At 48.4% G+C, this 57,671-nt stretch carries 50 protein-coding genes and 2 riboswitches (2 of these 52 only partly in view); of the genes, 22 read left to right on the top strand and 28 right to left on the bottom strand.

The features are described 5' to 3' along the window. A protein-coding gene (rlmH, locus tag B1728_RS16675) for a 23S rRNA (pseudouridine(1915)-N(3))-methyltransferase RlmH (RefSeq protein ID WP_079911361.1) crosses the window boundary here: on the top strand, nt 1-257 show its 3' portion. The gene continues 223 nt to the left of window position 1, outside the view; only the last 257 of its 480 coding nucleotides appear in the window; its start codon lies beyond the left edge, outside the window; it ends in the stop codon at nt 255-257. 187 nt (nt 258-444) lie between these two features. On the opposite strand, the gene B1728_RS16670 is transcribed toward rlmH, so the two are convergent. Both B1728_RS16670 and B1728_RS16665 read right to left on the bottom strand, forming a co-directional pair. Next, nucleotides 445-3,033: a winged helix-turn-helix domain-containing protein gene (locus B1728_RS16670; RefSeq protein WP_079911360.1), complete on the bottom strand. Its 2,589-nt coding sequence runs from the start codon at nt 3,031-3,033 to the stop codon at nt 445-447. Nucleotides 3,034-3,223: 190 nt separating this feature from the next. Further along, nucleotides 3,224-8,131: an InlB B-repeat-containing protein gene (locus B1728_RS16665; RefSeq protein WP_079911359.1), complete on the bottom strand. Its 4,908-nt coding sequence runs from the start codon at nt 8,129-8,131 to the stop codon at nt 3,224-3,226. Between the two features lie 149 nt (nt 8,132-8,280). Between B1728_RS16665 and B1728_RS16660 the strand changes: the two genes are divergently transcribed. Together B1728_RS16660 and B1728_RS16655 are read left to right on the top strand one after the other, a co-directional pair. Beyond that, entirely contained in the window at nt 8,281-8,496 is a 216-nt protein-coding gene (locus tag B1728_RS16660) for a hypothetical protein (protein ID WP_079911358.1), read from the top strand. 113 nt (nt 8,497-8,609) lie between these two features. Next, on the top strand, nt 8,610-9,554 hold the full coding sequence (locus B1728_RS16655; RefSeq protein WP_079911357.1) for a hypothetical protein: 945 nt from the start codon (nt 8,610-8,612) through the stop codon (nt 9,552-9,554). Between the two features lie 425 nt (nt 9,555-9,979). Here B1728_RS16655 and B1728_RS16650 read toward each other — a convergent pair whose 3' ends face one another. From B1728_RS16650 to B1728_RS16635, 4 genes are all read right to left on the bottom strand, one after another. Continuing rightward, nucleotides 9,980-11,164, bottom strand: a complete 1,185-nt coding sequence (locus B1728_RS16650) for an MFS transporter (RefSeq protein ID WP_079911356.1) — start codon at nt 11,162-11,164, stop codon at nt 9,980-9,982. 88 nt (nt 11,165-11,252) lie between these two features. Next, the gene (locus B1728_RS16645; RefSeq protein ID WP_256865389.1) at nt 11,253-12,302 is read right to left on the bottom strand and encodes an LLM class flavin-dependent oxidoreductase; all 1,050 of its coding nucleotides are present in this window, start codon (nt 12,300-12,302) and stop codon (nt 11,253-11,255) included. A 59-nt stretch (nt 12,303-12,361) separates the two neighbouring features. Continuing rightward, the gene (locus B1728_RS16640) at nt 12,362-12,643 is read right to left on the bottom strand and encodes an ArsR/SmtB family transcription factor (protein WP_079911355.1); all 282 of its coding nucleotides are present in this window, start codon (nt 12,641-12,643) and stop codon (nt 12,362-12,364) included. 31 nt (nt 12,644-12,674) lie between these two features. Beyond that, nucleotides 12,675-12,881, bottom strand: a complete 207-nt coding sequence (locus tag B1728_RS16635) for a hypothetical protein (protein ID WP_079911354.1) — start codon at nt 12,879-12,881, stop codon at nt 12,675-12,677. Nucleotides 12,882-12,967: 86 nt separating this feature from the next. On the opposite strand from B1728_RS16635, the gene B1728_RS16630 reads away from it, so the two are divergent. From B1728_RS16630 to B1728_RS16620, 3 genes are all read left to right on the top strand, one after another. Further along, nucleotides 12,968-14,509, top strand: a complete 1,542-nt coding sequence (locus B1728_RS16630; protein WP_256865380.1) for an MDR family MFS transporter — start codon at nt 12,968-12,970, stop codon at nt 14,507-14,509. A gap of 116 nt (nt 14,510-14,625) precedes the next feature. After that, nucleotides 14,626-15,855: an FAD-dependent oxidoreductase gene (locus tag B1728_RS16625; RefSeq protein WP_079911353.1), complete on the top strand. Its 1,230-nt coding sequence runs from the start codon at nt 14,626-14,628 to the stop codon at nt 15,853-15,855. Beyond that, entirely contained in the window at nt 15,852-16,544 is a 693-nt protein-coding gene (locus tag B1728_RS16620) for a TetR/AcrR family transcriptional regulator (protein ID WP_079911352.1), read from the top strand. The genes B1728_RS16625 and B1728_RS16620 overlap by 4 nt, the downstream gene beginning before the upstream one ends. A 471-nt stretch (nt 16,545-17,015) precedes the next feature. On the opposite strand, the gene B1728_RS36835 is transcribed toward B1728_RS16620, so the two are convergent. After that, nucleotides 17,016-17,162, bottom strand: a complete 147-nt coding sequence (locus B1728_RS36835; RefSeq protein WP_256865379.1) for a hypothetical protein — start codon at nt 17,160-17,162, stop codon at nt 17,016-17,018. On the opposite strand from B1728_RS36835, the gene B1728_RS36830 reads away from it, so the two are divergent. Both B1728_RS36830 and B1728_RS16610 read left to right on the top strand, forming a co-directional pair. Next, a complete protein-coding gene (locus B1728_RS36830; protein ID WP_256865388.1) occupies nt 17,104-17,283 on the top strand; it encodes a phytanoyl-CoA dioxygenase family protein in 180 nt (59 codons plus the stop codon). The genes B1728_RS36835 and B1728_RS36830 overlap by 59 nt on opposite strands. Then, a complete protein-coding gene (locus tag B1728_RS16610) occupies nt 17,267-17,455 on the top strand; it encodes an S-layer homology domain-containing protein (protein ID WP_179136051.1) in 189 nt (62 codons plus the stop codon). Before B1728_RS36830 ends, B1728_RS16610 begins: the two co-directional genes overlap by 17 nt. A 197-nt stretch (nt 17,456-17,652) precedes the next feature. Here B1728_RS16610 and B1728_RS16605 read toward each other — a convergent pair whose 3' ends face one another. The 7 genes from B1728_RS16605 to B1728_RS16575 all read right to left on the bottom strand — a co-directional run bounded on the left by B1728_RS16605 (nt 17,653) and on the right by B1728_RS16575 (nt 22,494). Continuing rightward, a complete protein-coding gene (locus B1728_RS16605; protein WP_179136050.1) occupies nt 17,653-18,615 on the bottom strand; it encodes a CPBP family intramembrane glutamic endopeptidase in 963 nt (320 codons plus the stop codon). 56 nt (nt 18,616-18,671) lie between these two features. Then, on the bottom strand, nt 18,672-19,343 hold the full coding sequence (locus tag B1728_RS16600) for a response regulator transcription factor (protein WP_256865378.1): 672 nt from the start codon (nt 19,341-19,343) through the stop codon (nt 18,672-18,674). Beyond that, nucleotides 19,307-20,533, bottom strand: coding sequence for a sensor histidine kinase (locus B1728_RS16595; RefSeq protein WP_079911348.1), 1,227 nt, complete (start codon nt 20,531-20,533; stop codon nt 19,307-19,309). Before B1728_RS16595 ends, B1728_RS16600 begins: the two co-directional genes overlap by 37 nt. A 21-nt stretch (nt 20,534-20,554) precedes the next feature. Then, nucleotides 20,555-20,923 carry a restriction endonuclease gene (locus tag B1728_RS16590; RefSeq protein ID WP_079911347.1) on the bottom strand — a complete coding sequence of 123 codons (369 nt, stop codon included), beginning with the start codon at nt 20,921-20,923 and terminating at the stop codon, nt 20,555-20,557. A 211-nt stretch (nt 20,924-21,134) separates the two neighbouring features. Next, entirely contained in the window at nt 21,135-21,467 is a 333-nt protein-coding gene (locus B1728_RS37340) for a CcdC protein domain-containing protein (RefSeq protein WP_179136049.1), read from the bottom strand. Between the two features lie 48 nt (nt 21,468-21,515). Next, on the bottom strand, nt 21,516-21,992 hold the full coding sequence (locus B1728_RS16580) for a GyrI-like domain-containing protein (RefSeq protein ID WP_079911345.1): 477 nt from the start codon (nt 21,990-21,992) through the stop codon (nt 21,516-21,518). Nucleotides 21,993-22,014: 22 nt separating this feature from the next. Further along, nucleotides 22,015-22,494, bottom strand: a complete 480-nt coding sequence (locus B1728_RS16575) for a hypothetical protein (protein WP_079911344.1) — start codon at nt 22,492-22,494, stop codon at nt 22,015-22,017. 151 nt (nt 22,495-22,645) lie between these two features. On the opposite strand from B1728_RS16575, the gene B1728_RS16570 reads away from it, so the two are divergent. Continuing rightward, complete coding sequence (locus B1728_RS16570) at nt 22,646-23,629, top strand: helix-turn-helix transcriptional regulator (RefSeq protein WP_256865377.1); 984 nt, start codon at nt 22,646-22,648, stop codon at nt 23,627-23,629. Nucleotides 23,630-23,743: 114 nt separating this feature from the next. On the opposite strand, the gene B1728_RS16565 is transcribed toward B1728_RS16570, so the two are convergent. Together B1728_RS16565 and B1728_RS16560 are read right to left on the bottom strand one after the other, a co-directional pair. Further along, nucleotides 23,744-24,241 (bottom strand): DinB family protein, encoded by a 498-nt coding sequence (locus B1728_RS16565; RefSeq protein WP_079911342.1) that lies wholly within the window; start codon nt 24,239-24,241, stop codon nt 23,744-23,746. A gap of 343 nt (nt 24,242-24,584) precedes the next feature. Beyond that, on the bottom strand, nt 24,585-25,478 hold the full coding sequence (locus B1728_RS16560; protein ID WP_079911341.1) for a LysR family transcriptional regulator: 894 nt from the start codon (nt 25,476-25,478) through the stop codon (nt 24,585-24,587). Between the two features lie 144 nt (nt 25,479-25,622). On the opposite strand from B1728_RS16560, the gene B1728_RS16555 reads away from it, so the two are divergent. The 8 genes from B1728_RS16555 (at nt 25,623) to B1728_RS16520 (ending at nt 39,450) form a co-directional block, all read left to right on the top strand. Beyond that, entirely contained in the window at nt 25,623-26,633 is a 1,011-nt protein-coding gene (locus B1728_RS16555) for an alpha/beta fold hydrolase (protein ID WP_079911340.1), read from the top strand. Between the two features lie 231 nt (nt 26,634-26,864). Further along, entirely contained in the window at nt 26,865-27,812 is a 948-nt protein-coding gene (locus tag B1728_RS16550; protein WP_079911480.1) for a helix-turn-helix transcriptional regulator, read from the top strand. A gap of 128 nt (nt 27,813-27,940) precedes the next feature. After that, nucleotides 27,941-28,345, top strand: coding sequence for a VOC family protein (locus tag B1728_RS16545; RefSeq protein ID WP_079911339.1), 405 nt, complete (start codon nt 27,941-27,943; stop codon nt 28,343-28,345). 226 nt (nt 28,346-28,571) lie between these two features. Continuing rightward, nucleotides 28,572-28,662, top strand: a riboswitch (cyclic di-GMP riboswitch). A 296-nt stretch (nt 28,663-28,958) separates the two neighbouring features. Next, nucleotides 28,959-34,895, top strand: coding sequence for a DUF8202 domain-containing protein (locus tag B1728_RS16540; RefSeq protein WP_079911338.1), 5,937 nt, complete (start codon nt 28,959-28,961; stop codon nt 34,893-34,895). Between the two features lie 381 nt (nt 34,896-35,276). Continuing rightward, complete coding sequence (locus B1728_RS16535) at nt 35,277-35,861, top strand: TetR/AcrR family transcriptional regulator (protein ID WP_179136048.1); 585 nt, start codon at nt 35,277-35,279, stop codon at nt 35,859-35,861. Between the two features lie 57 nt (nt 35,862-35,918). After that, on the top strand, nt 35,919-37,091 hold the full coding sequence (locus tag B1728_RS16530; protein WP_079911336.1) for an MFS transporter: 1,173 nt from the start codon (nt 35,919-35,921) through the stop codon (nt 37,089-37,091). 216 nt (nt 37,092-37,307) lie between these two features. Beyond that, nucleotides 37,308-38,609, top strand: coding sequence for a protoporphyrinogen/coproporphyrinogen oxidase (locus B1728_RS16525; protein ID WP_079911335.1), 1,302 nt, complete (start codon nt 37,308-37,310; stop codon nt 38,607-38,609). Further along, the gene (locus tag B1728_RS16520) at nt 38,587-39,450 is read left to right on the top strand and encodes an RNA polymerase sigma-70 factor (RefSeq protein ID WP_079911334.1); all 864 of its coding nucleotides are present in this window, start codon (nt 38,587-38,589) and stop codon (nt 39,448-39,450) included. Before B1728_RS16525 ends, B1728_RS16520 begins: the two co-directional genes overlap by 23 nt. A 182-nt stretch (nt 39,451-39,632) precedes the next feature. Here the strand turns inward: B1728_RS16520 and B1728_RS16515 are convergent, their stop codons facing one another. The 3 genes from B1728_RS16515 to B1728_RS16505 all read right to left on the bottom strand — a co-directional run bounded on the left by B1728_RS16515 (nt 39,633) and on the right by B1728_RS16505 (nt 40,984). After that, complete coding sequence (locus B1728_RS16515) at nt 39,633-39,839, bottom strand: helix-turn-helix transcriptional regulator (protein WP_079911333.1); 207 nt, start codon at nt 39,837-39,839, stop codon at nt 39,633-39,635. Further along, nucleotides 39,839-40,063: a hypothetical protein gene (locus tag B1728_RS16510; protein WP_079911332.1), complete on the bottom strand. Its 225-nt coding sequence runs from the start codon at nt 40,061-40,063 to the stop codon at nt 39,839-39,841. The genes B1728_RS16515 and B1728_RS16510 overlap by 1 nt, the downstream gene beginning before the upstream one ends. Nucleotides 40,064-40,384: 321 nt before the next feature. Then, nucleotides 40,385-40,984 carry a TetR/AcrR family transcriptional regulator gene (locus tag B1728_RS16505; RefSeq protein WP_079911331.1) on the bottom strand — a complete coding sequence of 200 codons (600 nt, stop codon included), beginning with the start codon at nt 40,982-40,984 and terminating at the stop codon, nt 40,385-40,387. A 187-nt stretch (nt 40,985-41,171) separates the two neighbouring features. Here B1728_RS16505 and B1728_RS16500 point away from each other — a divergent pair, with 187 nt between their 5' ends. Beyond that, complete coding sequence (locus tag B1728_RS16500) at nt 41,172-42,029, top strand: SDR family oxidoreductase (protein ID WP_079911330.1); 858 nt, start codon at nt 41,172-41,174, stop codon at nt 42,027-42,029. Nucleotides 42,030-42,236: 207 nt separating this feature from the next. On the opposite strand, the gene B1728_RS16495 is transcribed toward B1728_RS16500, so the two are convergent. Then, complete coding sequence (locus B1728_RS16495) at nt 42,237-43,280, bottom strand: zinc-binding alcohol dehydrogenase family protein (protein WP_079911329.1); 1,044 nt, start codon at nt 43,278-43,280, stop codon at nt 42,237-42,239. Nucleotides 43,281-43,411: 131 nt separating this feature from the next. On the opposite strand from B1728_RS16495, the gene B1728_RS16490 reads away from it, so the two are divergent. Further along, nucleotides 43,412-43,789 carry a winged helix-turn-helix transcriptional regulator gene (locus tag B1728_RS16490; protein WP_079911328.1) on the top strand — a complete coding sequence of 126 codons (378 nt, stop codon included), beginning with the start codon at nt 43,412-43,414 and terminating at the stop codon, nt 43,787-43,789. A 234-nt stretch (nt 43,790-44,023) separates the two neighbouring features. On the opposite strand, the gene B1728_RS16485 is transcribed toward B1728_RS16490, so the two are convergent. Further along, nucleotides 44,024-44,326 carry a Dabb family protein gene (locus tag B1728_RS16485; protein WP_079911327.1) on the bottom strand — a complete coding sequence of 101 codons (303 nt, stop codon included), beginning with the start codon at nt 44,324-44,326 and terminating at the stop codon, nt 44,024-44,026. A 207-nt stretch (nt 44,327-44,533) separates the two neighbouring features. Between B1728_RS16485 and B1728_RS16480 the strand changes: the two genes are divergently transcribed. Further along, nucleotides 44,534-44,833 carry a helix-turn-helix domain-containing protein gene (locus tag B1728_RS16480; RefSeq protein ID WP_079911326.1) on the top strand — a complete coding sequence of 100 codons (300 nt, stop codon included), beginning with the start codon at nt 44,534-44,536 and terminating at the stop codon, nt 44,831-44,833. Continuing rightward, nucleotides 44,830-45,417, top strand: a complete 588-nt coding sequence (locus B1728_RS16475; RefSeq protein ID WP_079911325.1) for an MmyB family transcriptional regulator — start codon at nt 44,830-44,832, stop codon at nt 45,415-45,417. Before B1728_RS16480 ends, B1728_RS16475 begins: the two co-directional genes overlap by 4 nt. Nucleotides 45,418-45,608: 191 nt before the next feature. Here the strand turns inward: B1728_RS16475 and B1728_RS16470 are convergent, their stop codons facing one another. The 6 genes from B1728_RS16470 to B1728_RS16445 all read right to left on the bottom strand — a co-directional run bounded on the left by B1728_RS16470 (nt 45,609) and on the right by B1728_RS16445 (nt 52,226). After that, nucleotides 45,609-46,487, bottom strand: a complete 879-nt coding sequence (locus tag B1728_RS16470; RefSeq protein WP_079911324.1) for an aminoglycoside phosphotransferase family protein — start codon at nt 46,485-46,487, stop codon at nt 45,609-45,611. A gap of 247 nt (nt 46,488-46,734) precedes the next feature. Then, a complete protein-coding gene (gene nspC / locus B1728_RS16465) occupies nt 46,735-47,862 on the bottom strand; it encodes a carboxynorspermidine decarboxylase (RefSeq protein ID WP_079911323.1) in 1,128 nt (375 codons plus the stop codon). A 1-nt stretch (nt 47,863) separates the two neighbouring features. Continuing rightward, complete coding sequence (locus tag B1728_RS16460) at nt 47,864-49,102, bottom strand: saccharopine dehydrogenase family protein (protein WP_079911322.1); 1,239 nt, start codon at nt 49,100-49,102, stop codon at nt 47,864-47,866. A 666-nt stretch (nt 49,103-49,768) separates the two neighbouring features. Further along, the gene (locus tag B1728_RS16455) at nt 49,769-50,197 is read right to left on the bottom strand and encodes a hypothetical protein (RefSeq protein ID WP_079911321.1); all 429 of its coding nucleotides are present in this window, start codon (nt 50,195-50,197) and stop codon (nt 49,769-49,771) included. Between the two features lie 144 nt (nt 50,198-50,341). Then, entirely contained in the window at nt 50,342-51,214 is an 873-nt protein-coding gene (locus B1728_RS16450) for an SDR family oxidoreductase (protein ID WP_079911320.1), read from the bottom strand. Nucleotides 51,215-51,371: 157 nt separating this feature from the next. Then, nucleotides 51,372-52,226, bottom strand: a complete 855-nt coding sequence (locus tag B1728_RS16445; RefSeq protein ID WP_079911319.1) for a helix-turn-helix transcriptional regulator — start codon at nt 52,224-52,226, stop codon at nt 51,372-51,374. Nucleotides 52,227-52,612: 386 nt separating this feature from the next. Continuing rightward, a riboswitch (cyclic di-GMP riboswitch) is annotated at nt 52,613-52,710 on the top strand. Between the two features lie 208 nt (nt 52,711-52,918). Here B1728_RS16445 and B1728_RS16440 point away from each other — a divergent pair. Continuing rightward, entirely contained in the window at nt 52,919-56,857 is a 3,939-nt protein-coding gene (locus B1728_RS16440; protein ID WP_079911318.1) for a cadherin-like beta sandwich domain-containing protein, read from the top strand. Between the two features lie 256 nt (nt 56,858-57,113). Here B1728_RS16440 and B1728_RS16435 read toward each other — a convergent pair whose 3' ends face one another. Next, nucleotides 57,114-57,671 carry the 3' portion of a sulfatase family protein gene (locus B1728_RS16435; RefSeq protein WP_306293531.1) on the bottom strand. Its footprint extends 1,308 nt past the window's final position, so 558 of the gene's 1,866 nt are visible here — the last part of the coding sequence; its start codon lies beyond the right edge, outside the window; it ends in the stop codon at nt 57,114-57,116.

The raw sequence follows: 57,671 nt of genomic DNA, 5'->3' as shown, positions 1-57,671 counted from the left end.
CGCTCGCTCTGGACGGCAAGCCGCTCTCGAGCGAGGAGCTCGCGCGGCATGTGGAGGGCTTGGCCACGTACGGGCGCAGCCACGTGGCCTTCGTCATCGGGGGCTCGCTAGGGCTAGCCCCCGCGGTGCTGCAGCGCGCCGAACTGAAGCTGTCGTTCGGGCGCATGACTCTGCCGCACCAGCTGATGCGGCTGGTGCTGGTGGAGCAGATTTACCGCGCGTTTAAGATTATGCGCGGTGAACCGTACCACAAATGACGGCTAAATTTTTTTGGCGAAAGGGCGTAGAGGCGTGAAACGAGGCAGGGGCAGGAGGGGGCAGTATAAATAAGATGAAGGCCCGATTAGCTTGTTTTAGGACTAATACGGGCCTTCTGTGCAATGTTATTACAACAGCCGTGGTTGCGAGGTTTATTAAGCTCAAACTTTTACATGCCTTTGTGATTTATTCCAGCATTTCTTTTCCCCTTGAAATTGCCTCAACGCGGTTTTTGACATTCAGCTTACCGTAAATATGGTTGATGTGCGTCTTTAGCGTCCCTATGCCAATGCCCAGTGCATCTGCCATAGCCTGGTTGTCCATTCCTTCCAGCATATATCGGAAAATCGCCAGCTCCCGTTTCGTCAGCAAGTGGTCTAACTGCCCGGACTTGTCCGCAAACTCGCTGGTTTCCGCCGCTTGGTCGAAGCAGGAAAGCACTCGCCGGACGAAGGAAAGCGAAGGTGCCTCGCTTTCCCGCATATGGCCTTTGCGGCGCATCTGGATGTAGGTGGATACCAGCTGCAAGATGGGGCTTCCCCGGTCAACAAACACCCGGATATACCCGTCCGGTTCGGCATATTTCAAGGCTTGCTCCAGCGTTAAGATGGCTTGTTCCGTCTTTCCGGTTTTTTGCCACACCAGAGCCTGCAGCACTTGTATTTCCAGCGCATCCATCGGACGGTGGCCTTTGACAGCAAGGGCGAACAGCCTGTCCGCAAGCAGCGACGCTTCCTCATAACGTTCCTCCGTGATGAACACCCTAACAAGAAACGTATACGTGTACAATTGAGATATAGATATGGGGTCGCTTCCGGTTACGGCGTACTTTTTCCTCCAGGCTGCCGCCGCGGAAGCGTCACCCCAATCCATTCGAAGCCCGGCCAGCTCCGCATTGATGAAAAACAGAGCGGTCGTTGCTTGGCTGCGGACTGCCTTCTTCTTCGCTTCCTCCAGCCAATATTCCGCGCCATTCAGGTCGCCCCTTGCTCTGGCAATGCGCGATAAATACAGATAGGCGGGCACGTACACCTTTTCGGGTTGATACGGATTATGCGTGTTTTCCTGCAGTCCCAGCTTGAATTGTTCCTCGGCTTCCTCCAAATCGTTGCGCTCGTAGAGCAGTTCTCCGTAGCATACAATTGTGGAGTCGTGCACCTGCATCGGAGTAAGAAACTCGATCATTCTGCGGAAAAATGTATCCACCATCTCCCGGGGCAGATGCTTGCCCCGCTTGCCGTTATACGATCGAAAAATCGAAGGAGACAGCGGCATATGCGGTGGGGCAAAAATCAAATCCGTACCGGTGGGACTGTGTTTAAGAGACAATTGGATATAATCGAGCGCTTTGACAACGTCCATATCGTATTGGGATGCCTTGGCATTTCTCAAGTAGTAGAGGTTGCCCAGAAAGCGATTTCGCTCCTCTTCGGTCCAAGCGACGGCATCTTCAGGGAACCGCTGCTCCGCGGATTGCAAATAAAACTCTGCGAGCTCCGGCTCATTATTCCAAAGCAGCGAAAAAATATAGGAAAAATACAAGTACCGGTGCTCCCAAAGGATCGCTTCCGGGATGACGGACAACCAATTGCGCAGGGTCGAATATTCCCGTCGGACCGAGACGGATTTCATGGGTTCCAGCAAGCGGATCGCCTCGGTGAAAAACTGCCCGTCCAGATAATACTCCACGGCCTCCTCGCTAAATCCATGCGCCGCGCACCAATCTGCGGCCGCTTTTTGCAGTTTCCGCACATCGCCGGGGTAGTGCCGGACCAACTGTTTGTTCAAGAAATCCGCAAACAAATGATGAAACCGGAACCACTCGTTCCGCGGGTCAAGCGGGATCAGGAACAGGCCCCATTTGATTAGCTGCTCCAGCTTAGCCCCGCTACCGGGATCCCCGGAAACGGTTTGACAAAGCGGTCCGCTTAATCGCTGCAGGATAGAACACCTCATCAAGAACTCCTGCAGCGAAGGCTCCAAGGACAAGAACACTTCCTCCAGCAAATATTGCTCGACCTCTCCGCTATATCCTGAGAAGTCTTGTATAAAGGCCGAGGCTTGCTCCATATTGTGCAAGGAAAGCGCGGCCAACTTCAGACCCGTCACCCAGCCCTCCGTTCGCTGAACCAACAGTCCGATTTGTTCCTCCGTATAATTGCCATCCTCCCATAAATCAAACAACGCAGTCGCTTCCTGCGCATCAAACCGCAAATCCTCCGTATGTAACGGCGCGGCCCACCCGCGGCTGAAGTACCGCGACTTCAAGAAGTCCGATTTCTCGCGGCTTGTGAAATACAGGTGAACATGAGCAGGCAAATATTCAATGAAAAACGTCATGGATGCGAGCAGATTCGAATCATGAAGGACATGAAAATCGTCAAAAATGCACACCAGGGGATGCTGCAGCCCATGTAATTCGTTCAAGAGCTGTACAAGAAAGGTTTCATAATCTCCCGGCGTCAAGGATTCCAATGTGGGCCTTGCCTTTTGTGCGAACCCCTCGCAGACGAGATCAATAGACGAAATGACATAGCGCCAGAATCGGAAAATATCATTATCCCCCGCATCCAGCGATAACCACCCGGCAGGCCTCTCCAGCTGACTGGCCCACGAACTGACAAGTGTGGACTTTCCATAGCCCGCTGGGGCCTGAATGAAGGTTACTCTTCGCTCCAATCCCGCTTGCAGCCGTTTCATTAAGCGAGTACGCAGTACAGTCGCCTGCGAGAGGGGAGGCATGTGAAGTTTTGTATGCAATAAGATCGGTTCCAACGTCAATCACCTATTTCATCTTTGGTATGAGTTGGTTTCATTATAAACAAGGATACCCTCTACCAACAATGTAATTTGATGGATTGCGGGCTGATTTCATGTAGGAAAAAGCCGCCGGGTGCTGCCTTATAGCAAAAAGCCGTCCCTATGGCAGCTGTACCTTGGGACGGCCAAGATTGGCGAGACTGTATTACCCTGAAATGGTGTTGCCGATTAGTCCTGCTTTCACCAGCATCCGCTGAATGATGGCAGCCGTTTCTGCTCTAGTAATGTCGCTTGCCGGTAGAAGTCCTGCATCGGAACCGTTTACTAGCTGGCTCCGGACGGCTACGGCAACGGAAGCTTTGGCCCAGTTATGGACCGAAGCGCCATCCGTAAACCTTACAAGCGCGGCATCGGCGTCTGGATCGCTGATGCTCGTATCCAGTCCAGCAAGATTCATTGCTCGGGAGATCATAACCATTGCTTCCTCGCGCGTAATGGTTTTGGCCCCGCGGAAAGTGCCATCCCCGTACCCACTCACGATGCCGAATTCCTGCGCCTTTGCCACCGCCCCGATGTACCAGGAACCGGAGGGTACATCGCTAAATGATGTGGTTTTACCGTTGTCGGCAAGGCCCAGGGCCCGAACTACAATCGCCGCAAACTCGGCGCGGGTAATCGGGGCATTCGGGTTGAAATTGTTGCTGCTAACGCCGTTTACGATCATGCGGGATGCCAGGTCGCCCACAATGTCTTTGGACCAGTGCCCCTCGACGTCCATAAATTTCACCGCATGCCCGATAAGCGTATATACGCTATTGGTCAGGCTATGGACGACGGCATAATAACTTCCGCCGCGGGTGATGATGGACGTCGGCACATGACGGACGGTTCCGTCCTCGTTCAGCACAACAGCGGTTGTGACCTTGCTTGGATCCACGCCATCCGGCAGCGGAATTTCACGCTCCACGTAAGCGCCGAATGTGTCCGCGCTCGCCGTCTTCCCGCCGAACGAAGCGGTTATTGTGAAATCGACGAGCGGAGCGAAGATAGTGAACCGGTCTTGGTCCGCGGCATGTTTTGCAAGTTCAAGCTGAGTGCTGTCGGCCTTGGCAATGTTCACATGGATCACGGCAGTTGCAGGTGATGCGCCTTCTCCAAGCTGCTTGAGGAGGTCGTCTATCGCTAATTCCGCTACGGGCAGCTTGTAGCTCCCGATCGGCGTTTTAAATTCCAGCACGCCTTGTTTGTTTGCCAGCGCCTTGAGCAAATCGCCGGTCAGCGCCGCGGACACTTGGTCTGCGTTTGTTGTGACAAGGATCGCGAGCACAGGCTTTTCCCCAGCGCTTTCAAGCTGCGTCATCAATTTGGCGGAATCCAAGGTGATGGTGAATTTGCTCTTCTCACTTTCTTCTGATGTAGCAGCCCGTTCCAGTTCTTTACCGTTCATGACGATACTGAAGCCGCCTGCCGGGACTACGGAAGGCTTGACTAAATCGATTGTACCGCCGCTATTTGATCCGTCATTCGATGAATCCGACGATGACGATGGCCCGGCGTCACGCATTACCGTCACTGTGTAGGTACGCATCGTGCCGTTCGGCGCGGTTACGATCAACTTAATGAGGTTGTTCCCTATGTTTACCGGAAGTAAAGGGGATGGCGTTTCGCTTGTCAAACTAAGTGGTCCAAGAACTAACGTTCCAGCGCTGTTGTACACGCTAGCCGTTACGGTAGAGTCGCTATCATAGACTGTCGCCGTCACCGTGATGCTGCTCACGGTACTTGTTACGTTTGCCGAGTAGGTTAGGGCGTCAGAGCTAAACACCGGGGTCAACGTACCGCTCGAAAGCGTCAAAGCGGTCAAATTCGCATTGCCGCTCGGCTCCGGGTTCGTCGTCCAATTGGCATACAGCGTCACGTTTGCCGCTCCCATGGTGAATTTGCTGCCGGGGGCATAGTTCGTGCCGGTGCCATCCGCTCCTGTGTTCCACCCGGCGAACGAGTAGCCTACCTTAGCCAAGCCCCCTGAGTTCCCATACACAGCCACTGTCACGCCTTGCGCATACGAGCCAGTATCGATCGGCGTAGTACCTAACGTGTTTCCATTGCCGTTGTACGTCACTGTATATGTTGGGACAGCCGTCCATTTGGCGTACAACGTCACGCTCGCCGCTCCCATGGTGAACTTGCTGCCGGGGGCATAGTTCGTGCCGGTGCCATCCGCTGCCGTGTTCCACCCGGCGAACGAGTAGCCTACCTTAGCCAAGCCCCCTGAGTTCCCATACACAGCCACTGTCACGCCCTGCGCATACGAGCCAGTATCGATTGGTGTAGTGCCCAGCATATTCCCATTGCCGTTGTACATCACCGTATATGCCGGGACAACCGTCCATTTGGCGTACAGCGTCATACTGGACATAACGGTATCTTGAGCAAAATTCCATAGGCTTTGCCATGAGCTGTCTTTATACCAGCCGCCAAAGACGTACCCGTCCTTTGTCGGGGCTGTCGGTTCGGCTATCGTGGAAGAACTCTGGACGATAACAGACGCTACCGCAGAGCCACCGCCGGAATCAAAGGTTACTGTAAATTGAGGCGTTACGTTATCCACAGTCCGGTCTACGAAGCTGTGCAACGGATTACCTTCTAGATCGACAACCGTGCCCAATGACTTATCGTAGGAAAGAGTGATGACCTGTCCGCGGTTAATCCTGTCAAGAAGGGTAAAAGATAATGACTTTGTTCCCGTTCCGCTAAAGCCTGTAATTACTGCATCTTTCGAATCGATTTTGACCGTGAACCCGCTGACATCTGCTAAACGCACACTTTCATCAAATGTTACGACGACGGTGTTTGGCCGATCATCACTAACATTGGCTCTTGCGATTGTAGGTGGCGCCGCATCCCGAAGTGTATCCGGGGTTACTTTTTGCAAAACAGGGTACGTTTTGCCTTCGTCCATCGTCCAATCACTGGTGAGATTCCAACCTGCCGTCTCAAAAAAAGATTGTGTTTTCATTTGCGCCGATGTAAGACCGGTTGCGGTACATATGTCGGTAATTTCACCGCAAGCCCCGGTCTGACCAGTCGCTTCTGAATCCCAGAAGCTGTTCTGTATGGTGCTGGTGTCCGTGATTTTCCCGGTCAGACCGCCGATATAGGAGCTGCCGGTCAGCTCGCCCGTAGCATAGCTGAAACTGACAGAGGCGTTGTCTTCGAGAGTCCCGACTAACCCGCCGATATAGACGTTGCCGGTCACACTGCCCGAAGCAAAGGACTCGCTGATGTTGCTGTTCGTCACATTTACTCCGGTTAGCCCCCCTACGTAATCGTGGCCCTTCACATCGCTGACGGCGAAGGAGGTACTGATGGCTGACTTTTCGCTAAACCCTGTTAGTCCACCCACAAAATCATTGTAAGCATCCACCTTCCCAGCAGCATAGGAATTGAGAATGGAGGAACCGTCATTCCATCCAACTAGGCCGCCAACGATTGCATACCCGAGCACGGAACCTGAAGCATACGTGTTGCTGATCTCGGAAGAACGGTTGACCCCTACCAGTTGGCCGACCCAGCGGAAGCCCGAGATACTGCCGTCAAGCAGACCGACGTTGCGGATTTTTGCTTTTACCGTGTAGCCAAACAAACCGATCGCGTAGGAGGTCCCAACATTACTTCTGTTAGAAAGACGGATGACCAGCCCGTGGATTGTATGCCCTTGCCCGTCAAATACGCCGGTAAATGCGGGAGGGCTGACCGCCCTGCCGGCGATTGGCACGAAGCCTTTGCCCTCTGTGGCGCTTGTCGCCCACATATCCGAGCGACTACCATCGGTGAATGTCGTTCCGAAAATGATGTCCTGCGCGAGCGAATAATTGGCCCCGCGATTCATCTCCATGAGCTGCAACTGGTGTGTATTGCGGATCGTCTGCGACCACTCCATCCGCAGGAAGGGCCGGGTCGAGCCGTCGATCATAAACCAGTCGTTCTGGAAGTCCAACGAACCGGAATAGCTCGATTGCGCAATCGCCTGCGCGGTGGACAGACTTGTCGCGTCGCAAGATGCTAGGTATTGGTCGTTATTGACGCAGGCGTTGTTCTGCCCCGTCGATTCCCGATCCCAGAAGCTGTACGAGACAGTCCCTCCGTTATTGCTGCCGATCAGCCCTCCGGTATAACCGCTGCCGGTGACCATACCGGACGCATACGATCTATTGATTTCACCAAAGTCTGTGACCGCAACCAGGCCGCCAACGCTATCCTTCCCGCCTACGCTCCCGGTAGCGTAGGACAAGTTGATGACGCCATTCTGGTTCTCGCCCGCGAGGCCGCCCACCAAGCTCCCTCCGCTAACGGCACCTGAAGCGTAGGTGCGCTCGATGAGCCCGGCGACGTTGATCCCGACCAGGCCGCCGACGTACTTGTAGCCGCTCACATCCCCTGTTGCATAGGAATCGGTAATCTTCCCATCGTTCTGTCCAACAAGACCGCCGGTGGAGTCATTAGAACTGCTATGTACAGTTGCGGCTGAGTAGGAACCGACGATTTTGCCTTCGATTGGTTGTACGGCGTCATTATATCCGCTGGCATTGTATCCGACGAGCCCTCCGATGACACCTTGGGGGCTATCGACTGTGCCGGTAACATAGGCCTGATCCACTGTGCCGTAGTTCAAACCGGCCAGCCCACCCGTATAACTGCCGCCGACGATCGTACTTTCTTCGAGGCCGATATTTTTGACGACTCCGGCGTCCCGGATTTCCTGAAACAGGCCAACATTCATCGAATCAGGCCGATGAATGGTCAGCCCGCGAATGACATGCCCCGCTCCGTCGAAGACACCTGTGAATGACGGGATCGGCAGCCAGCCGGCCCCGTCATTCCACCCCGCTGTCTCCGCTGCGTTAATGTCCGCACCAAGCTTGTAATTCGCGCTCAAGTTATTACGCACCGCATTCAACTGCGCCAACGTCATAATAATATAGGGGTCGCTTTGCGTTCCCGAGCCGCTCATCCCGCCCGGCGTATCGGCGAATGAGCGCATCGGCATAAGTCCCATACACAAAACAAGTGCCATGATGAAAGAAATGTATTGTTTGAGGCCCGCTTTCAATATCTTTCCACCTTCTTTTATCCAATTTTATCGACCAAGTTAGAGCTTAGCATATTTCCCTGCCAGAAAAATCTAACTCCGGTTATAGACGAGGTTAGATTTTTCGATGAAACATTGCATATCCAGTAACGCTAAGAAAACAGCTAAAGGTGACCGCAAGTATTCTTATCAGTTCGAGCTACAACTACGCGATGGTCGCGATGTTCGGCAATCAGAGGGGAAGGGATTACTTCCAGTTTGAGAACGCAAAAATGGGCGTGTATTTTACGGAGCAGGCTAACGACCCTGCTAGGGACAACACATGCTGGCGGAAGTTTCTCGATGAGAAGGTTAAAATTAACCTGAAGTATGTGATTGGCAAGTAAGAATATCGATAGAGAATAGGAACTCTGATAAGGGCTCAACATTTATTGTGTGCTAGGATTGAGTAGTATTCCAAGGAATTTCCATAAACAACAAAAACCACATGGAGGCTTGTATGGACACCAGCATTGATAAGTTATATTCTTCTTTGACAGCACATTTACGAAAACCTCAATGGAAGTTACACGCTGATTATAAGTTGTTTTATCGCGAGAATTTTCCGAACCATTATGTAGAACAGATTGTATTCTTGAAAGGCGATAGGATTCGGCATATTTTCAATTTGGATGCCAGTAAATATCCGTTTGAGGGTCTAAAAGATGCCGCTCAAGAAGCAATTTATAAAACCTTTGTTAACACGTTTCAAAAATGGCCCCAAGACATAGATGTGGATTTGTTTTGGGACGAGGAATCTCCTAAGCACCTTAATATTCCGTGGCAGAAAACGACGACTTTTGGTTGGGACCTAATCATTGACGAAAAACAAATTCTAGTCCCTTTTGGACCCCAAGTATTACTTTATGTACGACTAGCTCAACGAAATATTCAATTAATAATTGAATTAATTAATAGCACATTGGAAACAAAAAAGAAACGGGCGGCACAACAAGCTAATGTTGATGATTATAGAGCGGTAGTAAGGGAATACATAAGGGAGAAAACATTTGGATGGGTAGAAATTGAAGGAGGAAATCTATATTTAGGATACTCATTTAGAGTGCACGATGCGCATCACAATATAATTGAGGAGATTAATCTTAACGGTTTATTGGGCTCGTTCACTTATAGTTTCTACCTTACGAAGGAACGCTACTATGGAACAAGTCTTGATCATAAGCTTGATGAAAATTCCGCTTACCAAGAAATTAAGAAGTCCGCACATTCCGGTATGGAATTTAGTTCTTCGCAGGTACCATATAACCCGTGGGGAAATGGCGAAGGCTCCATCAAGCTGAGTTGTTCTGTAAAATTTGATCAGATTGATTGCAGTGTTGGTTTTATAAATAATCTTGTAATTGTTTTAAGAAAGCAACTTATGCTTATCAAAGAACAGGCCTAACGTCGTGAGCTTCTTGGGTTCGACGGGGTCTAAGTCATTCCATATAATAAGTATAACAAAGGGCACCCGAGGGCGTGAGGGGTGCCCTTAAAATTTAGCCGTTAGAGTGTGTAAGCTGAACCTTATCATAAGTAGGGCGAAGTTCAGGTGCATTTTGAGATCGGAGCAGAACATAAGGCTAGGGTCGATGTTATTCGTACTCTTGTATAACCGGTCTGCCTGGTTGCGGTTATAAGTGACATTCGGCTCTCAATTCAATACGCCCAAGCGAACCGCTATAAAGCTATGCAATTTGGTTTTCGCAACAGACGGGAAGTCGTTTGCTCTACAAAGCGTCCATTGGATGGAGGAAGTGGAAATGGAAATAGAAAACACGAACAAGCAGTAGCATACCGTTGCTTGTTCGTGTAATTGTACGCATGGTTTCATTCTTTGCTTGTGACGGATTGTATGCCATTCGCAGACTGACTTCGCATCGAGAACGATAATATAGCCGGAAGGAGTGCGATTGCAACACCAATTGCGCCAGCCACGCCGATTGACTGTAAGGAGAAGTTTTCCACCACAATACCGCCAATGGCAGCTCCGACAGCAATTCCCAACTGGATGAAGGATGTATTCAAGCTCAGAAGGATTCCCGCTGCGCTTGGTGCCAAGCTAATCATATAAACTTGTTGAATGGGACCCGTAGACCAAGCAAAAAACGACCATAACAGCAGCAACGGAAAGACAGCTATTGATGTATGGGCAAAGAGGGACATAAGGATCAAAATAGCAGCGTGGATCATTAAGCTTCCATTCAGCGTACGCGGAATACCTAATTTATCCGCACCATAACCTCCAGCCTGGGCGCCCAGCAAACTTGCTATACCGAATGAAAATAGCGCGATGCTCACCATCCCATTGCTCATACCCGTAATGTTCATCAGAAATGGTGTAATAAACGTGTAAATGATCGTATAACCGACCATCCAAAAGAAGCTAATCGACAAGGTTAATAATAGCTGCGGCCTTTTCAACAGGGCGAGTTGTTCTTTAAGAGGCACATTTGCCTCTCCTTGCGACTTTGGCAACGCCATTAAAATGACCAGCATCGCGATAAAACTAAGAAGGCCGATTCCATAAAAAATCATTTTCCAGTCGTAGGTGCTGGCAATGACTCTTCCCACAGGAACGCCTAAAATAAGCGATAGATTAAATCCCATCATGATAGTTGCTATGGCGGTGCCTTGTTTTCCAGGTCCGGCAATTTGAGCAGAAACAGTTAAGGCAACCACGGTAAATACACCTGTACTAAGAGCTAAGATCACTCTCGCACCAACAAGCATTGGATAGCCCGTCGAGACCACTGTTATTAAATTCCCTATAAAAAAGAGCGCCAAAGCAGCCAGCATAAGTGTTCTCCGGCTTAGTTTAGAGGTAGCCGCAATGAGAATTGGAGTACCCACCGCGTAAGATATGGAATAAACCGAAATGAGTTGGCCAGCAGCAGCAATGGTTACGCCTACATCTTTGGAAACCAGATCCAATATACCGGCAATTACAAATTCCGAAGTTCCCACTAAAAAACTTACAATCGCTAAAATATAAACTTTCCACGATTTAATCAATTGATTGTTCCCCTTTCTATTTCCATATATCTAAATATATAGAAATGATAACGCTGAAGGATTGAAATTTCTTAACATCTTACTTTCTTTAATGCCTAGCTAGCTCCTTGCGGACAAGGGGGGCGACATCCGTTCCAAATCGTTCGATCGTTCTTAACAAATCACGATGCGGAACCGTACTAAAGTCAACGTACAAAAGAAATCGAGTCAAGCCCAGTTGTTTGGTTACACGTACGATCTTTTCTGCTACATATTCTGAATCTCCAACATAAAGAGCGCCGCGAGGGCTCAGTGCTTCCTCATATACACTTCGTGTATAAGTCGCCCAACCGCGTTCCCTTCCAATTTGATTCATTTGTTCGGCCATAATGGGATAATACTTTTCTTTGGCTGTTGCAAACGAGTTGGCAATAAAACCATGCGAATGACAGGCGATTTGCAATTGATTAGGATCGTGCCCTGCTTGTTGGGCTGCTTTAAGATATAACTGCACTAAGGGAGCGAAACGCTCCGGCATGCCGCCTATAATGGAGAAAATAACAGGAAGACCAAGCTGACCGGCACGAATGGCCGACTCCGGACTGCCGCCAGTAGCAATCCACACAGGAAGCGGGAGTTGTTGCGCTCGCGGGTATACGCCCATATTGTGCAGCGGTGCACGGTGCTTGCCGCTCCATGTTAGGTTCTCTGAAGATCGTATTTTGAGTAAAAGCTCCAATTTCTCATCGAATAATTCCTCATAATTTTGCAGGTCATATCCGAAGAGCGGAAAAGATTCGACAAAAGAACCGCGTCCGGCCATGATCTCGGCCCGCCCATTTGTTAAGTTATCCAGGGTGGCGAAATCCTGATAAACACGGACTGGATCCGACGAAGACAATACCGTAACGGCACTGGACAGCCGAATATGGTTTGTAGTAGCTGCAGCCGAAGCCAAAATAATTGCCGGCGATGAGCTTGTGTAGTCCATGCGATGATGTTCACCAATCGCATAGACATCAAGACCGGCCTGATCAGCCAACTGAATTTCTTCCATCGCTTGTCGCAGTCGTTCGCCTGGCGGAACGCCCCCGCCTTTGGGGTTGGTGTGAAGAAATGTAGAGATTCCAAGTTCCAATGGCACGTGTTTTTCCAATATGGTTTCCCTCCTTTATCTTTTCTATAATTCTAAAGATATAGAAATGAAGCTTAAAAAATTTACGCCAGTAAATATGGCGCAAACTTCATTGCCACTTCTTGATCAACACTGTAGTGAATAAACGAACCGTTCTTTTGCGACTGGATTAAACCCGATTCCGTCAGCTGCTTGAGATGATGGGATAACGTTGAACCGGGCACGTGTCCAAGCTGTTCACCGATCGCGGTAACGCATTGATTCTTTTGCTTTATTAGCATTAAGGCAATTTTTAGTCGTGTAGGCTCACCTAGAGCCTTGTATACTTTGACAGCTTGCACTAGATCGTGATCGACATCAGCCATTAAATTCTCCTTTCCGCCATCATTTCTATATTTATGGAATTATAGAAATGATATTACCACCTAATGACTGCGGTGTAAAGTAAAAATTTGAATGTTTGTCAATCGTCGGTGAAACCTTAACTCGTCCGAGAAAATGCCGTTGTAGTAAATACTCCTCAACCTGAAGGAGAAGTTCCACTGGAAGTGTCACAGCAAGTCGTAAGACGACAAGGTCTTGCTGTGTCTTGATGATTCTCATTCATCTGTCCCTCCTAAAAATGAAAATACCCCCTCGAAAAAGGGGTCATGGTTATGATATATGTATAACCATTACGAACACCGTTCTTGACGAACGGTGTTCGTAATGGTATAACTGAAATGTGCTTATTAGAGCTCAATAAGCATGCTCTGAAATATATACAGAAAGAAGTGAGAATAATCGATATGGGGCCAGCAAATAAAACAGCAAGTATGCAGTCAGAATTTTCATTGAAAAAAATATTACCGGTGCTGCTTGCAGTGACTTCGGGAATGTTCCTCGTAATCTTGGACAGTACGATTATGAACGTGGCAGTACCGAAATTGGTAAGCGCCTTTGATACCAATCTCAGCACAATTCAATGGGTCATTACGGCCTATACTTTGTCATTATCAGCTATTATTCCGCTCGCAGGTTGGTTCTCGGACCGTTTCTCGTCAAAACGGATGTTTATGACGAGCATCGTGTTATTTGTGCTTGCTTCTGTCTTGTGTGCCCTGGCGCAAACGCCTGAGCAACTGATCATCTTCCGTATCCTTCAAGGACTCGGAGGGGGCATGGTTGCCCCGATTGGGATTGCAACGGTGTTCTCCGTTTCGCCTCCCGACAAACGTGGTTCAGTCATGGGGATTCTCGGGATTCCGATGCTACTCGCACCGATTCTCGGTCCTGTTCTGTCTGGTTGGCTTATTGAGTTTATAAATTGGCACTGGATCTTTTTCATCAATGTGCCGGTTGGGTTTATCGCGTTACTAATGGCATGGAGATACCTCCCTACAGCGAAGCCGAAGCACAACAGCAAGCTCGATGTAGTCGGCGCAATCTTAGCTCCGATATCCTTCGCCTCACTGGTCTTCGCGGTTCACCAAGCTGGTGAGAAGGGCTGGTCGAATGCATGGACGCTTGGTTCACTCATATTCGGTATCGTCATGCTTACAATTTTTATCTGGCATGAATTGCAGCAGAAATATCCTCTGCTGGAGCTTAGGGTGTTCCGCTCTCCGGCATTCGTACATGGAATTCTCGTCGCGTGGCTAAATCAGATTGCGTTGTTCGGCAGCATTCTGTTGTTCCCTCTTTATTTGCAGCAGGTTAAGGGCCTTTCGCCGCTTGAGGCTGGACTGTATGTCATTCCACAGGCAATCTTGTCAACGGTGGGAATCAACCTCGGTGGCAAATTGTTTGACCGTTACGGAGTTCGGCCGGTTGCCATTATGGGCATTCTGTCTCTATCTGGCTCATTGCTCGCATTGACACAAGTTACTGCTAATACCAGTCCGTTGTACATTATGTGTAGCTTTGCCTTTGCAGGACTAGGCCAAGGATTGACGATGATGCAGATCAATACTCATGTGCTCAAATCGGCTCCGAAGGAATTAGTCAGTCGCGTGACACCGATAACAACTTCAGCCCAGCAAATCATGTCATCCTTCGGAGTGACGATTACGATGGCTTTTCTAGCTGAAAAGATTAGAGAACTACCTTCCCAGCATACTCTCAATCAGTTGGGGTATGCTTTCGGTTCCACGTTCTGGATCACTCTGGGGTTTGCGATTGCGGCATTAGTACTCAGTTTATTTTTTGCAAAACGTATAGAAAATAACACTGCCTCACCTCAATCGAAATAGCGTTAGCTTATCAGCAGAGAGAATTTGTATTCTGCGGCTTTGGACGAAAAGAACGGAGTTCGCAATAAAGATATTTCACTTTGATAAACGACAAATATGCTGAGGAGATGTTTACAATGACAACAACTACTAAAGATCAAAAACGTATCGCTATTATCGGAGGAGGCCCGGGCGGACTAACGCTTGCGCTCATTCTTCAACATCATGGCATTCCGTCCGTCATTTATGAGCGGGAGCTGGAAGACAAGAGTCATGAACGCGGTGGTTCCCTTGACATTCATGAGGAATCCGGTCAACAGGCGCTGAAGGAAGCCGGACTTTATGAGGCTTTTCAAAAAGTAGCTCGTTATGAAGGGGAGGACTTTCGCCTATTCGATAAGACTGGAAAATGTTTTTTGGATGAAGTAGCTGATGAGAATGCTCCAGGAGGGCGGCCAGAGATCGACCGTGGCGTACTTTGCGATTTACTCTTAAGCAAGTTGGACCCAGCGATCATCCGCTATGGGTATAAGCTAGACAAGGCCGTTTCACTATCCAATGGCATGACAGAGCTTCATTTCGAGAACGGGTTCATCGATACCGCGCATCTTGTAGTTGGAGCGGACGGTGCCTTCTCCCGTATTCGTCGGCTGCTTTCGGATACGGATGTCAGTTATTCGGGACTAACCATGTTAGAGCTTAATGTTGAGGACGCTGCTAAACGCTATCCTGATTTGGCTGCATTCAACCGTCGTGGCAAAGTGTTTGCATTGGACGATCACAAAGGCATTTTGGGGCAGTTGAATGGTGATGGGCGCATTAAGGTCTATGCGAGCCTGTGGGTGGATCGGGAGTGGCTCGAAACAAGCGGTATTAGGTCTGAAAATCCTCAGGAAGCGAAAGCAAAACTACTGGAGATCTTCCAAGATTGGGATGAGTCGCTCAAAAATTATATCCGCTACGCGGCTGATGCTGTTCTTCCAAGACGGATTTACATGTTACCGGTTGGATTCAAGTGGAAAAGGAACTCCGGTGTTACGCTGATCGGTGACGCGGCCCACGTCATGTCTCCGTTCGCTGGCGAAGGCGTTAATATGGCGATGCAGGACGCAATGGAGCTTGCACTTGCGATCGTACGGAATGAAGATCAAGCAAAAGCGATCGAGGATTATGAGGAGAAGATGTACGCCTATTCTTCGGAGATGGCTCGTGAGTCAAACGATAATCTCGTGCTGTGCTTCTCGGATGATGCAGCCCGGAAGCTTAACAAGCTTATGAATTCTTACCATGAGCAGTATAACGAAACGAAATCGAGCCTGAAAAGCGGATTTACTATTCGCTTCCGGCATGATATAAGAGAAGTATGATGAAACCTAAACGTAAAATTGTAAGTCGCCGGGCTCGTCCGGCCAAAGAACCGCTCAGTCATGAGTTGATTGTAAAGACCGCCTATGAGTTGCTGAAAGAAGAAGGCACCCCAGGCATGAGCATGCGGAAGGTGGCCAAAGCACTGGACACCGGACCTTCCTCGCTCTATGTTTACGTAAAGAACTTGCAGGAGTTGAGCTCCTATGTGCTGGATTATGGACTTGGGGAGCTCGTGCTGCCAGAGCTAACGGAAGGCAATTGGAAGGAACAGCTTTTCCGGGCTTTGGATGCGTATGTGATGTTGCTAATCGAGCAGCCTGGACTTGCGGAGCTGTCACTTCAGGCAATTCCGGTAGGGACCCATGCATTCCGGTTGAATGAATACCTACTTACGGTCCTGCACAAGGGTGGTATTACGTCCACTTCCGCTGCTTGGGGAATGGATCTATTACTGCTGTATGTTTCCTCAGTCGCTTTCGAGAAGGCCGCTAGGTCCAGGCATGGAGAGGAACAGATGGATGCCATCCAACATTCTTACCAAGCTTCAGATCCGGTTCGTTTCCCGCTCATTCACAGTCTGAAAGAGGAGTTGTTTTCCGGAGACACCGTTTCGAAGGAACGGTTCTATTGGGGGATTGAAGTGATCTTGAACGGTATTGTGCAAGCTAACGGTTTGCAGCGGAGCTAGATCAGTTGTTGGACGGTAACGGCTTACTGGTTTTTCTCTTCAAGAGCGAATTTTTGAACAAAGCGAGAACAAAGAAAGGGCCATCCCAACGAAGGATGGCCCTTAAAACTTGCCGTTACAGACAGCGCGGAGAACCGTATCACGGGGGCGGGTGTTGCTGGAGGAAGACATACAATTGGGGCTTCTCCTGATCAGTCAGCTTGGCCATCACTTATTGCGGCGACGGATGCGACAGTCACCGGAGATAACTACGTAGGGCTAGGAATGAATCCGCTAAGGGCTAAGAAACCGAAGTTTGTGGATTTCCCCAAAAAGGCATTGAACGCGCAGCTTGCGGAGAAGCTTTGGCTATTATCCGAAAAGTTAACTGGAGTACACTACGAAGTATAAATTAACTATTAAAGGGCCACCGGGTAACTAAGCTAATTAACCAAGGCCATTCTTTTTAGGTATCTCTCCATATCTGAGACATCATTTGGGCTTAGACGAGAAATCGTGCCTATGAGTCATTCCGGGCAGCAACCATTGGGACACCGCCAAGGCGGAGCAACGATATTCGCTGCCCGGTTTCGGATCCGCCGATGCGGTGCCGGTGCCGATGAATGCGGACGATGTCATTTTCCACAATATCCAACTGCTGCACGGGTCTCCCGAAGGCGACGGCAACTTTGCGGCCGAGGCCTCCATTCGCTGCCAAGACATGATGGTTGATCCTTTATCAGGTGTTGGAATCATTTAACGAGCTGCCGAAGGGTTCAAGATGGCGCACCCTGAAAAACTTTCCGGATGCGGATGGCGTAGCCGATTATGCCCGAACCGCCATGAAGCGGTTTGTCGAAACCGGCATCCTTAGCGGAAACGGAGAGAGTTTGGCTACGCAGGCGCTTTCCACGAGGGCACAGGCCGCGTAAGTGCGGTATCGGCTGTTGACCTATAAAAGCGGGTGAGGCAACTCCGGAACGTCTCTTCCAGAGTTGCCTCGATAAATTACATTGCTTCAATCGTTCGGATCGTATTGAACCTAAAGTGAAAACTGTATAGGCTGTATTGCGGAAACGAATATAACAATATGATTAACGTACAATCTCATAAGCACGATCAGAAAATGTCAGCCGTTTGCCTGTTCAACGGATCTTCTTTCCTTCCATTGCCTCCGTCTGAGCATTACGGACACATATCCAATTCCGATCAAAAATACCGTTGTGGTGACGATGCTGCCTTCCAAGCCGAATGCCCCGCCCGTCAGCCAATCCGATCCGGTGAGTTGGAGATGGAACAGATGCCCACCCTCTGCCGCGCTGCCACCGACTTCTGCCCCGTAGATGTTGCCTAAAGCCCAGTTCCATACCGTGTGCCAGGCACACACTCCCCAAAGCGATCCTTTCGCGATGCGATAGAGCGCAAGAAATAACCCGAACAGAAATAGATTGCAGAGAACCAAAGGAGATAAGCCGTTGTTCAGACCGTGAACACAGGCAAAACAAAGGGAAGAAAGCAAAACCCCGATCCAAGGGTTCGTGCGGATGCTGATCGTCTGAAGCAGCCAACCGCGATACAACACCTCCTCTGCCGAGGCTTGAACTGCCCACCCGAGGAAGACGAGAATAATTCCTCCAAGCGCTGGCACTCCTTCCAGCGGACCGCTTAAGGGAATGAAGCTTCCGATGTTCAAGAGAACCGCGATACCTGTCGCAAAGCTTATCATCAGGAAGCCGATACATAGGCCTCGGAGGTATCCAGAAACGAGCCCTTGGCGTGAAAAACCAAGTGTACCGAAAGGGCGGCGCTCGAACCATTTCAGCCACCCCCAGAGCATCAGATAGATGGGCACATTCAAAAGCCATAGGATGAGAATCTTCGCGATAGCAGAAAAGACGGCAGGCTGATGAACAAGAGACTGCTCAAGTCCTGAAAGAGCCATGTTCAAGGAACCGGACAGCGTTTCCGCGAGCAGGATACTGACAAGAACGAAAGCGAAGGAGAGCAGCACCGCTGCTATCGGATGAGTAACACGTTTCGTTTGAGTACGTAAGGTAAATGTCGGGGATTCGGGTTGCAATAAAGTCTTCATGGTCATGGAATCTTACTCGTTCCTCCCTTAAGGGTATAAGTCGTTTGATTTTGTATTTAAACCAGCCGTTCATCAGAAGCTTTCTTCATCGCCGATTTCCGGTTGTGAACATTTAGCTTGGAATAAATATTGGAAATATAATTTTTGACCGTACCTTCCGATAAACCAATGCGATCGGAAATGGCTCTGTTTGCGATCCCGTCCGAAATATACTTAAGCACTTGCAGCTCCCTCTCGGTTAATCCGTACGGGGATTCCTTCGGATTAGCCGTACTCAGAGAGCGGGCAAACAACGATTTGGCCACCTCCTGCGTAATCATCGTTTCCCCGCGGTACACCAACCTTATCGCTGCTGCGAGATCCAAGGGATGGATTGCCTTCAGGATGTACCCTTCAGCACCTGCATTTAAAGCACCGACGACGTAGCATACGTCTTGAAATGTAGTCAACACAAGGACCTTGACCTCAGACCACCTTGCTTTGATAATAGCGGTTGCCTCTACTCCGTCCATGATGGGCATATGGATATCCATCAACACCAAATCGGGCTGCAACCGATTCACTTGATCGACGGCTTCCTTCCCGTCGGCCGCCGTTGCAACGACTTTAATATCCGCTGCCGAACCAAGGACAATCTTCAGACTTTTACGAATGATCTCTTGATCATCTGCGATCAGCACTCGGATGTCTTTCATTTCCGGTGTATTTTTTTCGTCGGAATCGTACATGCAATTACCGTCCCATGGTCAGAATGTGAAGTTACAGCCAAGGTGCCGTTCAGATTTGCCGCCCGTTCGTACATAGCCTTTAACCCGAAGCCTTCGACCAGTTCACTTGCGCCCTTCCCGTCATCGGCAATTTTGATTTCGACGCATTCCTCCGAGTAGGCAAGCTCAATGCGGATCGAAGAAGCCTTTCCATGCTTGTTGGCGTTAGTCAAGGATTCCTGCAGACAGCGGATCATCGTCAATCGAACGTTTTCCGAGACCGTATACTCCGTTCCTTCGACATGCACCGCAATTTCGGTCCCCGTATGGAGCGCAAACTCATCGGCGATTTGCGAAAGAGCTTCCGTAAGCGTCCGCTCCTCCTGTTCCGGAGCAATCTGATGGATATGCCTTCGAACCTCGTCAAGTCCGTTTCTCGTCACTTCAAGCAGCTCCTGTAGACTGTTTTTCGCTTCTTGCGGGTCCACGTCGATGAGGTAATGCACCGCATCCATCCCCGTAATTGTCGTGGCAAACGTATGGCCGACCGTATCATGAAGTTCACGTGAAAGTCGGTTCCGTTCCTCCGTCAGCGTCAGTGCTTCGATTTGTTTGGCATAAAGCTCCAAAGTCTGGTTTTGTTTGGTGATCAATCCGTAGGAGGCAATCAACTTTTGAAAGCAGAAGCCGCTGCCGTAGAGAACCCCGAATTCGATGGCCACGCTGATTGTCGTTTCTATCCCGCTCCCCCGAAACCATCCGACCAGTAATGGAATGACAATAACGGATGTTGCAGCCGAGAAGACGGCGATTCGGCCGACACTCATATACCCCAACATGATGGAAGGGAAATTATAGAATGCGAATTCGACCGTCGGGCTTGCTGCCATCAAGCAGAAAAAGGTTCCGTTAAGCAATAATTCGGCCAGAACCGGGAACATCCGCGGAATGCCGCGGCGCAAAAAAAGTACCATCGGAGTAACATAAGCCAAGGTGTAAAACAGCAAAATGAACCACCGATCACCCGTGGCTGCAAACCCCGAGCTACCGCTTAATTCGCCGCCAGAGCGGCTTAGGAGGTAATGAACCCCCAGCAGGAACCATAAGGTCCGAGTGCCAATGATCACATAATCAAACCAATGCCTGTACGGTACGGCAGCTGCCACCTTGTTACGGACCCAATCACAAGAGCTCTGGGACTTGGCGGACACAGGATTCCTCCCTCCTTTTCTCTAAGGTATCAAAAAAAAGTCATAGCAGAGTAGTGACTTTTTTTGATAAGAAAATGTTGTTAGAAATAGAGTCATGAGTGTGCTTTTGGCAACCTCTTTATCCATCCCGGCTAAATCTTTTTGTCTTTTACACTGAATAAGAATTGTTGGTGGCCCTGTAAGATTAGTGTCGTGTGTCCAAACTCTAACATCGACACCGCCATCTGCTCTTCCAGGACCAATTTCTACGAAATAGCCTTGTCTTTCAAAAAATTCAGCTGTTAGACCTTCAAATTTTCGCCAGTGAATATTTCCTATCTTATTGAAGTTTGCTCTTAAATAATCGATATAGCGCTGATTGAAGCAGCGGAAGATCGTTGGAATAGTCACTCATCCGTAAGAAAATACGAGGTTAAGGTATGGATGGCGCAAGCAGGAAACCAAAAGCAGCACTGAGCCTTATACAACACCGCGCTGGATAAAAATAGTTGGATACGCAGTCATCGTTTTGCTCCTGATTATCATTGCTTTAATCCTATTCAATTAGTGTGAAGCCTCCAGTTATTGGTGCAACAGGGCCCACGGGTTGATCTTTATGTCGTTAATGTCGGATTAGGGATTGGGATAACTGATATGATCGGGCTGTATTCAAAATATCATGCTCATGCAAAATAAAATAATAATTGTATCTCTGTAAACGCGAACCCGTCAACTCTTTCCGAAGGAATAATCGGATGAGGATGATGCCTACAAATGCGAACACAAATCCCCAGTTTTTCTTGGCATAAATAAGGTTATCTTCTCGAACCTCATAATTCGTGGTCCAAATAAGGGGGAGGGATAACACCATTCCTAGACCCAAGGCCAATCCATATGCCCAACTAGGTACAAAGAGCTCCGAACTGAAAAGGTATCTGAAAGAAAGCGAACTCAAAAAGGGCCCTCCGCGTGTGTTTCGGAGTGGCCCTTTGGTCAAAGCCTACTATTTTTTAACCACAGGAACCCAAAATTCGCCGTAGAAAGTGCCGTCACCGTTTTCTTTGCGATAAGTCGCATTGGGACCGCCGATGTAAGCATAGTCAGTGATTTGTGACAAGACTTCGCCAAAAGCACGATAAGTCAACTGATCAAACAAGGTTTCCTTATCACCGGTTCCTGCGAGCACAATGTACTCGCTCTCTGGAAACTCAATGATGCGTGTTGCGTCAGCCACCGATTTGCTAGCTTCTACCGCGAAATAATTCCACGGTCTGCCTTGATAAACCTCGTTGACTGACCATTCGCGATCATCCTTTGCGGCCGCTTTGAGCTTATCAAAACGCCCGTCAGCCTTGAGTCCTCCCCAAAACTCCGCTTTTTCCTTCTGTAAAGCCGGCGCGTCTTGGAAATTGGATTGAATTGAAAAACCATAAGCGGTCAATGTAAATGATTTCTTATGTTCAACTGTGTAATTTGCCATGGGACTGCTCCTTTGACTGAGATTAGCCTGCTACTTTTTTTCCACGAAGCCACATTTCGCCGTAGAATGTACCGTCTTCAGCTGCTTTGACGAATGTTGAGTTACCAGGACCAACGTATTTGTAGTCTGTGATTTCTTGCAGGAGGCCACCGAAAACCTTGCCTGTTATTTCCTCAGCAAGGCGGTCTTTGTCAGCGCCTGTGCCAGGCACCACGAGGTAGTCCCCAGCGAGGAAGTCAAGGACGACCGCGCCTTCCACGTCGTATGCACCCATCACGCCGAAGCCGCGCCAAGCCTTGCCGTCGATGACGTAGTTGATTTGATATTCTTGCCCGTCAGCGAGCGTGAGAAGTTCGGCAAGCTTGCCGTTTTCAGTAATTTCAGCTTTTTTTGCTGCAGTTTTTGCTGCATTGCCTGCCCAGTCGTTGTAGTCTTCAAGTAAAACACCGAAAGCAGTCATTTTGTAGTTTTCTGAAATGGTTTGGATGGAGTAGTTAGACATTTTAATCTCTCCCTTAGCGGATTTGTTTTTACAAGATTGATACTATTCTCTAAATGTATCAAAAAACGATACCTTTTATCGAATATCAAAAAGTATTGCAAAAACAGAATCAAAATCAGTACTAGTGCTACATTTCTGATACAATAAAATCATGAAAAAGACAGAACGAGTGAACCTGATCATGCGCTTCATCAATAACCGCGCGCATTTTACGATTGCAGAGATTCAGCGGGAGTTCAAGATTTCTCGCGCGACGGCGATCCGCGACATTAACGAGATTCAGGCGATGGGTTTTCCATTGACGACCGAGCTTGGGCGCGGGGGCGGCTACAATGTCCTGCAAAATCAGTATCTGTCCGCCGTCCGTTTCACGCCAGAAGAACTGAAAGCGATATTTATCAGCTTTATCGCCTCGAAAAATTCGCAGCTGCCTTATTTGCAAAATCGCCGCTCCATCACTGAAAAACTCATCGGCATCGCGTCGCAAACCCAGCACGACGAGCTGATCGAGCTGAATAATATCTTGCTTTTTGAAAATACAAATCCTGCTAATCCGAATCTTTTGGAACTCGATGATGCGGCGCCTGCGGAATTGAACCAGCTGATTTCGCTAGCCGTGCGGGATAAGCACTTGCGCTTGACGTATGAGCCGAGTCCTGGCTGGCCGCAGTTGATGGACGTTTTTTTGATTCATATTTTTAACTCAAACGCTCGTTGGCTGGTCGAGGTTTATGATCTTGATACCGATGAGTTTCGTTATTTGCCTGTTGAGATGCTGCGGGATTCGGCCATTTCCGAGCAGAAGATGAGACGGTCTGAGCAAGAGATTTTAAGCAAAAAACGGCTTGGCGCACGTGAGTCCAATCTGATTGTCAAACTTGATACGACTGGGATTCAGCGCTTTAAGCGCTTGCACCCGCCGGGGATTATTTTGTCCTTTACAGGGATGTTCCAGTCGAGTGGGATTTTCAATGATCAACTGGATGTGACCGATGTTGAGGCGCTAGAGTATTATGCGGATTGGCTTTTGTTTTTGGGGAAAGGGGTCGAGTTTGAACGGATTCCTGATGAGCTGCGCTTGATTTTGGAAGAGCGGTTAAGGGGAAGTGCTGACACTTTAACAAAAACACGTTAAACCAATAACCGGGCTGCAACGTTAGCGAGCCCGGGTTGGCTTGGTGCCCCAGCAACCTCAAAAATAGAAGGTGCGCGTTTTTGCCAAGAAAGTAAAGAGCGCGCCTTTGTATGCTTAAACCGGGGCTTCCATCCCCATACTGATCCACTCTTCCTTGGAGGGACCGTAGATTCCGATGACAGGAAGTCCCGCCTGGCGCATCAAGATGGTTAGCTGTCCGCGATGGTGAATTTCGTGCTTGAGGAAAATCCCTAACGTAAAACCGTTCTTCCATTGTTGTCCGAACATAGTAACGGATTCTTGCAGCTTCTCGTCCGTCCACTGGGATTGTACCGCCTCTATTAGGGCAGCGGAGGTGGAGCTATACGCTTTAGCAATCTCCGCTGCGGAATCAGGAGCCTCGCTATGCTCGGGCGGCGCTTCGAATCTAAGGCCGGTTGATGTCAGAATCCCACCTTTAGGCACTAAGTGCCACGCCAAAGTTCCAAGTGTACGGAAGCCTGGGGCAATCTCTTGCTTCAATGACGCGTCTGTCAAGGAACTGAGGGTTTTTTGCGTATATTCGGACTCATTCTGGTATTCGGTAATAAAGCTTTGAATGGATTGATACATCGGGGAAAACCTCCTTATTTAGGCGATTAGCGAGTTATTCGAACTCATTTACAATACCGATTATAAGGAGCCCCAACTGACAACTGTGTGTCAGCAAAATTTTAATCAAACAAAAAAGATGACATAGCATAAACTAGTTCTTATTGAGCTAAGGGCGTGGAGAACCGTATCATAAGTAGGGCGAAATTTTGAGCTGCCAATCCTTACGGGCTTGGAATTCTCGCCGACCGATCTTGGACGTGTTCTCAGCTTGGTTAGCTCTATTCCAAATAAGCATCGTTCAGCTCCGTTGCATCCAAGACGGGGTTATTCGGTCGTTCTCTAACAGTTGCATGTTCGAGGGTCAAATAGCCCGCAGGAGAATCCCCCTTGCTGCTTCAATGAAAGATAACATGATTGGTGAAAGCCACTTGTCTTTATGCCATAACATCTGTGTAAACACTTGCAAGTCCGGAATTTGCCATGGAAGGGCAACAAGTTCGCCCCGTTCAACTTCGGCTTCCACGGTTATTTCAGGAAGAAAGGCAATACCGATTCCCGAAATTGCACATTGTTTAATGGCTTCGGCACTTTGAAACTCCAAATACGTAATCCCATCAATGCCCTCTTTTTCAAATGATCGGTCAAACATGGTTCGATAGGGACAGCCCTTTTCATTCGTCAGGAACACTTCTCCGTTGAAATCTCCCAGCTGTAGCACCGTTCGTTTCACGAGTGGATGGTCTGGAGCGGCGAAAAGGCGAAAAGTTTCTTCCAGCAACGGTTCCACTGCAAGTCCGCCTGAGCGAATGGGTTCGTCCAACATAAAGACGACATCCGCGGTTCCCTCAAAGAGCGTTTGCTTGAGCTGCTGATTTGGAACGGAGCGGAAGATCAGACGAACTCCCGGATGCTGCGAACGAAATCGTTGAAAGACAGCTGGAAGCCGATAGGCGCAAATAACCTCGTTGGCACTTATCGTTAGGGTTCCGGTTAGATTTTCATTGTCATGAACGGCGCTACGAGCTTCGTCCAATTTGTTTAGAACGCCTTGGATATGAGTTAAAAAGCGTTTGCCCTCCGTTGTGAGAACGAGCTGCTTACCCAAACGGTCAAAGAGACGAACACCTAGCTCATCCTCCAATGCTTTTATTTGCATCGTGACGTTGGAGGGGACGTAGTTCAGCACTTCCGCAGCACGACTGAAATTTAAAGTTGATGCAACCATACAGAATGTATTCAGTTGGCGCAATTCCATCATACGATCCCCCTTTTTACTTTCAAAATTATTGAATATTACTTTGAAATCTATTCACTTTTATTGAGAGTATCACAGATCTATACTAACAACAAGAAATGCATTCTCAATGGATGATTTCATTTTGAAGGGAGAGACAACACGATGGAATATGAGATTTTTGATTTGGGTGACGTAACCTTGCAATCGGGAGTGACGTTACCGAGCGCTTTTCTTGCTTATAAGACTTATGGAAAATTGAATGAAAAGAAAGATAATGTCATCGTCTATCCGACTGCTTTTGGTGACCGGCATGTTCAGAATGAATGGCTGATTGGAAACGGCATGGCACTGGATCCGCAGAAATATTTCATTATCGTTCCAAATTTGCTGGGCAACGGGTTATCTTCCTCTCCCAGTAATACGCCTCCTCCATTCGACCGGGCTAATTTTCCGCAGGTAACCATCTATGACAACGTTACATTCCAGTATCGGCTGGTGACCGAAAAATTCGGCATTCAAAAGATCGCTCTCGTCGTTGGATGGTCAATGGGAGGCATTCAATCATTCCAATGGGGGGCTAGTTATCCAGACATGGTGGAACGAATTGCACCTTTCGCCGGGGTCGCCAAGACTTGGCCCCAAACGTATGTGGTCCTGGAGGGGATGAAAGCTTCGCTCATGGCTGCTGTCCGCTTCGATTCAAGTAAACTAAACCAGTTGACTTCTGCTGATATGCGCGCGGTTGGCCGTGTCTATGCGGGATGGGGCGTATCACAGGCGTTTTACAGAGAGGAACTTTATCGTGAGCTGGGGTTTGACTCATTGACAGATTTTATGGCTGGCGTCTGGGAAGATAGCTTTATGAAGATGGATCCGCACAATGTCCTAGCCATGTTATGGACAGGCCAAAATGCAGATATTAGTGCAAACCCCGTATATAACGGAGATTTCGATAAGGCGCTCAAAAGCATTAAAGCGCTAGCTTGTGTCATGCCAGGGAGCACAGATCTCTTCTGCCTGGCGGAGGATAACGAATACGAGGCTAAGCTAATGCCTAATGCTGTTTTTAATCCTATAGAGTCGATCTGGGGCCATTTTGCCGGTCGCGGCATCAACAAGGCCGATAATAAATTTATTGATGACAATCTAAAACGCTTGTTGGCTACGAGATGAGTGCTGATAGTTAAGATTAAAACGAAGGAGCGTGCCGCGGCAGGCTCCTTCGCATTTTTCGCCGATGGACCCGTTAAGATGAACCGTGTCATAAGTAGCGAATTTCATAATGAAGCTGGCAGCGTAACAAAAATGAGCTATGTTTATAGTAGTACAAGCCGTATTATTAAAGAAGAGCTAAACACATGGTATTTGCAATTGATATATGGGAAAAGGGCAAGGGGGCAGTCAATGAACAAAACAGATCGTTTGTTGGCCATCGTGCTGGAGCTGCAAGGCAGGCAAGTGGTACGTGCCGAAGATTTGGCGGCACTATTTGAAACCAGCGTGAGGACCATCTATCGCGACATGCAGGCGCTCAGCGAAGCAGGCGTGCCTATTACAGGCACTACAGGCGCAGGGTATTCCTTAATGGAGGGATATTTTCTACCTCCGATCCGTTTTACAATTGAGGAAGCCGTGACATTACTTATAGGAACAGATTTTATCGAGCAACGATTCGATGATGATTATCGTGATAAAGCTAAGGCTGCTAGGAGGAAAATCGAGGTTACTCTATCAGACAGTGTCCGCAGTGAGACCTCCCGTATACGCAAGTCGCTGCGATTGCTCGCGCCCGGCAAACAGGCTGCTCTGTCAAACGAAAGGGAAAATCTCGATAAGATCCGCCGGGCTCTACTAGATGGGCGAAAGATCCGATTTCATTATTCGAAAAAAATTACGGATTCTACGGGAAGCCGCCATAGCGAACGTACCGTCGCTCCCTATGGCCTTGTACTCGTTGAAGGGTCTTGGATGCTTGTGGCCTGGTGTGATCTGCGCCAAGACATCCGCCATTTCCGGTTGTCCCGAATGGCTGAGCTTATCGAACTGGACGAACGATTCGAGCTCCCGGCGCATTTTGACTTAAGGGAGTATACCCCTTTAGATGATCGCCACTTGCGAGTCTGCCTTCGATTTAATCATGACATCGCAGATAAGGTGAAGGAATCGAACTATCATTTCATAGAGGATATGAAAGAGCATCAAGATGGATTGGATGTGGTCTTACGCGTTCGTCAGCTGGATGAATTGCTGCAATGGGTGCTAGGCTGGGGAGCGGGCGTAATAGTATTGGAACCTGAATCTTTCCAAAATCGAATTCGTGAGGAAGCCCAAAAAATTCTCAAACGCTACTGACATAACGTTGTCAGTAGCGTTTTTTTATAATTGGACATGTAAATGTAAAGGAGATAGATAAGTAAAAAATATGTTATGCAACGGCTGTGGGACACAGCACCTATTATTACTAGGAAGGATGATATGTTATGAATTTCGCTTCTGTACGCATCATTACTGACGATGTGGATCGTCTCGTCGAGTTCTATGAGAAAGTCATGGGGGTTTCGGCGGAGCGACCCGCGCCCGTATTTGCCGAACTCGTTGTGCCATCATGCACCCTTGCAATCGGCCACTCCCAGACAGCGCAGCTAATCGGCGCCGGTTCCGTTGTGGGGGCCAACAATCGCACTGTCATTATTGAGTTCCGCGTCGACGATGTCGATGCTGAATATGTGCGCTTGAAGCCATTTGTCGATAATTGGGTAAAGGAACCGACCACGATGCCGTGGGGGAACCGTTCTATGCTGTTCCGCGATCCCGACGGCAACCTTCTTAACCTCTTCGAGCCGGTGACCGAGGAGGCGATGAAACGGTTTAGAGGTAGACATTGAGGGGCAGTAAAGGAAGGCCTTCAAACTTGCCGTTACAGACAGTGCGGAGATCGTATCATAAGTAAGCACAAAGTTGGCGTTATGAGAAGCATCAAAGAATTCAATGTCTTTGATGCTTCTTTGTTTTGTTTTGTCATCGGTTAGAACGAGCGGGACATTTTCGACAAATTCCGACTTGTTCAGAAATTGTTCAGTTTTGACTTGTAGAATTATGTAATGCCAATATAACTGAAAAAGGCAAACCTGGCCGAAAGGCAGGGACGCAAAGCCGCGGGCCTTCCCCAAAGTAATTTTGGGATGGTAGCTGGGTTGCCAACTGATTGGCTTTCTTTGTGTGCCCGTAGACATCAGAGGAAGGGACCTGCAAAACGATAGTTGAATGGGAGTGGTTTGGTCCGTGCAGAACCTGGTTGCAGGAAGAGTTTAAATTAAAAAAGGAGACTGGACAATGCAACCAACTTGCCCAGGAGAACTGGGGATTTATGCCCAAATTTTTATGACTCAGTTCTTAAAAACCGAAATCATCTAAACAAATTTTTCGTTGGGCAATAAAATTTGTAACACTTTGCGTTGACTTTGGACGCAACTTTAAACAAGAGGAGGTTTGATAAGCGTGTCCGCAAGATTTGGAATCGTTAAACAAAAATGGAAAAAAGGCATGAACTTAACGTTCAGCGCGGCCTTACTGTTCGGAAGCATTGTCGGCGTTGTGCCACAGAAAGCGGCTGCTGCGCCGACTGTGATGACTGGGCCAGGCGGAGTTGCAGATGGCCTGATTTCTTGGGTCAATTTGAGTGTGGCAGACAGTGTGTACGCTACTGCTTCTAACCCGATTGCTCCCACTACTGCTAGTGCAATTCATCATGTAAATGATCTGGCAGGGGAAAGAAATTGGCAAAACGCCTCGACTGCCCAGTACAAACCCGATGCGATTAACTATAACCCGGGCTTGACAAAGGGCTCGACCAATGGCTTTCTTTCCCTTAATAAGTTTAATGTAGACGATCTATCCAGAGAAGTTTTTTCCGTGCAAAGCAATGCCACTAATAATGCGGGGTTCCCTTGGGAGCTTGGTGGCGACTTTCCGGATAGTATTCCTGGCGAAAAGGCAAAATATACCAGGGATACAATTTCCTCATATTTTGGTACTGATGTCGCTACCCGGCAAAGCCGTTCATTGGATACCGACCAGCAGAATTCGACGAATACGCATGTGATGCACGTATCGAACCTATTTAACAGCAGTGAGAACAAGCATGTGTGGGATCTTTCTCTGGATGGAAAGCGCATTGGAGAGCCGGCCGTCATAACTCCTTACACGCCTTCTAAGTTCAATTCGCAAGAGGGTATTACAACTACTTACTATTTTGGCGCTGGTCATAGTTCGGTTTTAAACGGAGCGACATCCGAGCTTATTGTATACAATCGCGCGCTAGAACCTGAAGAGAGAAAACAGGTCAATAGTTACCTTGGAATCAAATATGGCTTGACGATTAAGAAGCCGGACGGCACCGGTATTGAGGAATACATAGATAGCAATAAAGGAGTATTCTGGAATCCTGGGAATAGCACAGATGCTACTTACCGGATTACCGGACTCGGTCGGGATGACGCCAGCGCGCTGAAACAAAAACAATCCGTTTCGCAGGAAGACAATGCGCTGGTAACTATTGCGCTCGGGGATAAGATTGGTGCTTCGAATGCGGCGATCACCGGTTTCGACATAAATAACGATCGATCGTTCTTTATGTTTGGCGACAATAATAAAAGCACAGACTTTACTGAGGACGTTGCCGACTCGGGTGCTCCTACAGGGCTAAAGAGCATGCCGCGTCAGTTCACCGTTCAAAAAACGAATAATTGGGCGGATGCCGGGATTACGTTGTCATTAGACCAGTCAGTTATACAATCGAGATATACATACTATCTGTTGATCAATGGCAAGTTTGATAAGAATTTGCGGCTAACGAATGGTAAAGTTCAGCTTAATACTAATAAATTTGGAAATGTTGCTACGTTTACCTTCGCAAGGGAGAAACAAATGGTTCCAGCCGGATTAGATACCGATCTAATCTCTTGGTTTGAGCTGACTAAAGGTTGGGAAGCAGCAGGAAGCCCAACAACAACTGGAACCGATAATCAGCAGTATATTGCAAAAATACAGGATCTCGCTGATAATTCGAGATCATGGGATATTTATACTGGTAATCCAGTTAGCAGTGGGCAATTAATTGCAAATCTAGGGACAAAACGGATTAATTATCATGATGTAACTGTCCCCCAAACCGGATCAAGAGTCATGTTCAATACTAATTCGCCGTTTTCTAATCCCCCTGCATCTGGCAAAAGGGAAGTTTTATCCGTACAAATTGCCGGAACCCAAGGATTCCCATGGGAGCTCGGGGGAGCCAGGATGGGGTACATGAAATATACCAAAACAGACATTACTTCAGATTTCGGTACTACTGCTAAGAAAACAGTAACACCAACTAAAGATATAACTAGACCTCATTTATTGAATGTTTGGAGCGGCATAGGCGATTGGAGCCTCTCTATTAATGGTTATCAGGAGAAAACAGACTCAACAAACACAACGCAATGGACTACAGTACCTACAGTTAATCACTACATCGGCGGCGCTCATAATGCACCCATGACCAACGGTAATGTTGCAGAGGTGCTGGTTTTCGACAATAAGCTTGGCGATATTGACCGGCAAAAAGTGACCAGCTACTTTGCATTAAAATATGGACTCACATTGACAAGTCCAGATGGCAGCACCCCGGTTAATTATATTGCCAGCGACGGCACCACAACCATGTGGACAGCTGCAAATAACGCCGGTTATGGTTACCGGATTACCGGAATAGGTAAAGATGGAGCTTTGGACCAAAGAATGTCCCGGTCGGAAGAAGCCGGGGCTTTGGTAGCGGTGGCCATAGGTAATGGCGACAGCGATAGTGATAGCGATGGTGATCACTTTGAATCAACGAATGAAGATAATCCGACTGTTATAGATGTCGAGAAATCGTTCTTTACGTTCAGTGATAATAATGCGGCAACAAATTATACGCTTAAAACCAATCATGCGCCCGGAACGACAGAACATTATTTGAAAAGAATGGAACGTGTGTTTAAGGTTGAAGCCAGTCCGAACTGGAAAAATAACACCGAACAGAACGTAACTTTCAAATTACTTTCGAATGATGCCGCAGCGCCTATCGATAATTACTACTTGCTTACAAGTGAAGACGGAGTGAATTTCAATGACCCTGTCGAAGCTAACAAATTAAACGGCAGTTATGAAGTCAAGATCAATAGCAATGATGTAAAATACTTTACGTTTGCCAGAACATATAGGGACGAATTGCAAACAGTGGTTGGCGGTTCCCCTGCTTATGCAGAAGAGAAGTACACAGCAGAAAGCTGGGCCGCTTACCAAACGGCGTTATCGAATGCCAGTGCTGTTCTGGTAGACGGTACGGCTACACAGAAGCAAATTGATCAGGCAAAAGATGCATTGACAGCGGCAATGAATGGCCTAGTATTAAAAGTTCCGAAGCTGGAATCGGCAAGTATTGATGCTGCTTCGAAAACAATCACACTTAAGTTTGATTATCCGGTGAAATTGACGGCAGCGGATGTAAAAGACGGGTTTACTGTCACCGTGGAAGGCCAGCAAATTCCGATTGAATCCATCCTCGTCGATACAACGAACGCCAAAATCGTAACCATTAAGTTACCGGACGGCGCCGATGTGAACAGCAGCCGGATTGTGGCGGTTGAGTACGATAAAACGAATGGAAACTTAAAAGGTACCAACGATAATGTAGTAGATAACTTTTCGCGGAATGCGGAAGATCCGTTTTTCGCCACCTTAACCATCACGGAGCCAAGCGGCAATACCGTAACTATCCCTAAGCCGGAGATCAAAGGAACATCCGAACCGGGGTCAACGGTTACGGCCGTCGTTTACGATCATGCTGGTCACATCGTAGCAACTCCAACTGTTACTGTGAATAGGGATGGTACGTGGAGCTTTGCGCCGGAAACCGACCTGCCTGACGGCGATTATACGTTTGAGGTTACGGCCGTGAAAAACGGCAAGACTACAAAGAAAACCAAGGCATTGACCGTGGCTACTAAAGAGACAGCGCTAGTCATCACCAAACCAGGCGGCTCAACCGTTACCGAGTCCAAGCCTGAATTTGCAGGAACAACCGAACCGGGATCAACAGTTACGGCCGTCGTTTACGATCATGCCGGTCATATCGTAGCAACTCCAACTGTTACTGTGAATGGGGATGGTACGTGGAGCTTCACTCCATCCGTTGATCTTGCCCCAGGCGAGTACAAGGTCGAAGTGACGGCGACGAAAAATGGCAAGATGGTGATCAAGACGAAGACCTTTACGGTCGCTGTCGTTGACAAAACGGTACTGCAAGCGAAAGTAAACGACATTAAGAGCGAGAACCTGGAGAAGAACGCCTATACGCCAGAAAGCTGGCAGGTGCTGCAGGATGCGTTGAAGCAAGCCGAGAAGGTATTGAACGATCCGAATGCAACGCAAGCTGAGGTCAATGCAGCGCTGGCTGCGCTGAACGATGCGCGCAATCGTCTGGTTTCGGTGAATGGTGAGCCTGGACTCGTCTCGCTCCAAGTGGGTGATGCGAACGGCAATCCGATCGCGCTGACCCCGGCATTCGACGGACGTCAGTTGAACTATAAAGCAGTTGTACCAAACGGAGTGACTACGGTCGGTATCGACCCGCAAGCGCTACATTCGGGTAGCAAAGTCGCCATTACCTTGAACGGTAACCCGGTCAGTGCTTCGGACTGGAACAAGCTTCCGCTCAAGGAAGGCTTGAACACCATTCAGGTGCAAGTGACCGGTACGGACGGCAAGCAAACGACTTATACGCTGGAAATCATCCGGACCACGAACAAGCTGGTCTCGCTCACTCCGTCCACCGTCGGCTTGAATCCGGCCTTCGAATCGGACAAGGAAGCTTACTCGATGACCGTGTCCGGCAGTGTATACCAGCTGCAATGGACACCTGTAGCGCTCGATCCGGGTGCTAAGATCGAAATTGCCGTTAACGGAGGTACCTTCAGCGAAGTGGCCAGCGGAGCAACAAGTGCAGCACTTCCGCTCAACCCCGGTGTTAATACGGTAACGGTGAAAGTGACCGACCGGGATGGCCGTATCAAAGAATATACGATCACCATCATTAGAGCAACATCCTCCGGAAATAACCGGCCAAGCGGTGGAGGCGGAGGCGGCAGTGCTTCTAATTCCGGCGACATCGTCACGACGGTGAACGATAACCAAACCTCGTTTGCAACACAAACGGCAGGGCAAGACGGTGTTACCACTGTGAAGATCGATGGAGATAAGCTCAACGGCATCTTGTCCCAAGGGGGCGCGCAGCATCTGGCGATTCGCGTACCGGGTGACGGCGATATACAGGTACAAGGCTTAACGGCAGCCATGGTCAAGCAATTGAAGGATACCGGCTCGAGCCTGGAAATCGGGAACTTGCTGGCTATCTATCCGGTGCCTAGCAGCCAGCTGGACCTTAGCGCGATCGCGAAACAATTCGGCGATGCGGCACTTGGCGATATTGCCGTGAATGTTACCATTCGGCTTTCAGAGCAAGCTCTCATCGACAACGCTCGCAGCCGTGCAGTGAACGGCGGCTATGAGCTGCTGGTGAATCCGGTTAGTCTCGACTTGGCCTTCTCCCGCGCAGGGCAGACTATCCGTTCAGAGCAATTGGGCGGGTATGCGCCGAGATATATTGCGCTTCCTGAAGGCATCGACCCGAACCGGATTACGACCGGAGTGATCGTGAACCCGGATGGAACGGTGAATCATGTACCGACTGTCGTTACGAAGATCAGCAACCGGTATTTTGCTAGGATTCAGGATTTACGCAGCCATGGAAATTACTCCGTCATTTGGAATCCTCAGGACTTCAGTGATGTGAAGAGCCACTGGGCTCATATGACGGTTAATAATGTAGCCGCCAGACTCATTCTTGCCGGAACGGGGAACAATGACTTCTCGCCGGATCGCAATATCAACCGTTCGGAGTTTGCAGTGATGGCTGCAACGGGAATGGGATTAATGGGTCAGAAGGCAACACAGAACGCGTTCCATGACGTTGCTTCCACCGCCTGGTATCATAATGGCGTATCCGTTGCCAGCGAATTCGGCATCGTCGAAGGCTACGAAGACGGTATGTTCCGCGGTGACCAGCAGATCACCCGTGAGCAGGGGATCGCGATGATCGCCCGGGCTTACAACCTGGTTAGACCGCAGAGTGCGGCCTTGAGCCAAGCAGAGATCAAAGCTACGCTTTCGGTATATGGCGATGCGGCGAATCTGTCCGATTGGGCGCGCGAGACGGTGGCGCGGATGATTCGCGCCGGCATTGTCGAAGGCAGCGCAGGTCAACTGCTGAAGCCGCAAGAGAACATGACGCGGGCGGAAGCGGCAGCGCTGATTGAAAGAATGCTTAAGACGACCGATTTAATCGATAAGTAAACAGTTATACCGAACAACCATTGACGACTTTCATGTCGTCGATGGTTGTTTTTTACTATTACAGGGTTTATAAATTTCGGGGCTCCCCGCAAAGTACCTGAATCAGCATCGAAGCCAAGGCCCCACTTTGTGGGGTTATTTTACCATAATAGAGTTTATAAGACACCAAGGTCATAGGATGTGAAAATTCTATTTGGCGATAAAACCTACATCTAAACGCGGTCGCACGTCTTCGAAAGGCCTCGATAGAGGTTTTCTCATTTCGCTTTGGAGGTCACTGGATATCTTATAGGCAATGGGACGATTGACATTCACTTTTCAGAGATGTAGAATTATAAAAAAATGTTAGTTACCGATAACTATCGAAAAAGAGGGATATTCTTGAGTGTCAGAACGGAAAGCACGGCTGAAAAAATATTGTCGTCCACCATCGATCTCATGTCCGAGAAAGGGTATAAGGCGGTAACCGTTAAGGAAATCGCCGCTGCCGCTTCCGTTAGCGAGATGACTGTATTTCGGACGTTTGGCTCCAAAAAAGCCATATTGGATGCCATTATCGATAATTATATGTTCTCCTCGCCGATTGAGCAGACCATCCAACAAAATCTCAAGTACGAACTCGAAACAGATTTGTTGATGATCAGCGAGCTGTACCACGATGTACTGGCCAGAAACAAAAAAATTTATTTGATTTCCATCTTGGAACGGAAAACGATGCCTGAAATCCACTTGAGCTTACACAATAAAGCTACTAAATTTCTCAATATTGTTACCGAATATTTCCGTGTCATGCAGCAACAAGGCAAAGTAGTCAAAGGCAACCCGGAAACCCAGGCCTTAACGCTAATGAGGTTCAATTACGGGAAATTTGTTGCCGGTTTGCTGTTAGAGAGTATTGCACCCGCTTCTCCAAATGATAACCTGCAAGCTTCGATAGCCATTATAGCAAAGGGGTTGACCATATAATTTTTTTATCCAAAATGTTAGTTAGTGATAACTAAACAAAGAAAGAGGGTGCTTACGATGGGACGTTTATGGACGACATCTTTTGTCAGTCTCACGCTGTCGATGTTCTTCCTATGCTTTGGGTTTTATTTGCTCCTCCCGACTTTGCCGCTATATATTAAACAATCAGGCATTGACGAATCGCGGCTCGGACTCATCATCGGCGGGTTTACTCTTACCGCGGTCGTTGTCCGTCCCGTTATCGGCGGTCTATTGGATCATTTCGGCAGGCGCTCCTTTATCATTGCCGGGTTGATTATTTTCTCTATCGCGATGTTTTGGTACAACTGGGCAAGCGGATTTCTGCTGCTGCTTCTTGTGCGAATACTTCATGGCAGCGGTTGGGCTATCTCCACCACTTCCATCGGTACTTCGATCACAGACGTCATCCCTGCCCGGCGCAGAAACGAGGGAATGGGATGGTATGGTATGTCGATGAGCGTATCTATGGCAATCGGGCCCCTTATCGGGGTATGGATGGTCCAGAGCTACTCTTTCCGGCATTTGTTTGTTTTAGCTGCTTGTTTGTCTGTTGGAGCTATCCTTATTGCCTTGGCGACCAAGGTGCCTGATATCCGATCGAACAAAGAACAAAAAGCGGTGTTCTTCGATAAATCCGTTCTCCCGATATCGGCGGCCATCTTTTTCTTAGCTCTGACGTACGGTGGAATCACCACATTTTTGCCGCTGTTTGCAGGCACTATTCACGTCAATGCAGGGACTTTCTTTTTGGTCTATGCTGTAGCGCTAACGCTCATCCGGCCTTTTGCAGGGAAGCTCGCGGATCGCTATAACGAGGGCTCCATCATTATCCCTTCCATGATCCTGACGGTCATAGCGCTGCTGATCTTAAGCTTGTCTGACAGTCTGCCGGGAGTTATCGTTTCCGCCTTGCTGTACGGGGGTGGTTTCGGAGCGGCTCAGCCCACACTTCAGGCAGCGATACTTGGCCTTGTTTCTTCCGACAAAAAGGGCATGGCCAATGCTTCTTTCTTCACGGCCATGGATTTTGGGATCGGGTTGGGAACGATCCTGCTTGGGTTTATTTCACAGTTATTCGGCTACCCGTTCCTATTTGCTGCATGCGCGGTTTCTGGTCTTATTGCTTTGCTCATCTTCACGGTTTTTGTAAGAAGAACCTTACTACGAAGAAAGGAGGAGCCTGCCGGCAATATTCATCAGTCAACCTAAGCGTATATTTTTTTAGAAGAATTGTTAGTTAGTAATAACTAATATGCTGTCGATTCCTTCGGCACCTTCGTAGCGCCCCCTGAAGTCTTGCCGCGGGGCGTCTTTTTGTTGCTTTGAAATGTTGCGGCAGATTTCCCATAAATTTTATTTGCGTATCTGTCACACTTCATATCCCTTACCCGTCATACAGGTAAAATTTGAAAGGGATGATGAGTGATGCAAAAGGTGGATGTGGTCGTGGTTGGTGGAGGGATTGCGGGTTTAACCGCTGCAATATACGCAGCCAAAGCCGGGAAACAAACGGTGGTCATTGAAAAACAGAATCGCTTAGGCGGCCGAGCCATTTCCAACAAGAAAAAAGGGGCATACTTCAACCTGGGCGCGCATGCCTTGTATAAGGGAGATGCGTACGCGACTTTCCGGGAATTGGGATTGACCTTGCAGGGAAAGCAGCCTTCGGCTGAGGCTTATGGCGTTTGGAAAGGGAAGTTAAGCCCCTTGCCTTCGAGCATAACATCCTTGTTTACGACCCCGCTGTTGTCTTGGAAAGGAAAGATGGAGTTCGTTTCGTGTCTTACGAAGCTTTCAAAAGCGGACACTCGTCAATTTGACCGGATCAGTATCCGCGAATGGGTCGAAGGGAATTTGCGGGATCCCATGGTGCGCAATATCTTTTATTCGCTGCTTCGTGCCGCCAGTTATGTGGTCGGCCCGGATTTGCCGGCCGCGGGTCCTGTATTGAAACAGCTGCAGAATGCCCTTAAAGGCGCGTTGTACCTGGATCGCGGCTGGGGCGAATTGGTCGAGGAATTGCGGCAAAAGGCATCCGACCTTGGAGTGCGGTTATTAACAAATACCAAAGTCACGTCCATCGATACACGTGGCGGGATCGTGCGGCAGGTTCTCTGTGAAGACGGAACGAAAATCGATACGCACCATGTTATCCTTGCCACATCGCCTTCTATCGCAAGTGAGTTGGTGCCCTTTGCAGAAAAAACCGCCCTTCATACCTGGAAAGAACAAGCGATTGAAGTCACCGCGGCTTGCCTGGATGTGGCCTTGAAACGGCTTCCCAAGCCCAAACAACAATTTGCATACGGGATCGATCAGACCGTGCTTCTTAGCAATTATTCGCGTGCGGCTTATCTAAGCGACGATGGCGCGCAAGTCGTATCGCTCATTAAGTACCAAGGGAAAGAAACGGACCCGGATACAGATTTGCGCGAACTTGAAGGCGTGCTGGACTTGATGCAGCCGGGATGGCGGGAACAATTGGTTGTCAAGCAATATCTTCCTAAAATAACGGTGTGTCACGACTTTATGCATGTGAAACGTATCGAGAATCCCGGACCCGCTGTCCCGGAAATACAAGGGTTATATGTAGCAGGAGAATGGGCGTCGCACGGTGAAGTATTGGTTGATGCCGCGACGGCAAGCGCCAAAAGAGCCATCCAACACATGCTCTCCCTCGAGGGTAAGGAGAGGAACGCCTATTATGAGTACAGAGGAATTATATAAGCGTTATAAAACGGAGCTGTTTTCGTTAGCGTATCGAATGCTCGGCAGCGTCATGGATGCGGAAGATATCGTACAAGATGCTTTTTTGAGCTATGACAGACTGTCGGACGTCGGGACAATCCGAAACGAAAGGGCATTTTTATACAAAATCGTAACGAATCGTTGTCTTGATCTTTTGCGCTCGTCGGCCAAAAAACGGGAAATGTACGTTGGTCCATGGCTTCCGGAGCCACTGATTGAAAAAGGAGCCTCGGGCGACGATCCATCTAATAGGTATTTGCGGTCGGAGTCAATTTCTACGGCTTATCTTCTGCTTCTGCAGCAATTGAGTGCAACGGAAAGGGCGGTATTTCTTCTTCGAGAGATTTTTCAATATCCGTTTGAAGAGATTGCTGATATAGTCGGAAAAAGCAGTGCGAATTGCCGGCAAATTTTCCACCGCGCCAGAAAAAGCATCCATTTCGACCCGGACCAACAACCGTCGGTTTCCATCGCGGAGGAGAAGATTAAAGAGTTTGTGAATTCGCTGCTGCAGGGAAATACGACGAAGCTTCTTGAACTGGTTAGTGAGAATGTTGTGCTGTACACGGACGGCGGAGGCAAAGTAAGCGCGGCACAAGTGCCTGTTGTCGGGTTTGAGCAAGTGATGAAGTTACATCAAAATTTGATCAACAAACATGCGGGTAAATTTACGTACTCGTTCCTCTTGGTGAATGGGCTCCCCGGAATCCGCATTCGTTTGGGTGAAGGGATCCAATATGTTTATTCTTTTGCTTATCGAGATCATAAGATCGAAGCGATCTATACTGTCGCAAATCCGGAAAAGTTAAGACATCTATAGAATCACAATGTAAATGGTAAAGGAGCTGACGGCGTCAGCTCTTTTCTTTTTTCGCCGTTAAACCTGAGTGAAACCGAAGACCGTATTCGATGTGCTGTTGTTCACTGCAGGATTGAACGGAATACACCTGAAATTGTTACTGTCTGAAAGAGCACAGCTTCGGTGAATGAACAGCTGGTCCGCTAATCAAGATCACCGTCTTCAAAGATAAAAAGCTCTTCTACACTGACCTGGAATTGCCGGGCGATTTTGACAGACAGCTTGAGGGACGGGTTGTACTCTCCTTTTTCCAAAAAATTGATCGTTTCTCTTCTTGCGCCGACTTTTTGTGCGAGCTCTGCCTGGGTGAGGTTGAATTTTGCCCGATATTCTTTTATGCGTGTTTTCATTATTCCAAGCCTTTCCGCTTCCTTGTAAACAGCCAGGATACGTAGAGCGATCCCGCCATGCCGAATAAACCAATCAATAGTAAATCATCAATTTCCAGATATTTGTGGAGCGCGAACAAAATAATCCAGATGTACAAGGAGTAGAAATACGCTTTGCCTGCAGAATAAATCTTTACTTTTCTGGTGCGCTCATCATCAAACCCCAAACGAAGATTCCATTTCATAACCATCACCTCATGTTAGAAATATATAACTTGATGTTAAAAATATATAACATTCTCTGTATTTCGTCAATGGGCTCTATGTATGTTTTTTACATTTATTAAAAGGCAAAACGGAGTTGCTCTCTATGCAACAAAAGTTCGCGTTACTCTTTAAAGCACTCGCAAACATGCCGATTCCCGGTCTGCAAACAAAGGGCCATCCATCAAAGGATGACCCTAAAACTTTTTTTCTCAAATGTCTAATTCAGACTCCGAAAATCGCCTAAAAGTAGACTTACAGGAAATAATGGTTTCATTATTTCGAGTGAGCCTATGCATACTTCAAGCCTCCGAGGTTGCTTGCTGCCAAAAAGACCCCAAATTAACGGTTACAACCTCAATAACGTCTTGTACCATAGATTCTAACGAGCGAGCTTGGGCATCTCTGCTCCACTGTAGGGCCGACCCGAATACGCCCCAACTGACGACAAGAGCCGTAGCTTCCAGTCTTTCTTGAGGGAAGCTTTGTTGGGCCGCGGATTTAAGCCATTGGAGCAAAAGGCGATACAATTCTCTTTGTACAGCTTTTTCAAGCATCGGCTCAAACTGTTTGTCTCCCGGCGTGATGTATCCTCGAAATCGTAACTGAAATTGAAAGATGGTTTGAACGAGGGTGCGCAGATTGTCCTGATTGAAGGCTGAATCATCCGGCAGTCTTTTTTGGATAATGATTTGAAATTTTTCCGTCATCCAATACTCCAGAAAAGCGAATTTATCTTCAAAATGGGCATAGAAGGTTGCGCGGTTGACGGATGCCCGAGCCGCAATGTCGTACACGGATATTGAATAGATGTTTCTCTTTTCGTCGAGCAGCTCGTTAAAGGCTTGTATAAATAACTGACGGGTTCTTTTTACACGGGGGTCATTGGGATTTACCGGCATGCTGCACCACGCTTTCTTCGGGTCTCAAAAAACAGACAAAACGCCGATCATGTTGGGAAACCAACGAAAACCGTTTTTTGCTGATTGTGAATAAGGCTCCATCCTTTTATCTTTTGTTTATGCCATATATGGTTGCATAAAACCATATTCTATGCAAATCTTCAACAAAGGAAAGGATGGAGGTAACATGCTTATCGTTACTGGAGCAAACGGAAAGTTAGGCAGGGGCGTCGTAGAGCAATTGCTTAAGCGTATCCCTGCTGAGCAGATTGGTGTCAGTGTCCGAGATGTGAGCAAGGCTCGGGATTTAAAGGATCGTGGGGTCCGCGTTCGTCACGGCGATTTTGATGATGCAGACAGCTTGCTTTATGCTTTTGAGGGGGCGTCGCAGGTTCTTCTTGTTTCGTCCGGTATTTTGGGAGAGGCGGGGATCCGTCAGCATCAAACCGCGATTCACGCGGCAAAGGAGTCTGGGGCCGACAAGGTGCTGTACACAAGTCACATGGGTTCTTCTTCGACGTCGTATTTCCCTCCTATGATTCACCATGCGGCGACAGAGGTATTGCTTAAAGAATCGGGTATGCCCTACACGTCTCTTCGTAACGGGTTTTATGCCTCCTCATTGGTTGGGCTAATCGGTGCAGCAATTAAAACGGGAGAATTGATCGTTCCTGAGGATGGTCCGATTGCTTGGACAACGCACTCAGACTTGGCCCAAGCCACGGCAGCTATTCTAACCGAGCAGAGCTGGGACGGCCCATCCCCGAATCTAACCGCCTCAGAAGCGATTGACATGGAGGGGGTTGCAGCGATGGCTTCGGATATTATCGGCCGACATGTCTACCGAAGAGTAGTTTCGGACGAGGCATATCGGGAGCATCTGACCGCCCAAGGTTTTCCGGAAGCGCGTATTGAGATCACTATGGGTTTGTTTCATGCCAGCCGTAACGGAGACTTCGCGCAGACGAGCAACGCTCTAGCTGACCTGATCGGTCGACCTCCGATGACGTTAAGGGACTTTTTAAAAGAGTCTATTGCTCTATAATCTCGATCCTTGGTCCAATAAATGATAGAGGCGGGTTCTGAAAAATATCGGTACCCTAAAAAGCCCGTATTGGGGTTAGCGAAACCGACGCCCGTTCTCTTGTCTGCACCATACCGCAGTAAGCAAAAAGGCCCCTAAGTTATAAGGGCCTTATTCTTGTCTATACCGATGACCGCTCCTCGGTACCAAATGGTCTTGTTCGCAGGATCAGAAGTTTTCTAAAACAATTTTACCAATGGATCGGCCATTCTCCAACCTCTCATGTGCTAAACGCAGATTTGCGGCATTAATGGGTTCAAGTCGTTCATTTAGTGTCGTTTTTAATTTCCCATCATCGATTAAGTCCGCCAGGTCATTCAGCAATTCGTGTTGTTTTATCATGTCTTCGGTTTGAAACAAGGGCCGTGTAAACATGAACTCCCATACAAATGTTACACTTTTAGAAAACAGCAAGTCCATTTTCAAGCTTCCTGCCCAGGCGGCCTTATCCGTAGGTACGATACAGCAAATTTTGCCTTGGGGGGTAATGGCCTCCGCCATATTCGCTAGATGTTGTACAGTATCATTCAAGCAGAAAATATAATCTACAGCATCTATACCCAATTCCTTGAGCTGAGGCTGGAAAGGGTTGTTGTGGTTAATGATAAAATCCGCTCCTAGTTCTTCGACCCATTGAGCTGATTCCGGACGCGAGGCAGTACCGATAACGGTCAAGCCTGCTAATTTGGCAAGCTGCACAGCAATCGATCCTACTCCTCCAGCTGCGCCGATAATAAGTATGCTCTTGTTTTCCTTTGCGTTAAGGTTAATTCCCAAACGATCATATAGGCCCTCCCATGCAGTTATCGAGGTAAGCGGTAATGCGGCTGCTGCCGCGAAATCTAAGCTTCTTGGCATTTTTCCTACGATTCGTTCATCAACCAAGTGAAATTCGCTATTAGTGCCTGGTCGGGCCACACTGCCCGCATAATAGATTTTGTCCCCTGGTTTAAACAATTGACAGTCAGGGCCAACTTGTTCTACGATTCCAGCAGCATCCCAACCAAGAATTTTCGGTGATTCGGCTTCATAGTTATGTTTGGCGCGAACGCCGACGTCTGCAGGGTTGACAGAGATAGCTTTTACATTTACAAGCAAATCGCGGCCTGTAGGTTCGGGTTTATCCAAATGCAGATCGATAAGGCTTTGCGGATCAGATATGGGGAGGTATCGGTAAGCACCGACTGCTTTCATTTGCTGGCGAGTATTCATAGGTATCGCATCCTTTCAAATAGCAATTGATTTGTACAGATAGCATTGTATATCAGTTGGGTTACTTTAAGTAAGTACGCATATTTTTATGGTATAGTATTAAAAATTAAACCTTTGGGGAGGACAAGCTGATGGGAGACCGAAGAAACAAATATGGAGCGCATCCGGATATGCAAGCATGCCCGGTTGAAACAACGCTGGATGTTATTGGCGGAAAGTGGAAGGGGATCATTCTCTATCAGCTTCTGGATGGAACGAAAAGATTTAATGAATTCAGGCGCCTGAATCCAGGAATTACGCAGTTTATGCTCACATTGCAATTAAGAGAGCTTGAACGGGACGGCATCATTCATCGAGAAATATATAAAGAGGTTCCGCCAAGAGTGGAATACTCCCTTACTGATTTTGGAAGGACTTTGGAACCGGTGATTATGTCTATGAAAGCATGGGGGGAGTCTTACAAGGTGCGGCTTGATGAAAATCGCACGATACAAGCGGAGGATAATTAAAGGCGAGGTGGGTAATAAAACCGGCCGGTGGTACAAGGCAGCAGCTGCAACAAATAATAGACATACTATCTATGTTGCGAGGCACCTGCCAATGCTTGGCTGGACATCGATGGCGGAGCAGCGAATATCTGTTTTGTGTTGTGTGACCATAAGCTTTGGCAGCCTGATGCAACGCGATCGAACCCTCGGTCTGTAGAGCGAGGGCTCGAAACAGGCTATATCTTTTCTCAATTGTCATGCAATCGGATAGTCCATGACCACAATCCCTTCGACGAAGGATCCAATGGATTGCAATAAATGTTGATGCAGGGGATGCTGAATGTAATCCCGGCAAGCCTGCTCATTCTCAAAAGTAACTCGAATGCCCAACGTGTAACCGTGCTTATGCTCTACTTCCTCCGTAACGTTAATCCCGGCGCTTATATCTACAATCCCCGGGATGTTCCCCTTAAAGGAGTACACTTGCTTTATCACCTCTTCTTTTTGGCCAGTAGAAATAGGGGACTTGAGTTTCAATAGTACAATATGTTCAAACATCTTTTTCTCCTCCAAGGTTCCTGATTATTTTTCACTTTGCTTCGTTAGTTTGCTCTTCTCAATCGTAACTGCTGCAACGTCCATTCTTGCTTTCTCCCTAAAGGGAACATAGACTAGTGTATATAAATCTAACGAAGCCAGGAAGAGATCTGGTTATCGTAGGATTAGGAATCCTACGTTCATCAATGGATAGGGGGATTGGAGATCATGTCGAGCAGCTTGGATCGTTACGGGGAACTGTCCCGGTTTTTACGCACACGCCGGGAAAGGATTACCCCTAAGCAGGTAGGATTGCCGGAGACCGGACGCAGACGGACCCCCGGACTTCGCCGCAGCGAGGTGGCTATGCTGGCAGATGTGGGATTGGATTGGTATACTTGCCTGGAACAAGGGCGCCCTATTAACGCATCCGCCGAGGTCCTCGATCGAATAGCTGGAGTGCTGCGGTTGAACGAATCGGAACGCAGGCATCTGTTTCATCTTGCCCCCGTAAGCAGATCCCTTTGAACGAAACAATGAAGCCCTCCAAGGTAACACCTGCGCTTCAACGTTTTTTGGATAGCCAACACTTGTCCCCGGCGAATGTCATGGATGGGCGTATGAACATTATCGCCTGGAATGAAGCCTATTGCGCGTTGAACGGGGATCTTGCGACAATGTCTGAAAGGGAGCGGAATTTTGTCTGGATGACGTTTACTTCTGCCCGTTTTCGCTACATCAAAGGGGACGAGTGGGAGCAGCATGCGAAGCGGATCACCGCAAAATTCCATGCCGGGTATGCGCGGCACTTTGACGACCCTTGGTGGTCTGGGCAGTATGAGGCGCTGTGCCAAGCCAGCAGCGAGTTTCGCGAATTTTGGGACTCCCATGAGGTTCTCGATGCCATCGATGCTCCAAAGGCACTGCAGTGTCCGAATCTCGGAACCTTGAATTTTGATCTTGTTTCGTTTCAGTATTCGGACGATGCCAACTTGACGGTTTCCATTCATGTTCCCCATCCAGACGGCACGGTGGAAAAAATGCAGCAGCTGTTAAGCAATTATCAAAGTCAGTATTCGGAGCCGCGTGAATTAAAAGCTTTACGGAGCTAACAAGCCGCCGGCTATAACAAATCAACCCCTCTGCCCCGAAGCATTGACAGCTTTCGCTGGTTGGCGCTGTCCTGCTTTCATTAAGAAGATGAGCAGGAACGCATAAATAACTGACAAGATAAGAACAAATTCCAGTGCGACAGTAAAGGCGTGTGCATACGTATCAGAAGAGGCGACCAAGGTTCATACGCTTATAGCCGGTTGTAGTCCCGGACGATGGTATCCATTACATACTTTCCCCAGACCGAGGCTTCCGAGCCCCTCTCATTCCGCTCGTAAGTGATGAGTGCTTTCCATAGGGCCCAGCCGCGTGCGCGGTTAATAGTGTCCTCATCAAAATTCATGAGTTTCAAGAAAATCTCGCGGCTTGCGTCGTCAAAAAAGTTCCAGGCCATAACAAGGTCGCTGGAAGGATCACCCACGCCCATAGTGCCGAAATCAATGACGCCGCACAGCCGTCCCTCTCTCACAAGCAGATTGCCTACTGCAACGTCACCATGCAGCCATAGCGGCGTCGATGAGTATCTTGTCGCAAGAGAAAGCTCCCATATTTCAGTAAGCAGCTTTTGATCGTATTGGCCAGAAAGAGTTTCGATAGCAGACCTTGTTTCATGATCATAAACGGCAAGTCTTCCTCCTCGATGAAAGTTCTGAACACCTGCCGGTATGCCGCGGCTCGCGTCGATCGCTTCCAACTCTTTCAAAAACTTCGCGAGGTCTTCGGCAAATTCGTGTTGATTGCGTATATTGTCATGAGTGACGGTGTCACCCTCAATCCACCGGTTAATGGACCAGGGAAGAGGATATTCGTCCGTCGGCTCGCCTTTTGCAACAGGAACCGGAATGGGCAAGGAAAGAAGCGGCTTGAAAATAGGAAGCCAAGTCAACTCTTTCTCAACAGCCGGGGCGTAGCTTTCATGACTCGGCAGGCGAACAGTCATCTCGCTGCCCAACCGGTAGGTGCGGTTATCATGGCCGCTTTTTTCCACGGGCCTTATATCCAGATCCCTCCATTTTGGAAATTGACTATCGATTAATCGGCGTACCAGTTCACCAGTAATCTCGATCATTTCCTCACTTCTTTCTGAAAATGGTTTTGATTATGAATTTTTAGAATGGTTGAAGCCGGGCACTGTATGTATACCTTACACAATAGGAATAATTACATCATACGACTTTGACCTAGGCCGCCTCAAAGCGTAAAACGGATATAAAAAAACTTGCCGTTACGGACGGCACAGGGAACCGCACAAAAAGTGACGGCCGAAATGCAAATAAAGCCCTAACCCTGATTGCAGGGCTAAGGCTTTTATTTCATTAAGCTAGTCTCATCTTAAAATCCTGATAGCCGAACTCGCGTACGATGCGGCAATTGCCGTCTTTCTCCTGCACAGCGATGGCAGGCAGCGGCATGCCGTTGAAGGTATTGGTTTTGACCATGGAGTAGATCGCCATATCTTCAAACACTAGTCGGTCGCCGCTCTTCAGAGGCTGATCGAAGGAATAGTCTCCGATGACATCGCCTGTAAGGCAGGTCGGCCCGCCAAGACGATAAGTGTATGGCTTCTCCCCGGCTTCGCCCGAGCCGATAAGCGGCGGACGGTAAGGCATTTCCAGAACATCAGGCATATGGCAGGTAGCCGACGTATCCACGATCGCAATCTCCATGCCGTTTCGATGGATATCCAATACGGATGTGACCATGTAGCCCGCGTTCAGTGCGATGGCTTCTCCCGGTTCGAGATAGACCTCCAAACCATACTTGTCCTGCATTCTCTTAATGCAGGCTTCCAATCTTGGAATATCATAATCTTCTCTTGTGATATGGTGACCGCCGCCGAAATTAATCCATTCCATTTGCGGCAGCCATGGTCCAAATTTGTCTTCCACCGCATTCAGCGTGGTCTCCAGATCGTCCGAATTCTGTTGGCAAAGGGTATGGAAATGCAGTCCCGAAACGCCTTCAAGCTGTTCCGGCCGGAAATCCTCCCGTTTTACGCCAAATCGGGATCCCGGCGAGCAAGGATCATAGATTTCATGTCCCACTTGCGTCGAGCACTCCGGATTGATGCGAAGGCCTATTTTTCTGCCCGCAGCAAGTGCTTTCGCTTTATACTTCTCCAACTGGGAGAAGGAATTGAAGATGATATGATCGCAAATGGATATAATTTCGTCGATTTCATCTTCACGATAGGCAGGGGCAAAGACATGAGTTTCTTTGCCCATTTCTTCGTGGCCCAGCCGTGCTTCGAATAAACCGCTCGCGGTCGTACCGCTTAAGTATTTTCCGATGAGCGGATACATCTCAGTCATGGAAAAAGCTTTTTGCGCCAACACAATCTTGGCTCCCGTACGCTGCATGACGCCGTTCAAAATCTTCAGGTTTTTTTCAATGAGCGCTTCATCGACTACGAAACAAGGTGTAGGTAATTCCTCGAACCGCATATTAACGAACGAACTCCGGCTGTTTAGTTTCCTCCGGCAACGCGTCAACAAGCACCGGATTAAAGTCTTCTACCCATGGAAGTCCCCATTTGTTCAACTCTTCCATGAATGGATCCGGATCGAACTCTTCGACATTGAATACGCCAGGCTTATTCCATTTGCCGGTCAGAATCATCGCCGCACCGATCATGGCAGGTACGCCAGTGGTATAGGAGATGGCTTGGGAGCCCACCTCTTTATAGCACTCTTGATGATCGCAAACATTGTAGACATAGTAAGTCTTGTCTTGGCTGTCTTTTTTCCCTTTGAAGATACAACCGATGTTCGTCTTGCCCACCGTACGAGGTCCAAGGGAAGCCGGATCCGGGAGCACAGCCTTCAGGAACTGAAGCGGGATGATTTTTTTGCCTTCGTATTCAATCGGTTCGATGGAGGTCATTCCCACGTTTTCAAGTGCCTTTAAGTGCATAAGATAGCTTTGACCGAAAGTCATGAAGAAACGGATGCGTTTCAGTCCAGGGATGTTTTGCGCAAGGGATTCAAGCTCTTCATGGTACAGCAGATACATATCCTTTTGGCCGACTTCCGCGAAGTTATACTCGCGTTTGATTTCCATCGGCTTCGTTTCGATCCATTCCCCGTTTTCCCAGTAGCGTCCGTTAGCAGACACTTCACGGATGTTGATTTCCGGATTGAAGTTGGTTGCGAAAGGATAGCCGTGATCCCCGCCGTTGCAATCCAGAATGTCGATATATTCAATTTCGTCAAAATAGTGTTTCAGCGCATAAGCGGAGAATACGCCAGTAACGCCCGGATCGAATCCGCTGCCCAGAAGAGCTGTAATTCCTGCTTTTTCGAAGCGTTCCCGGTATTCCCATTGCCATTTGTATTCGAATTTCGCCGTATCTTCCGGCTCATAGTTTGCCGTATCCATATAGTGAGTTTTGGTAGCCAGGCAGGCCTCCATGATCGTCAAATCTTGGTAAGGAAGAGCCAGGTTCATGACGATATCCGGTTTGAATTCGGTAATCAGATCGATCAGATCTTCCACGATGTCTGCATCGACTTGTGCAGTTGTAATTTTGGTTTTGCCGCCGTCCAATTTGGCTTTCAGCTCGTCGCATTTGGACTTGGTACGGCTGGCGATGCAGATTTCCTCGAACACTTCGCTGTTTTGAACGCATTTATGAACTGCTACAGATGCTACGCCGCCGGCGCCGATGATTAGTGCTTTTCCCATTTGTCAATCTCCTCATCTTATTAAACTTAATAAACTGTATAAACTTTTTTTACTGCAAAACGGCAACAAAAAAGCAAGCGAAACACGCACCATGCGCATCACACTTGCTTGTTATAGTCGAATAATAAGATAATTTCCAGTAAGCATGACATGATAAATCTTATCACGCTTGTCAGTCAGCCATAAAACGCATCGGTTGGAAAGGCTCTTACTATTCAAATATACCATGTTAGGATCAGAGTCTATATAGCAAATAATTACTTTTACCACTCTTATTGACCGTTTCACAAGTTGTGTGCGTATGCACCGGTTGTAAAGTAACCAACTTATAAAATTTGAGCTTTTAACTCAATCAATAAGGCAACGAAAGTTGCCAGTCGGCATTTGACCCGGCTGTCCGTATGGCCTTAACTTCCCTAAGGAAGTGGTCAAAGATTATCTGCTTGGAAAGATCCTACATGTATTGAATATTCGCTTTCCAAAAATTATGCTCCTCCATAATATCAGGATAGGAAGTATTGAGCAAGAGGAAATTTAAAACAAACTTATTTTCGTGTTGAATACCGAACGACATATCATATTCAAGATTTGAAGCAATGTTAACACTTTATATAATTGGGCTTTTATTCCACAATGCATTGGTACGGACAAAGGATGCCCAATCTCTTATCTATCAGTCAACAAATTTATTAATTCGTTATATTCAGGATACTCTCTGAAGCTATCACTTGTATGTGTTAGCTTTTCCAACACGGTCCCCTTTTCTTGTTCAGAGAGTGCAGCTGATGTACTCCCCGTTTCTTCCCATTCCTCAGTTAACGTCTGATGTAAAGAAAGTAGACCTTGTTCGTAAACGCTGGTTGCTTCATCATGAATGGCTTTCATCAAAATCTCTTTATTGACGGGGAGTCTGCGAAAGCCTGCAAAATAGGTAACCCCGCTTTTCCAAGAAATCGAACGATGGTTCCACTCGCCCATTAGAATGGCCCATTCTTCCGGATCTAACATAAATATATAATCAATACCCTCATCAGGATCCTCGGTTCCGCTGCAGACTTGGTCTTCATTTAGAAAGTAATCAAGCGCTTCTTTCATTTGTTCAACCCCCGTACCCATTGTTGATATAAGAACATTGTAATCTCTACAACAGGTGAGTTTCCATCTCCCGATGGAATGGATAGACAAAAAAGACAGAAGAAATGGGGAAAACCACCCCAGTTCCTGGAGTGGCTTTGATATTTAAACCTGCTTTAGCGCATCATCTGCATCCGTGGAATAAGCCAGCTCTTTCTGTGCTTCCAAAGCAGCCAGTCTTTCCAGCAGGGCTGTTCGGATTTGTTCATAGGCATCGCTGCCAAGTGCCATACGTACAGGGCCATCCCCCTGATCGACACGGTGTATAATCTGCTGCGCCATTTTATCCGGGTCGCCGACAACCATTTTATTAAACATGCTCATATCAATACCGGGCAGCTCGCCCTTCATCAGGCTAACCAATTGGCCAGCTTCCTTATCCTGGTATGCTTCCATCCGATCTCCGAATACAGCGTTGCTTGTAATGAAATTTGTGCGGATTCCGCCGGGCTCCACGATGGTTGTTTTAATGCCGAACGGCGCGGCTTCCTTGGCGAGCGCTTCGAAGGCTCCTTCAACTGCCCATTTGGAAGAACAATACAGCCCCATACCCGGAATAGAATAATGACCCGCCATACTTGAAAGCTGTACAATGTGCCCGCGGCCCTGTTTGCGGAAAAAAGGCAGGACTGCACGTGCTGCGCGCAGCGATCCAAGCACATTCGTCATAAACAGATGCTCGATTTGCCGGTCACTTGCTTCCTCCACCGCACCGTATAATCCATAGGCTGCGTTATTGACAAATACATCAATCGTACCGAGTTCTATATAAGCACGTTCTACCACCTCAGCAACTTGCTTCGGGTTGGTCAGATCCAAGTGAGCCTGCCATAATTGAGAGCCATACTGTGCCTGCAGATCATCCAGCACACCCGGCTTACGTACCGTTGCGGCTACGCGGTCCCCCCTTTCCAGCAACCGGCGAGTAATGCATGAAGCCAAGCCTCCTGACGCTCCTGTAATGAACCATGTTTGCATGCTAAACACCCTCCAATTGTTGTATTCCTCTGTATCATACAAACAACTGGAGGGAGCCAGCCACAGCACGTTTATACTATTAATGGGAGTAACAGTCTAACATCGAGGACCGTATTCCGCCCCCGCCGATTCATTCCAGATATAATTAGGAAAGACTCTAGGAAAGCCGCTTGTCCTGCTCCAGTATACGCAATAAGGTTTCCTCTGTACCTGAACCGGTTACCGGGACAAAGAAACACCAGTGCAGGGTTGGGTCATTATCAACTGCCGCCGCGGAATGGATCGCGAACTCCATCTCATGCCCGTCGGGAAGATGGAATAAAGCGGTTGTTACTCGCTTTTGCTTGATTTCATAAAGTTCCCAGAAATGCACAAACTCCTCACTTTCCCGTCTTAAGCGTCCTAGCCTTTCCATATACAACGGGTTGTCCTTATAGCGTTCGAAGCTTGCCCGCAGAACTGCTACGGAGTAACGGGCAAAGCCTTCCCAATTCACCAGTTTGTTGCGGTAATCCGGCTTAAAAAACATAATGTTCAGCATATACCGTTCGTTTTCCGGCATATTGCCGAAATCGGCTATGATCAGTTCTGCTGCCCGATTCCAGACGATAACATCCGTACCCTCATCCGTGATGAAAGAAGGATAATGCAATTGATCGACAATTTTTTGCAAAAATCCCGTATCCGACCCGCCGCTGTTCGGCAGGGTACCGGCGCTTGCCGGGTCTACATTGGCCAGATCGAACAGATGCTTCTGTTCATCTTCATCAAGCCGCAGCGCTTGGCTGATACTAAGCAGCACTTCCGGTGAAGGATTAACCTCTCTGCCTTGCTCCAGCCAGGAATAGTAAGTCACGCTCATATTGGCAAGATAAGAGACTTCTTCTCTTCGAAGCCCCGGGGTACGTCTTCGTCCGGGCAGCGGCTGTATCCCCGCCTCCGAAGGCTGCAGCCGTTCCCTGCGCGATTTGATAAAATCGCCCAATGCGGATGAAGAACGATTCGTTTTCATATAGGGTCCACCTTCCTTACATTCCTAGAGGGACATCACTACTCTCTCCATGATCACCGTATAAACAACCATATAAGAACATTGTAATCTCTGTAACCTGCAGATTTCCAGCCCCGCATTTGAATGGAAAGACAAAGAAACGTTAATGGAAGATCAGCTCGATTTTAGAACCGGGTACCAGGTAAACGTTATTATCAAGCCTGAAACAGGATGCTATTTTTCCGACCGGTAGACATATTCCGACACGACTGGTCGGAGTTGTTCAGAAATTGTTCAGATTTGTCATTTATTATAAAAATGTTGGGTCTAAAGTGCCTGAACGTAAATTTTCCCCATACTCTATGCCATGGCTGAGTAACTATCTATTACATATTTGAAAAGAGATCGTACGATAATGGCAAACCGGTCGAAAGGCCGGGACGCAAAGCTAAAGGGGCTAAGGACTCGCTGTAAAAGCAAGAACCAATGCCAGCCAGCTGTCGAATGCGACGGAAACCTCCGTCTATTAGCGAATGCCCGCTTTTGGACGGGGGTTTTTAATAATTTCTAAAATAGGAGGGAGTTGCTAATGTCGAATGTATTCTGGTTGGAGGTGAGAGATGAAAAGGGCATGGCTTAAAGAAGAGAGGGGCAACTCTTCTGATTCGCGAGAAATTTGAGAGAGAATTTCTATATGAAGGAGTGAACAAAAGTTGAAATTAAATAATCGAAGAATGCTGTCTCTTCTAATGGCAATCGTTATGGTATTGACGCTGATCCCTTTTCAGCCATTAGAAGCAGAAGCAGCGGCAACGCCGACACTTGATCTCGGGAATCCTGTTGGAGTAACCGGGGCAACCTATCAGCTGCCAAACGCTGCATTCGGAAGTACAGGCGTTGTTGATACAAAGGGCGGATACTTTACAGTGGCTGTAGATAGAGGCTCCATTACACTTGGAACTCTGTCTAGCGGTATTACTGAGTTGACTAATGGTATAACCATTAATGGTATTACTACTGATAAATCCACACCCGCAAATAGAGTGTTCAATTTCTCGGGTAATACTAAGTATGAAGACATTCAAGCTGCTATTCGAAACATGACATTTACACCAGTTTCGGGGCAGACTCAAAATGTCATTGTCAATGTAACACCAGGGGCGCCATTGACCGATGGAAAAACCTCTGTGCGTACTTATAATGGACGCCATTTTGTATATGTGGCAAGAGAAAGTAACGGTACCATGACATTTAAGGACGCTGTGACTATTGCGGCGAGCATTAACGGACATCTTGTAGAACCGGCAAAAGATAATCCTAGAGAAATGCTTGCGATTGCCAGTATGTTTAAAGAATTTAAGAGTTTCTGGTCGGGAAGCTGGTACTTTATAAGCTTCATAGGCGCGACTAAAACTTACTCACCTAATTGGGACACTTCTGTTGGTAGCTACACAAGGTATGTATCAACGGGTTACCAAACAGGACTTGATACCTCGAATGAAATTGTACCTAATGGATCCTACGACCATCTTACACTTTTGCTAGATACAAATAATACCAAAATAGGTTACTTACCCGTGCTTAATATACACGGCAGCAGTACATATAGAGACCCGGGAGTTATTGTCGAATATAACCGCGGTGTCATTAGTAACATCTCTGCCACCAAGGTTATCGGGCTTCCGGTGATGGGAGGCAGTGTAACGATCGATGGAACTGCCAAGGTCGGTCAGACGTTGACGGCAAACGTAACGGGAATTACATATTCGCCGAACACGACGACAGGCAATGTGCCGACCTACCAGTGGTATCGTAACGGAGTCGCCATTACGAATGCGACGGGGTCCAGCTATACATTAACTGCGGACGACTTGGGAGCAGTCATCACCGTGGCTGTCACGGCTGATGATACGCATGCGGTAGGCAGCGTGACGAGTGCGGCGACTGGTGCGGTATCGGCAGCGGATCCGTCTGTTGATAAAACGCAGCTGCAAGCAATGGTCGATAAGATCAATCGAGAGAGCTTGCGAGCAGTCGACTTTACACCGAAAAGCTGGAAAGCGTTAGACGATGCACTGAAGAATGCACAGAATGTGCTCGGCAATCCCAATGCCACTCAGAAGCAGATTGATGATGCATTGGCTGCTTTGGAATCGGCTCGCAAAGATCTTGTGAAGAAGGAGCCGGTGCTTAGCGAGCTAAACCCGAGTGTTGGAGCAGCGGTATATGGAAATCCTTCGGCAGTAGCCGGCCAACCTCTAACGTTGACCCCGGCATTTGACGGCCAGTCGCATTTGAACTATACAGCGACAGTAACGGAAGACGTATATAGCGTCGCCATCGCTCCGAAGACGGCGGACGAGAATAGTACAGTGAATGTGAGCTTCAACGGCCAATCGGTAGATGCGGAGGATTGGGCGAACTTGCCGCTTCAGCCGGGTCTGAATGTGATTGAAGTTGTTGTTACTCACACGAACGGCCAGCAGAATACGTATCGAATTGAAATTACGAAACCAAGCAAGACCGTTGACAAATCCGCGCTGCGGAAGAGAGCGGACGAAATCAGCGGCGAATCTTTGAACCCGGCAGCCTATACGCCGGAGAGCTGGCAGGCGCTGCAGGATGCGCTGAAGCAAGCCGAGAAGGTATTGAACGATCCGAATGCAACGCAAGCTGAGGTCAATGCGGCGCTAGCCGCGCTGAACGATGCGCGCAATCGTCTAGTTTCGGTGAATGGCGAGCCCGGACTTGTCTCGCTCCAAGTGGGCGATGCGAACGGCAAACCGGTCGCACTGACTCCGGCATTCGACGGCCGGCAGTTGAACTATAAAGCAGTTGTATCGAACGAAGTGACTACAATCGGTATTGACCCGCAAGCGCTCCAACCGGGCAGCAAAGTTGCCGTTATCTTGAACGGCAACCCGGTCGGTGCTTCGGACTGGAACAAGCTTCCGCTTAAGGAAGGCTTGAATACCATTCAGGTGCAAGTGACCGGTCCGGACGGCAAGCAAACGACTTATACGCTGGAAATCATCCGGACCACGAACAAGCTGGTCTCGCTCACTCCATCCACCGGCGGCTTGAACCCGGCCTTCGAATCGGACAAGGAAGCTTACACGATGACCGTGTCCGGCAGTGTATACCAGCTGCAATGGACGCCTGTAGCGCTCGATCCGGGCGCTAAGATCGAAATTGCCGTTAACGGAGGTACCTTCAGCGAAGTGGCCAGTGGAGCAACAAGTGCAGCATTTCCGCTCAACCCCGGTGTTAATACGGTAACGGTGAAAGTGACCGACCGGGATGGCCGTATCAAAGAATATACAATCACCGTCATTAGAGCAACATCCTCCGGAAATAACCGGCCAAGCGGTGGGGGCGGAGGCGGCAGTGCTTCTAATTCCGGCGACATCGTCACGACGGTGAACGATAACCAAACCTCGTTTGCAACACAAACGGCAGGGCAAGACGGTGTTACCACTGTGAAGATCGATGGAGATAAGCTCAACGGCATCTTGTCCCAAGGGGGCGCGCAGCATCTGGCGATTCGCGTACCGGGTGACGGCGATGTACAGGTACAAGGCTTAACGGCAGCCATAGTCAAGCAGCTGAAGGATACCGGCTCGAGCCTGGAAATCGGGAACTTGCTGGCCATCTATCCGGTGCCTAGCAGCCAGCTGGACCTTAGCGCGATCGCGAAACAATTCGGCGATGCGGCACTAGGCGATATTGCCGTGAATGTTAACATTCGGCTTTCAGAGCAAGCTCTCATCGACAACGCTCGCAGCCGTGCAGTGAACGGCGGCTATGAGCTGCTGGTGAATCCGGTTAGTCTCGACTTGGCCTTCTCCCGCGCAGGGCAGACTATCCGTTCAGAGCAATTGGGCGGGTATGCGCCGAGATATATTGCGCTTCCTGAAGGCATCGACCCGAACCGGATTACGACCGGAGTGATCGTGAACCCGGATGGAACGGTGAATCATGTACCGACTGTCGTTACGAAGATCAGCAACCGGTATTTTGCTAGGATTCAGGATTTACGCAGCCATGGAAATTACTCCGTCATTTGGAATCCTCAGGACTTCAGTGATGTGAAGAGCCACTGGGCTCATATGACGGTTAATAATGTAGCCGCCAGACTCATTCTTGCCGGAACGGGGAACAATGACTTCTCGCCGGACCGCAATATCAACCGTTCGGAATTTGCAGTGATGGCTGCAACGGGCATGGGATTAATGGGTCAGAAGGCAACACAGAACGCGTTCCATGATGTTGCTTCCACCGCCTGGTATCACAATGGCGTATCCGTTGCCAGCGAATTCGGCATCGTGGAAGGCTACGAAGACGGTATGTTCCGCGGCGACCAGCAGATTACCCGAGAGCAGGGGATCGCGATGATCGCCCGGGCTTACAACCTGGTTAGACCGCAGAGTGCGGCCTTGAGCCAAGCAGAGATCAAAGCTACGCTTTCGGTATATGGCGATGCGGCGAATCTGTCCGATTGGGCGCGCGAGACGGTGGCGCGGATGATTCGCGCCGGCATTGTCGAAGGCAGCGCAGGTCAACTGCTGAAGCCGCAAGAGAACATGACGCGGGCGGAAGCGGCAGCGCTGATTGAAAGAATGCTTAAGACGACCGATTTAATCGATAAGTAAACAGTTATACTAAACAACCATTGTCGACGTTCATGTCGTCGATGGTTGTTTTTTCTTTGCGTATCATGTTTCGGCAATCGACCCTCCAGGAGTGGGTCCCTTAACAATTGCCGTTACAGACAGCATGGCAGACCTTACCGCGAGCGACGGCAATTTTTGATAATAAGAGGCTCAGAGCCGTATCCTGAGCCTTTTATGACCTTGGGATAGCGATAAATTGGTGCTGAGACAGCTGTCCGTGGCATTCAAAATAGCCTCACACATTGCCGCTGGAAGGTGACAGTCGTTTCTTCTGGCGTTGTTCCTTCAGCAGCACGGACATTCTCCTCTGAATTTTTCTGGACTCGTCCGTGGCATTGCTCGGAAACGCCAAATTGGTGACCTCCAGCGGATCTGCGGTTACATTATACAATTCATATTGGTTGGGGACGGGTTCTGTTTTTATAGTGGTAAAGCAAATAGATTGTTGAACCTGGCGAAAGGTTCCGTCCTTTAATAGAGCTGGAGCCTGATGCGTTTGTTCATCCTGGATGACCGGATTCGACCAGAATTGGGGATTATCGAAGTAAACCGAATACTTCCAAATCTCGCTGCGTCCATTCGTATGGAGCTCAGCAATCACGGTTTCAATATGCTTTGGCTGTACGACAGGTTCATAGGGGATTCCTAAGAGCCCATGTTTGACCGTGTTGGTGGTCGGGTCATCATCCGTCATGAAATAAAGAGGTTCCCCGGCTCGGTCCGGCTTGCCTTCCCCTAAGATCAAAGGAGATAAATCTCTGCCAACCAAGGGATGCACTTCCGTATGATCATT

The sequence above is a fragment of the Paenibacillus sp. 32352 genome (genome assembly GCF_002042965.1).
Classification (GTDB): Bacteria; Bacillota; Bacilli; order Paenibacillales; family NBRC-103111; genus Paenibacillus_S; species Paenibacillus_S vulneris.
The sequence above is the reverse complement of the archived record's forward strand: the minus strand, read 5'-3'. Positions and strand labels throughout refer to the sequence as shown.

What these genes read in the sequence shown, in the direction of transcription:
- B1728_RS36835 (WP_256865379.1), bottom strand. Translation starts at nt 17,162, where the DNA reads ATGACATCGTCCGCATTCATCGGCACCGGCACCGCATCGGCGGATCCG.
- B1728_RS16625 (WP_079911353.1), top strand. Translation starts at nt 14,626, where the DNA reads ATGACAACAACTACTAAAGATCAAAAACGTATCGCTATTATCGGAGGA.
- B1728_RS16495 (WP_079911329.1), bottom strand. Translation starts at nt 43,280, where the DNA reads ATGAATACTCGCCAGCAAATGAAAGCAGTCGGTGCTTACCGATACCTC.
- B1728_RS16470 (WP_079911324.1), bottom strand. Translation starts at nt 46,487, where the DNA reads ATGATCGAGATTACTGGTGAACTGGTACGCCGATTAATCGATAGTCAA.
- B1728_RS16565 (WP_079911342.1), bottom strand. Translation starts at nt 24,241, where the DNA reads ATGTATCAATCCATTCAAAGCTTTATTACCGAATACCAGAATGAGTCC.
- B1728_RS16635 (WP_079911354.1), bottom strand. Translation starts at nt 12,881, where the DNA reads ATGAGAATCATCAAGACACAGCAAGACCTTGTCGTCTTACGACTTGCT.
- B1728_RS16485 (WP_079911327.1), bottom strand. Translation starts at nt 44,326, where the DNA reads ATGTTTGAACATATTGTACTATTGAAACTCAAGTCCCCTATTTCTACT.
- B1728_RS16570 (WP_256865377.1), top strand. Translation starts at nt 22,646, where the DNA reads ATGAAAAAGACAGAACGAGTGAACCTGATCATGCGCTTCATCAATAAC.
- B1728_RS16655 (WP_079911357.1), top strand. Translation starts at nt 8,610, where the DNA reads ATGGACACCAGCATTGATAAGTTATATTCTTCTTTGACAGCACATTTA.
- B1728_RS16525 (WP_079911335.1), top strand. Translation starts at nt 37,308, where the DNA reads ATGCAAAAGGTGGATGTGGTCGTGGTTGGTGGAGGGATTGCGGGTTTA.
- B1728_RS16620 (WP_079911352.1), top strand. Translation starts at nt 15,852, where the DNA reads ATGATGAAACCTAAACGTAAAATTGTAAGTCGCCGGGCTCGTCCGGCC.
- B1728_RS16530 (WP_079911336.1), top strand. Translation starts at nt 35,919, where the DNA reads ATGGGACGTTTATGGACGACATCTTTTGTCAGTCTCACGCTGTCGATG.
- B1728_RS16550 (WP_079911480.1), top strand. Translation starts at nt 26,865, where the DNA reads ATGAACAAAACAGATCGTTTGTTGGCCATCGTGCTGGAGCTGCAAGGC.
- B1728_RS16455 (WP_079911321.1), bottom strand. Translation starts at nt 50,197, where the DNA reads ATGAAAGAAGCGCTTGATTACTTTCTAAATGAAGACCAAGTCTGCAGC.
- B1728_RS16640 (WP_079911355.1), bottom strand. Translation starts at nt 12,643, where the DNA reads ATGGCTGATGTCGATCACGATCTAGTGCAAGCTGTCAAAGTATACAAG.
- B1728_RS16500 (WP_079911330.1), top strand. Translation starts at nt 41,172, where the DNA reads ATGCTTATCGTTACTGGAGCAAACGGAAAGTTAGGCAGGGGCGTCGTA.
- B1728_RS16575 (WP_079911344.1), bottom strand. Translation starts at nt 22,494, where the DNA reads ATGTCTAACTACTCCATCCAAACCATTTCAGAAAACTACAAAATGACT.
- nspC (WP_079911323.1), bottom strand. Translation starts at nt 47,862, where the DNA reads ATGCGGTTCGAGGAATTACCTACACCTTGTTTCGTAGTCGATGAAGCG.
- B1728_RS16505 (WP_079911331.1), bottom strand. Translation starts at nt 40,984, where the DNA reads ATGCCGGTAAATCCCAATGACCCCCGTGTAAAAAGAACCCGTCAGTTA.
- B1728_RS16510 (WP_079911332.1), bottom strand. Translation starts at nt 40,063, where the DNA reads ATGAAATGGAATCTTCGTTTGGGGTTTGATGATGAGCGCACCAGAAAA.
- B1728_RS16605 (WP_179136050.1), bottom strand. Translation starts at nt 18,615, where the DNA reads ATGAAGACTTTATTGCAACCCGAATCCCCGACATTTACCTTACGTACT.
- B1728_RS16490 (WP_079911328.1), top strand. Translation starts at nt 43,412, where the DNA reads ATGGGAGACCGAAGAAACAAATATGGAGCGCATCCGGATATGCAAGCA.
- B1728_RS16515 (WP_079911333.1), bottom strand. Translation starts at nt 39,839, where the DNA reads ATGAAAACACGCATAAAAGAATATCGGGCAAAATTCAACCTCACCCAG.
- B1728_RS16545 (WP_079911339.1), top strand. Translation starts at nt 27,941, where the DNA reads ATGAATTTCGCTTCTGTACGCATCATTACTGACGATGTGGATCGTCTC.
- B1728_RS16555 (WP_079911340.1), top strand. Translation starts at nt 25,623, where the DNA reads ATGGAATATGAGATTTTTGATTTGGGTGACGTAACCTTGCAATCGGGA.
- B1728_RS16450 (WP_079911320.1), bottom strand. Translation starts at nt 51,214, where the DNA reads ATGCAAACATGGTTCATTACAGGAGCGTCAGGAGGCTTGGCTTCATGC.
- B1728_RS16460 (WP_079911322.1), bottom strand. Translation starts at nt 49,102, where the DNA reads ATGGGAAAAGCACTAATCATCGGCGCCGGCGGCGTAGCATCTGTAGCA.
- B1728_RS16580 (WP_079911345.1), bottom strand. Translation starts at nt 21,992, where the DNA reads ATGGCAAATTACACAGTTGAACATAAGAAATCATTTACATTGACCGCT.
- B1728_RS16600 (WP_256865378.1), bottom strand. Translation starts at nt 19,343, where the DNA reads ATGTACGATTCCGACGAAAAAAATACACCGGAAATGAAAGACATCCGA.
- B1728_RS16520 (WP_079911334.1), top strand. Translation starts at nt 38,587, where the DNA reads ATGAGTACAGAGGAATTATATAAGCGTTATAAAACGGAGCTGTTTTCG.
- B1728_RS16560 (WP_079911341.1), bottom strand. Translation starts at nt 25,478, where the DNA reads ATGGAATTGCGCCAACTGAATACATTCTGTATGGTTGCATCAACTTTA.
- B1728_RS16445 (WP_079911319.1), bottom strand. Translation starts at nt 52,226, where the DNA reads ATGAAAACGAATCGTTCTTCATCCGCATTGGGCGATTTTATCAAATCG.
- B1728_RS16480 (WP_079911326.1), top strand. Translation starts at nt 44,534, where the DNA reads ATGTCGAGCAGCTTGGATCGTTACGGGGAACTGTCCCGGTTTTTACGC.